Origin of the sequence: uncultured Litoreibacter sp., from assembly GCF_947501785.1 — a bacterium.
GTDB lineage: Bacteria > Pseudomonadota > Alphaproteobacteria > Rhodobacterales > Rhodobacteraceae > Litoreibacter.
The window spans coordinates 2,362,903-2,420,000 of record NZ_CANMXB010000001.1 but is presented as its reverse complement, the minus strand read 5'-3'; the positions used below and the strand labels follow the sequence as shown (position 1 = coordinate 2,420,000).

Annotated in this window: 56 protein-coding genes, 1 tRNA gene, 2 rRNA genes and 2 pseudogenes (1 of these 61 running past the window's edge); 38 read left to right on the top strand and 23 right to left on the bottom strand. The window is 56.2% G+C overall.

All coding sequences use genetic code 11. The annotated features are described in order from the left end of the window. Positions 1-57: 57 nt before the first annotated feature. The 21 genes from Q0899_RS12130 to Q0899_RS12030 all read left to right on the top strand — a co-directional run bounded on the left by Q0899_RS12130 (position 58) and on the right by Q0899_RS12030 (position 22,172). A 23S ribosomal RNA gene (locus Q0899_RS12130) occupies positions 58-2,889 on the top strand. A gap of 91 nt (positions 2,890-2,980) precedes the next feature. Beyond that, positions 2,981-3,095, top strand: a 5S ribosomal RNA gene (gene rrf, locus Q0899_RS12125). A gap of 223 nt (positions 3,096-3,318) precedes the next feature. After that, positions 3,319-4,092 carry an FkbM family methyltransferase gene (locus Q0899_RS12120; protein ID WP_298360684.1) on the top strand — a complete coding sequence of 258 codons (774 nt, stop codon included), beginning with the start codon at positions 3,319-3,321 and terminating at the stop codon, positions 4,090-4,092. A 26-nt stretch (positions 4,093-4,118) separates the two neighbouring features. Next, positions 4,119-4,898 (top strand): hypothetical protein, encoded by a 780-nt coding sequence (locus tag Q0899_RS12115; RefSeq protein WP_299193092.1) that lies wholly within the window; start codon positions 4,119-4,121, stop codon positions 4,896-4,898. A gap of 137 nt (positions 4,899-5,035) precedes the next feature. Then, positions 5,036-6,019, top strand: coding sequence for a TRAP transporter substrate-binding protein (locus tag Q0899_RS12110; protein WP_299193090.1), 984 nt, complete (start codon positions 5,036-5,038; stop codon positions 6,017-6,019). 15 nt (positions 6,020-6,034) lie between these two features. Continuing rightward, entirely contained in the window at positions 6,035-6,544 is a 510-nt protein-coding gene (locus Q0899_RS12105; RefSeq protein ID WP_299193088.1) for a TRAP transporter small permease, read from the top strand. Further along, the gene (locus Q0899_RS12100) at positions 6,544-7,848 is read left to right on the top strand and encodes a TRAP transporter large permease (RefSeq protein WP_298360676.1); all 1,305 of its coding nucleotides are present in this window, start codon (positions 6,544-6,546) and stop codon (positions 7,846-7,848) included. Before Q0899_RS12105 ends, Q0899_RS12100 begins: the two co-directional genes overlap by 1 nt. Positions 7,849-7,940: 92 nt before the next feature. Next, a tRNA-Met gene (locus Q0899_RS12095) sits at positions 7,941-8,017 on the top strand. Between the two features lie 497 nt (positions 8,018-8,514). Next, positions 8,515-10,908: a type VI secretion system Vgr family protein gene (gene tssI, locus Q0899_RS12090; RefSeq protein ID WP_298294171.1), complete on the top strand. Its 2,394-nt coding sequence runs from the start codon at positions 8,515-8,517 to the stop codon at positions 10,906-10,908. Between the two features lie 3 nt (positions 10,909-10,911). Continuing rightward, the gene (locus Q0899_RS12085) at positions 10,912-11,901 is read left to right on the top strand and encodes a DUF4123 domain-containing protein (RefSeq protein ID WP_299193085.1); all 990 of its coding nucleotides are present in this window, start codon (positions 10,912-10,914) and stop codon (positions 11,899-11,901) included. Next, positions 11,898-12,512: a hypothetical protein gene (locus Q0899_RS12080; protein WP_298294165.1), complete on the top strand. Its 615-nt coding sequence runs from the start codon at positions 11,898-11,900 to the stop codon at positions 12,510-12,512. Before Q0899_RS12085 ends, Q0899_RS12080 begins: the two co-directional genes overlap by 4 nt. Before the next feature lie 2 nt (positions 12,513-12,514). Continuing rightward, positions 12,515-13,036 (top strand): hypothetical protein, encoded by a 522-nt coding sequence (locus Q0899_RS12075; protein WP_298294162.1) that lies wholly within the window; start codon positions 12,515-12,517, stop codon positions 13,034-13,036. Then, positions 13,026-13,529, top strand: a complete 504-nt coding sequence (locus Q0899_RS12070; protein ID WP_298360672.1) for a hypothetical protein — start codon at positions 13,026-13,028, stop codon at positions 13,527-13,529. Before Q0899_RS12075 ends, Q0899_RS12070 begins: the two co-directional genes overlap by 11 nt. A 65-nt stretch (positions 13,530-13,594) precedes the next feature. After that, positions 13,595-13,894, top strand: coding sequence for a PAAR domain-containing protein (locus Q0899_RS12065; RefSeq protein WP_299193082.1), 300 nt, complete (start codon positions 13,595-13,597; stop codon positions 13,892-13,894). 461 nt (positions 13,895-14,355) lie between these two features. After that, positions 14,356-14,871, top strand: a complete 516-nt coding sequence (locus Q0899_RS12060; protein ID WP_298294153.1) for a CoxG family protein — start codon at positions 14,356-14,358, stop codon at positions 14,869-14,871. Positions 14,872-14,893: 22 nt separating this feature from the next. Further along, positions 14,894-15,379, top strand: a complete 486-nt coding sequence (locus tag Q0899_RS12055; RefSeq protein ID WP_298294151.1) for a (2Fe-2S)-binding protein — start codon at positions 14,894-14,896, stop codon at positions 15,377-15,379. A gap of 48 nt (positions 15,380-15,427) precedes the next feature. Continuing rightward, positions 15,428-17,791, top strand: a complete 2,364-nt coding sequence (locus Q0899_RS12050) for a xanthine dehydrogenase family protein molybdopterin-binding subunit (protein ID WP_299193079.1) — start codon at positions 15,428-15,430, stop codon at positions 17,789-17,791. An 18-nt stretch (positions 17,792-17,809) separates the two neighbouring features. Next, a complete protein-coding gene (locus Q0899_RS12045; RefSeq protein ID WP_299193077.1) occupies positions 17,810-18,601 on the top strand; it encodes a xanthine dehydrogenase family protein subunit M in 792 nt (263 codons plus the stop codon). Between the two features lie 98 nt (positions 18,602-18,699). Continuing rightward, positions 18,700-19,926 (top strand): FAD-binding oxidoreductase, encoded by a 1,227-nt coding sequence (locus Q0899_RS12040; protein ID WP_298294143.1) that lies wholly within the window; start codon positions 18,700-18,702, stop codon positions 19,924-19,926. Positions 19,927-20,058: 132 nt separating this feature from the next. Continuing rightward, on the top strand, positions 20,059-21,381 hold the full coding sequence (locus Q0899_RS12035; protein WP_299193075.1) for a ferric reductase-like transmembrane domain-containing protein: 1,323 nt from the start codon (positions 20,059-20,061) through the stop codon (positions 21,379-21,381). A gap of 395 nt (positions 21,382-21,776) precedes the next feature. Next, positions 21,777-22,172, top strand: coding sequence for a hypothetical protein (locus Q0899_RS12030; RefSeq protein ID WP_299193073.1), 396 nt, complete (start codon positions 21,777-21,779; stop codon positions 22,170-22,172). Positions 22,173-22,437: 265 nt separating this feature from the next. Here Q0899_RS12030 and Q0899_RS12025 read toward each other — a convergent pair whose 3' ends face one another. After that, positions 22,438-22,929, bottom strand: coding sequence for a hypothetical protein (locus Q0899_RS12025; RefSeq protein ID WP_298360656.1), 492 nt, complete (start codon positions 22,927-22,929; stop codon positions 22,438-22,440). After that, complete coding sequence (locus Q0899_RS12020; protein WP_298360654.1) at positions 22,926-23,465, bottom strand: hypothetical protein; 540 nt, start codon at positions 23,463-23,465, stop codon at positions 22,926-22,928. Before Q0899_RS12020 ends, Q0899_RS12025 begins: the two co-directional genes overlap by 4 nt. A gap of 101 nt (positions 23,466-23,566) precedes the next feature. Here Q0899_RS12020 and Q0899_RS19415 point away from each other — a divergent pair. The 3 genes and pseudogenes from Q0899_RS19415 to Q0899_RS12010 all read left to right on the top strand — a co-directional run. After that, a pseudogene (locus Q0899_RS19415) lies at positions 23,567-23,731 on the top strand (HTH domain-containing protein); the annotation flags it as partial. A 39-nt stretch (positions 23,732-23,770) separates the two neighbouring features. Then, positions 23,771-24,517: a WYL domain-containing protein gene (locus tag Q0899_RS12015; protein ID WP_299193070.1), complete on the top strand. Its 747-nt coding sequence runs from the start codon at positions 23,771-23,773 to the stop codon at positions 24,515-24,517. A gap of 65 nt (positions 24,518-24,582) precedes the next feature. Then, positions 24,583-25,233: a LysE family translocator gene (locus tag Q0899_RS12010; RefSeq protein ID WP_299193068.1), complete on the top strand. Its 651-nt coding sequence runs from the start codon at positions 24,583-24,585 to the stop codon at positions 25,231-25,233. A gap of 219 nt (positions 25,234-25,452) precedes the next feature. Here Q0899_RS12010 and Q0899_RS12005 read toward each other — a convergent pair whose 3' ends face one another. After that, positions 25,453-26,172, bottom strand: coding sequence for a helix-turn-helix domain-containing protein (locus tag Q0899_RS12005; protein WP_299193066.1), 720 nt, complete (start codon positions 26,170-26,172; stop codon positions 25,453-25,455). Between the two features lie 176 nt (positions 26,173-26,348). Here Q0899_RS12005 and Q0899_RS12000 point away from each other — a divergent pair, with 176 nt between their 5' ends. The 4 genes from Q0899_RS12000 (at position 26,349) to Q0899_RS11985 (ending at position 28,394) form a co-directional block, all read left to right on the top strand. Further along, complete coding sequence (locus tag Q0899_RS12000) at positions 26,349-26,615, top strand: DUF1127 domain-containing protein (RefSeq protein WP_298360645.1); 267 nt, start codon at positions 26,349-26,351, stop codon at positions 26,613-26,615. A 141-nt stretch (positions 26,616-26,756) separates the two neighbouring features. Further along, positions 26,757-27,263, top strand: coding sequence for a pyridoxamine 5'-phosphate oxidase family protein (locus Q0899_RS11995; RefSeq protein ID WP_366942115.1), 507 nt, complete (start codon positions 26,757-26,759; stop codon positions 27,261-27,263). Between the two features lie 304 nt (positions 27,264-27,567). Beyond that, a complete protein-coding gene (locus tag Q0899_RS11990; protein ID WP_299193063.1) occupies positions 27,568-28,002 on the top strand; it encodes a DUF4275 family protein in 435 nt (144 codons plus the stop codon). Positions 28,003-28,151: 149 nt separating this feature from the next. Then, complete coding sequence (locus tag Q0899_RS11985; protein WP_299193061.1) at positions 28,152-28,394, top strand: hypothetical protein; 243 nt, start codon at positions 28,152-28,154, stop codon at positions 28,392-28,394. 174 nt (positions 28,395-28,568) lie between these two features. Here the strand turns inward: Q0899_RS11985 and Q0899_RS11980 are convergent, their stop codons facing one another. The 3 genes from Q0899_RS11980 to Q0899_RS11970 are packed head-to-tail and all read right to left on the bottom strand — an operon-like array spanning position 28,569 to position 32,214. Continuing rightward, positions 28,569-30,122, bottom strand: coding sequence for an ATP-binding protein (locus tag Q0899_RS11980; RefSeq protein WP_298362366.1), 1,554 nt, complete (start codon positions 30,120-30,122; stop codon positions 28,569-28,571). Next, positions 30,110-30,793, bottom strand: a complete 684-nt coding sequence (locus tag Q0899_RS11975) for a response regulator transcription factor (protein WP_299193058.1) — start codon at positions 30,791-30,793, stop codon at positions 30,110-30,112. The genes Q0899_RS11980 and Q0899_RS11975 overlap by 13 nt, the downstream gene beginning before the upstream one ends. 11 nt (positions 30,794-30,804) lie before the next feature. Further along, positions 30,805-32,214, bottom strand: coding sequence for a DUF4173 domain-containing protein (locus tag Q0899_RS11970; protein ID WP_299195362.1), 1,410 nt, complete (start codon positions 32,212-32,214; stop codon positions 30,805-30,807). A 444-nt stretch (positions 32,215-32,658) separates the two neighbouring features. On the opposite strand from Q0899_RS11970, the gene Q0899_RS11965 reads away from it, so the two are divergent. Together Q0899_RS11965 and Q0899_RS11960 are read left to right on the top strand one after the other, a co-directional pair. Next, on the top strand, positions 32,659-33,180 hold the full coding sequence (locus Q0899_RS11965) for a sigma-70 family RNA polymerase sigma factor (RefSeq protein WP_299193056.1): 522 nt from the start codon (positions 32,659-32,661) through the stop codon (positions 33,178-33,180). After that, positions 33,177-33,914: a hypothetical protein gene (locus Q0899_RS11960; RefSeq protein WP_299193054.1), complete on the top strand. Its 738-nt coding sequence runs from the start codon at positions 33,177-33,179 to the stop codon at positions 33,912-33,914. Before Q0899_RS11965 ends, Q0899_RS11960 begins: the two co-directional genes overlap by 4 nt. 90 nt (positions 33,915-34,004) lie before the next feature. Here Q0899_RS11960 and Q0899_RS11955 read toward each other — a convergent pair whose 3' ends face one another. The 4 genes from Q0899_RS11955 to Q0899_RS11940 form a co-directional block, all read right to left on the bottom strand. Next, on the bottom strand, positions 34,005-34,451 hold the full coding sequence (locus tag Q0899_RS11955; RefSeq protein WP_299193052.1) for a DUF302 domain-containing protein: 447 nt from the start codon (positions 34,449-34,451) through the stop codon (positions 34,005-34,007). 18 nt (positions 34,452-34,469) lie between these two features. Continuing rightward, positions 34,470-35,180 carry a cytochrome c family protein gene (locus Q0899_RS11950; RefSeq protein ID WP_299193049.1) on the bottom strand — a complete coding sequence of 237 codons (711 nt, stop codon included), beginning with the start codon at positions 35,178-35,180 and terminating at the stop codon, positions 34,470-34,472. Between the two features lie 56 nt (positions 35,181-35,236). Further along, positions 35,237-36,532, bottom strand: coding sequence for a sulfite oxidase (locus tag Q0899_RS11945; RefSeq protein WP_299193046.1), 1,296 nt, complete (start codon positions 36,530-36,532; stop codon positions 35,237-35,239). 402 nt (positions 36,533-36,934) lie between these two features. Continuing rightward, positions 36,935-37,789 (bottom strand): LysR family transcriptional regulator, encoded by an 855-nt coding sequence (locus tag Q0899_RS11940; protein ID WP_298299143.1) that lies wholly within the window; start codon positions 37,787-37,789, stop codon positions 36,935-36,937. Between the two features lie 86 nt (positions 37,790-37,875). Here Q0899_RS11940 and Q0899_RS11935 point away from each other — a divergent pair, with 86 nt between their 5' ends. Genes Q0899_RS11935 through Q0899_RS11920 form a run of 4 tightly spaced genes read left to right on the top strand, consistent with a single transcriptional unit; the run spans position 37,876 to position 40,263 of the window. Further along, positions 37,876-38,229: a nuclear transport factor 2 family protein gene (locus Q0899_RS11935; protein ID WP_298362341.1), complete on the top strand. Its 354-nt coding sequence runs from the start codon at positions 37,876-37,878 to the stop codon at positions 38,227-38,229. A gap of 33 nt (positions 38,230-38,262) precedes the next feature. Further along, positions 38,263-38,805, top strand: a complete 543-nt coding sequence (locus Q0899_RS11930; RefSeq protein WP_299193043.1) for a protein tyrosine phosphatase family protein — start codon at positions 38,263-38,265, stop codon at positions 38,803-38,805. Continuing rightward, positions 38,802-39,644 (top strand): sulfurtransferase, encoded by an 843-nt coding sequence (locus Q0899_RS11925; protein ID WP_299193041.1) that lies wholly within the window; start codon positions 38,802-38,804, stop codon positions 39,642-39,644. Before Q0899_RS11930 ends, Q0899_RS11925 begins: the two co-directional genes overlap by 4 nt. 28 nt (positions 39,645-39,672) lie before the next feature. Beyond that, on the top strand, positions 39,673-40,263 hold the full coding sequence (locus Q0899_RS11920) for an NAD(P)H-dependent oxidoreductase (RefSeq protein ID WP_299193039.1): 591 nt from the start codon (positions 39,673-39,675) through the stop codon (positions 40,261-40,263). A gap of 246 nt (positions 40,264-40,509) precedes the next feature. On the opposite strand, the gene Q0899_RS11915 is transcribed toward Q0899_RS11920, so the two are convergent. From Q0899_RS11915 to Q0899_RS11875, 9 genes are all read right to left on the bottom strand, one after another. Next, positions 40,510-40,860 (bottom strand): MerR family transcriptional regulator, encoded by a 351-nt coding sequence (locus Q0899_RS11915; RefSeq protein WP_298362333.1) that lies wholly within the window; start codon positions 40,858-40,860, stop codon positions 40,510-40,512. Beyond that, on the bottom strand, positions 40,861-41,274 hold the full coding sequence (locus Q0899_RS11910; RefSeq protein WP_298362330.1) for a nuclear transport factor 2 family protein: 414 nt from the start codon (positions 41,272-41,274) through the stop codon (positions 40,861-40,863). Positions 41,275-41,614: 340 nt separating this feature from the next. Then, positions 41,615-42,370, bottom strand: coding sequence for an SDR family oxidoreductase (locus Q0899_RS11905; RefSeq protein ID WP_299193033.1), 756 nt, complete (start codon positions 42,368-42,370; stop codon positions 41,615-41,617). Beyond that, positions 42,367-43,251, bottom strand: coding sequence for a 3-keto-5-aminohexanoate cleavage protein (locus tag Q0899_RS11900; RefSeq protein WP_299193031.1), 885 nt, complete (start codon positions 43,249-43,251; stop codon positions 42,367-42,369). The genes Q0899_RS11905 and Q0899_RS11900 overlap by 4 nt, the downstream gene beginning before the upstream one ends. 7 nt (positions 43,252-43,258) lie before the next feature. Beyond that, entirely contained in the window at positions 43,259-44,176 is a 918-nt protein-coding gene (locus tag Q0899_RS11895) for an alpha/beta hydrolase (protein WP_299193029.1), read from the bottom strand. Further along, the gene (locus tag Q0899_RS11890; protein WP_298362321.1) at positions 44,163-44,468 is read right to left on the bottom strand and encodes a metalloregulator ArsR/SmtB family transcription factor; all 306 of its coding nucleotides are present in this window, start codon (positions 44,466-44,468) and stop codon (positions 44,163-44,165) included. The genes Q0899_RS11895 and Q0899_RS11890 overlap by 14 nt, the downstream gene beginning before the upstream one ends. A gap of 469 nt (positions 44,469-44,937) precedes the next feature. Beyond that, complete coding sequence (locus tag Q0899_RS11885; protein ID WP_299193026.1) at positions 44,938-46,710, bottom strand: LuxR C-terminal-related transcriptional regulator; 1,773 nt, start codon at positions 46,708-46,710, stop codon at positions 44,938-44,940. A 180-nt stretch (positions 46,711-46,890) separates the two neighbouring features. Then, positions 46,891-47,502: a LysE family translocator gene (locus Q0899_RS11880; protein WP_298361636.1), complete on the bottom strand. Its 612-nt coding sequence runs from the start codon at positions 47,500-47,502 to the stop codon at positions 46,891-46,893. Continuing rightward, positions 47,499-47,822: a hypothetical protein gene (locus Q0899_RS11875; RefSeq protein ID WP_299193024.1), complete on the bottom strand. Its 324-nt coding sequence runs from the start codon at positions 47,820-47,822 to the stop codon at positions 47,499-47,501. Before Q0899_RS11875 ends, Q0899_RS11880 begins: the two co-directional genes overlap by 4 nt. 208 nt (positions 47,823-48,030) lie before the next feature. Here Q0899_RS11875 and Q0899_RS11870 point away from each other — a divergent pair, with 208 nt between their 5' ends. Both Q0899_RS11870 and Q0899_RS11865 read left to right on the top strand, forming a co-directional pair. Further along, on the top strand, positions 48,031-49,338 hold the full coding sequence (locus Q0899_RS11870) for a patatin-like phospholipase family protein (protein ID WP_299193022.1): 1,308 nt from the start codon (positions 48,031-48,033) through the stop codon (positions 49,336-49,338). 1 nt (position 49,339) lies between these two features. After that, positions 49,340-50,371: an endonuclease/exonuclease/phosphatase family protein gene (locus tag Q0899_RS11865; RefSeq protein ID WP_299193020.1), complete on the top strand. Its 1,032-nt coding sequence runs from the start codon at positions 49,340-49,342 to the stop codon at positions 50,369-50,371. A 497-nt stretch (positions 50,372-50,868) separates the two neighbouring features. On the opposite strand, the gene Q0899_RS11860 is transcribed toward Q0899_RS11865, so the two are convergent. The 3 genes from Q0899_RS11860 to Q0899_RS11850 are packed head-to-tail and all read right to left on the bottom strand — an operon-like array spanning position 50,869 to position 53,914. Further along, on the bottom strand, positions 50,869-51,999 hold the full coding sequence (locus tag Q0899_RS11860) for a C45 family peptidase (protein ID WP_298293421.1): 1,131 nt from the start codon (positions 51,997-51,999) through the stop codon (positions 50,869-50,871). Further along, positions 51,996-53,189 carry a Rid family hydrolase gene (locus Q0899_RS11855; RefSeq protein ID WP_299193017.1) on the bottom strand — a complete coding sequence of 398 codons (1,194 nt, stop codon included), beginning with the start codon at positions 53,187-53,189 and terminating at the stop codon, positions 51,996-51,998. Before Q0899_RS11855 ends, Q0899_RS11860 begins: the two co-directional genes overlap by 4 nt. Then, positions 53,186-53,914 carry an NAD(P)H-dependent oxidoreductase gene (locus tag Q0899_RS11850; protein ID WP_299193015.1) on the bottom strand — a complete coding sequence of 243 codons (729 nt, stop codon included), beginning with the start codon at positions 53,912-53,914 and terminating at the stop codon, positions 53,186-53,188. Before Q0899_RS11850 ends, Q0899_RS11855 begins: the two co-directional genes overlap by 4 nt. Positions 53,915-53,983: 69 nt before the next feature. On the opposite strand from Q0899_RS11850, the gene Q0899_RS11845 reads away from it, so the two are divergent. Further along, a complete protein-coding gene (locus tag Q0899_RS11845) occupies positions 53,984-54,904 on the top strand; it encodes a LysR family transcriptional regulator (protein ID WP_298293427.1) in 921 nt (306 codons plus the stop codon). 817 nt (positions 54,905-55,721) lie between these two features. On the opposite strand, the pseudogene Q0899_RS11840 reads toward Q0899_RS11845, so the two are convergent. Next, positions 55,722-56,276: pseudogene (locus Q0899_RS11840) on the bottom strand (transposase); the annotation flags it as partial. Between the two features lie 499 nt (positions 56,277-56,775). Between Q0899_RS11840 and Q0899_RS11835 the strand changes: the two are divergent. Beyond that, positions 56,776-57,098 carry the start of a tetratricopeptide repeat protein gene (locus Q0899_RS11835; protein ID WP_298362270.1) on the top strand. It continues 898 nt past the right edge of the window, so 323 of the gene's 1,221 nt are visible here — the first part of the coding sequence; the start codon lies at positions 56,776-56,778; its stop codon lies beyond the right edge, outside the window.

Below are 57,098 nucleotides of genomic sequence, written 5' to 3'. Positions count from 1 at the left end.
CAGGATGCGGCGCAGACGAAGGCAATGACCTGCACGGGTCCGTCTTCTTCTGGATCAAATCAAGCGCGAGAAGGGCGTTTGGTGGATGCCTTGGCAGTAAGAGGCGATGAAGGACGTGATACTCTGCGATAAGTCGTGGTTAGCCGAGAATAGGCTTTGACCCACGAATTTCCGAATGGGGCAACCCACCTGATACTTTATTATTACTGCTCTTCGGAGCAGCTAATAGTAGGGTAAACCAGGTATTTATAGACTGAATACATAGGTTTATAAAAGCAAACCCGGGGAACTGAAACATCTAAGTACCCGGAGGAAAGGAAATCAACAGATACTCCCCTAGTAGCGGCGAGCGAACGGGGACCAGCCGAGCTGTGATTGTGATTAGAATGGTCTGGAATGGCCAACCATAGTGGGTGACAGTCCCGTATAAGAAGCATGATCAGACGTATTAAGTAGGGCGGGACACGTGAAATCCTGTCTGAACATGGGGGGACCACCCTCTAAGGCTAAGTACTCCTTACTGACCGATAGCGAACCAGTACCGTGAGGGAAAGGTGAAAAGCACCCCGACAAGGGGAGTGAAACAGTTTCTGAAACCGGACGCCTACAAACAGTTGGAGGGCCCTTGAGGCCTGACAGCGTACCTTTTGTATAATGGGTCATCGACTTGGTCTATCTAGCAAGCTTAAGCCGTTAGGTGTAGGCGCAGCGAAAGCGAGTCTTAATAGGGCGCATGAGTTAGATGGATCAGACCCGAAACCGAGTGATCTAGGCATGACCAGGTTGAAGGTTGGGTAACACCAACTGGAGGACCGAACCCACATCTGTTGAAAAAGATCGGGATGAGTTGTGCCTAGGGGTGAAAGGCCAATCAAACTCGGAGATAGCTGGTTCTCCGCGAAATCTATTTAGGTAGAGCGTCAGCCGAATACCCCGGGGGGTAGAGCACTGGATGGGTAATGGGGACTCACCGTCTTACTGATCCTAACCAAACTCCGAATACCCGGGAGTAATAGCTGGCAGACACACGTCGGGTGCTAACGTCCGGCGTGGAGAGGGAAACAACCCTGACCTACAGTTAAGGCCCCTAATTCATGGCTAAGTGCGAAAGCAAGTGGGACGACCAAAACAACCAGGAGGTTGGCTTAGAAGCAGCCATCCTTTAAAGATAGCGTAACAGCTCACTGGTCTAATTTAAGTTGTCCTGCGGCGAAGATGTAACGGGACTCAAGCCATGAGCCGAAACTTAGGATGCCGTAAGGCATGGTAGCGGAGCGTAGTGTGACATAACTCTACGCCTCTTTTGCACCTTCGGGTGTATTGGAGGCATTGAGTTTTCTGTGAAGCCGGGGCGTGAGCCATCCGGTGGAGAGATCACTAGCGAGAATGATGACATGAGTAGCGACAAACAGGGTGAGAGACCCTGTCGCCGAAAGTCCAAGGGTTCCTGCTTAAAGCTAATCTGAGCAGGGTAAGCCGACCCCTAAGGCGAGGCCGAAAGGCGTAGTCGATGGGAACCAGGTTAATATTCCTGGGCCATGTAGTGGTGACGGATCTCGAAGGTAGTTCATCCTTATCGGATTGAATGGGCTGCTTAGAGGTTCCTGGAAATAGCCCTACTATAAGATCGTACCCTAAACCGACACAGGTGGACTGGTAGAGAATACCAAGGCGCTTGAGAGAACGATGTTGAAGGAACTCGGCAAAATACCTCCGTAAGTTCGCGAGAAGGAGGCCCAGTTTCTACGCAAGTATTGACTGGGGGCACAAACCAGGGGGTGGCGACTGTTTACTAAAAACACAGGGCTCTGCGAAGTCGCAAGACGACGTATAGGGTCTGACGCCTGCCCGGTGCCTGAAGGTTAAAAGGAGGAGTGCAAGCTCCGAATTGAAGCCCAGGTAAACGGCGGCCGTAACTATAACGGTCCTAAGGTAGCGAAATTCCTTGTCGGGTAAGTTCCGACCTGCACGAATGGCGTAACGACTTCCCCGCTGTCTCCAACATCGACTCAGCGAAATTGAATTGCCTGTCAAGATGCAGGCTTCCCGCGGTTAGACGGAAAGACCCCGTGCACCTTTACTACAGCTTCACACTGGCATCAGGCACAACATGTGCAGAATAGGTGGTAGGCTTTGAACCAGGAACGCCAGTTTCTGGGGAGCCTCCTTTGAGATACCACCCTTGTTCTGCTTGATGTCTAACCGCGGTCCGTTATCCGGATCCGGGACCCTGTGTGGCGGGTAGTTTGACTGGGGCGGTCGCCTCCCAAACAGTAACGGAGGCGCGCGAAGGTTGGCTCAGAGCGGTCGGAAATCGCTCGTTGAGTGCAATGGCAGAAGCCAGCCTGACTGCGAGACTGACAAGTCGAGCAGAGTCGAAAGACGGCCATAGTGATCCGGTGGTCCCGAGTGGAAGGGCCATCGCTCAACGGATAAAAGGTACGCCGGGGATAACAGGCTGATGGTGCCCAAGAGTCCATATCGACGGCACCGTTTGGCACCTCGATGTCGGCTCATCTCATCCTGGGGCTGGAGCAGGTCCCAAGGGTACGGCTGTTCGCCGTTTAAAGAGGTACGTGAGCTGGGTTTAGAACGTCGTGAGACAGTTCGGTCCCTATCTGCCGTGGGTGTAGGATACTTGAGAGGAGTTGCCCCTAGTACGAGAGGACCGGGGTGAACGATCCACTGGTGGACCAGTTGTCATGCCAATGGCAGTGCTGGGTAGCTATGATCGGAAAGGATAACCGCTGAAGGCATCTAAGCGGGAAGCCCCCCTCAAAACAAGGTATCCCTGAGAACCGAGGTAGACCACCTCGTCGATAGGCCGGAGATGTAAGCGCAGCAATGCGTTCAGTTGACCGGTACTAATTGTTCGATAGGCTTGATTTGATCCAGTAGAAGCAGGACTTCTGCGGACAGATCGAAAGAGTACACACTACAAACGTAGTTTGCTGACTTGGAAATGATGTTGTTCTTTTGGTTTGGTGGTCATAGCGAGAGCAAAACACCCGATCCCATCCCGAACTCGGCCGTTAAGTGCCTTTGCGCTGATGGTACTGCGTCTTAAGACGTGGGAGAGTAAGTCACCGCCAAACCTAATGAGCAACATCAAGTATCTCTCTTCGATGCCATTCAAAACGCCGCCCGCCCGCAAGAGTTGAGGCGGTTTTTTTGTGCCCAAGTTCCTGCGAACTTTCCGTCATTTTGGGATGAACAGGCCCCTTGGGCGGTCGAAACCGGGCAGTGGGTGCAACATTGACAGCTATGGAGCGCCTTGGTAGCCGAGAGATCACCCTCGCGAAGATAGGAACGCCCGAAATGGACAGGTATCTCAAGGACAACCCCGGACAGGAGGGACTGTTTCTGCGCGGCATTCCAAGCTACGTCCTGAACGAGATCGCGCCGATCTTCCAAAAGATCAACTACCGTTCGGCCCAGGACCTGGTCCTGTTTGATGTGGGCGCCAACCATGGCGTTTGGACGGGGGCCTTTCTCAGCGTAGCCGGGCATAAAACGGCACGCGCCGAGCTGTTCGAGCCTCTGCCGGGCAACCAACAAACGATCGCGGAACAAAAGGACCGTGGCCTTTACGGTGAACATGCCAGCAAGGTCACCGTGAACCCCCACGGCATTTCGAACGAGGCCGCAAAGGTCACCATCCACTTTGATACGGAGCGGTCCGGCTTCGCCTCCATGGCCAGTGATGTCTGCCACCTGCCATCCCGCAACGTTGAGCTGAAGAACACAATCGACGTCGACGTGTTCACCATTGACGAGGTCTGCGCCAAGAAAGGCATCAAAGCCATTGATGTCCTGAAAATCGACATCGAGGGGTTCGAGCTGTTCGCCCTTCAAGGCGCCGACGGGATGTTCGGCAAACGGGCGGTTGACGTCTGCCTGTTCGAATTTGGCCCGCACCAGCTGGCGCACCGCCATATCTTCAAGGATTTCTACGAGTTCTTCACCTCGCGCGGTTATGACCTGTACAAATACCGCATCGGTGGCGCCGCGCTGATCCCGATCACCGAATACATGTCCACCTATGAGATGTTTGACCGGGTCAGCATGTTTCTGGCGCATCGCAAGCCGTAAACGGCGCACGGGGATAGGCGGAACCGATGCAATCAGGGCATGACACAGACAAGCTCGATGCGCGGTACCAAGATATCCGGAACAGCGCGGAACGTGCGGCAGGCCCTACGTCCAGCCTCCGATTTCGGGCGCGTGGCTATCTTGATCTGTACTTTCGATCCAACGGCGCCTGCCGCTTTGCGCTGATCGCGGCGCATGGGGCGCTTTGGGCGTCCTGGTACCTCGTTTGTGCAAAGCTTGCCGCGATGGTCTTCGCGGTGACCGATCCGACGGTGCGCATGTCCCCAGTGAAAAGGTACCGTCAGTTCGCCGCCTATGTGACGGTGCTGAAGACCATCAACAAGCTGGTGATGGTCGAAACCTATGTTCTGGTCCACACGATCCAGCAGCTGGGCGTTGAATTTGCGATTGCGAAGGGCATCCCCGAGGATGTCGCGCGCGATTATGACCGCGCAATGTCCGCAACGGACCCTGACCCTACGCTGCTGCGGGACCTCTATCACCGGCACTTTCTTTGGGAACAGGAACGCGTGGTCTCTACCAAATTGGATGAAGGATTTGCCGCATTCTCATGGCCGTTCATGCGCAACCTGTGCCAAAGGCCGTGGGTTTGGTTCGGCTATTTCCGGCCCGGTAAGTCTATGAATTTCAAAAGCTTTACGGACCAGGCAGAGCGCGTTGAGAAAGGGTTGATCGCCTATGACCGCGCCGCCAATGCAGGCGTTGACCGTTTGGCCCGCATCAGCGCGACCCGACTGAAAATCTATCCCGGTCGCGCCGCCTGGCACAAACAGCTTTCCTCCTAGCGGCGCTCGCCCCTCCCTTTTGATTTCGGAAATCTTAGTGACAGCTCACGGACTCCTTTGCATAGTGAAGGGGGAAGCAGGGGTTTGTCCCGGTATTTGGCGAAACCCCTGCAATAAGCATCATCTGGGAGGAAGATATGAAACTGTTCGGCGCGATTGCGACAAGTGTGGCCCTGCTTGCCGGCTCCATGGCGGCGGCCAAGGACCTCAGCCTGTCTTACTTCATGGGACCGAAACACCCGATGAACGGCGCGGTGTTCACCCCCTTCGCCGACAAGCTGGCAGAGGTGTCCGGCGGCGCATTGACCGTCACCCAATTTGCCGGCGGCGCGCTGAACTCCGCCCCGCCCAAGCAATATTCGATCCTGCTGGATGGGGTGGCTGACGTGGCATTCCACCTGCCCGGCTACACCGCGCAGCTGTTCCCCGTCGCGACATCCGTGACCACGCCCAACATGTGCGACACCGCCGTTGACTGCACCGAAGCCATGTGGCGCGCCTATGATGTGATCGAGAAGGAATTCGACGCCAAGATCCTGGCGCTTTGGGCCAACAGCCCGCAGGTGCTGTTCTCCAAGGACACTGCGATCCGCACGCTCGAAGACATCAACGGCAAGATCGTGCGCGTGACGTCCGCGCAGGACATCCCGTTTGCCGAGGCGCTGGGTGCCTCCGCCGTGTCGCAACCGGTCAGCGTGATCAACCAGAACCTCGCCAATGGCGTGGTGGACATCATTTCAATCGACCCGTCGGCCGCGCTGTCCTTCAAGCTGCACGAGCCGGCAAACTACATCACCACCAACGTGCCCGGCGCGGGCTCGGCCTTTGTGCTCTTGATGAACAAGGGCGTTTACGGCGCGCTGTCGGACGAGGAAAAGGGCTGGGTCGACGCGGCGTCGGGCAAGTGGCTGTCGATGGAAGGGGCCAAGATGTACGACGCGATAGCGCAGAAGGCGCTGGACGTGTCGGCCAAGAACGGCGTGGAAATCATCAACCTGTCAGATGACGAAGCCGCCCGTTGGGACGCGGCCATTCAACCCGCAATGGACACCTGGATGGCGTCCGAGGTGGGCCAGGGCCTGACCGGCGCCGACGTGACCAAATTGATGCAGGGCAACTGAGCCACGCAAACGCCTGTGAAACGCATTGAACACCTGCTGGGCCGCGTCGCGGGCCTGTTCGCCGTGGCGGGCGGCGGCGCGCTTTTGGTGCTGGCAGGCGTCACCGGCATCGCGGTGTTCTACCGCTACATCCTGCGCAATCCCATCTTCGGGATCGAGGACGTCACCACCATGGCGCTGACCGTGCTGGTGGCCGCCTCCATTGCATGGGCGGCGGTGAACAAAGGCCATGTGTCGGTCAACATCATCACTTCCGTATTTGGCCGGTCGGTGACGCGCATTACTGATGTGGTCGCGCGGCTGGTCTCATTTGCGATGCTGGGGTTTGCCAGCTACGCGCTGTTCGTCAAAGGCAGCTGCGGTATGCCCTGCGGGGCGATGACGTCAAATCTGGGCATCATCCACACGCCATTCTATTACGTGTTGGCAGCGGCCATGGCGTTCTACGCCGCCTTCGTCTTGTCGCATCTCATCATCGGGGTGCAACACTGGCACGGCGCGGACCCGAACGAGGTGACCGACTGATGGACCGCGAAACCATCGCCGCGACCGGCTTCATCGCGCTGTTTGTGCTGCTGTTCATCCGGGTGCCCGTGGGCCTTGCGATGATGATCGCAGGGGGCTTGGGCATCTACCTGATCCGTCCACCCGCCGCCATGCCGGTCATCGCGGGCGAGATATTCGGGGAGGCATCCAACTTCCCCCTCACCATCCTGCCGCTGTTCATCCTGATGGGGAACCTCGCGGGCGTATCCGGCATGAGCCGCGATCTGTATGACGCGGCACACGGTTGGTTCGGGCATCTCAAGGGCGGCTTGGCGTCGGCCACCATCGTCGGATGCGCCGGGTTCTCGGCGTTGTCAGGCTCGTCCCTCGCCGCCGCGCTGACCATGGGCCGGGTCAGCCTGCCCGAAATGCAGCGCTACAACTACGACAACGGGCTCGCCACCGGAGCCGTGGCTGCTGGCGGCACACTGGGCATCCTGATCCCGCCCTCTGCAGGCTTCGTGGTCTACGCCATCCTGACCGAGGAAAGCATAGGTCGTTTGTTCATGGCCGGCGTTTTGCCCGGCATCCTGCTGACCTGCATGTTCATCGTGGCGATCTGGATCGTGGTGACGCTGAAACCCGCCAAGGCCCCCAAAGCCGCCGCCCGCGAAGACATGGGCGTCCGCCTGCGCAAACTGGGCCGCGCCGGGTGGATCATCGGCATCATTCTAATCACCATCGGTGGCATCTACGCAGGCGCATTCTCCGCGATCGAGGCGGCAGGCATCGGCGCGCTATTGGCGTTTCTGGTTACCCTCCTGCGCGGCTGCGTCACGTGGCAGAACATGAAAGAGGTCACCTCCTCCACGCTTTCCTCCACCGGCACGGTGTTCCTGATCCTGTTCGGGGCCTTCGTGTTCAAAACCTTCGTGGGCTTCACCGGCCTACCGATCAAAATGACCGGCTGGGTGGAGGCGCAGGGCTACACCGGAATGCAGGTGGTCATCGCCGTTTTGCTGATGTTCATGGTGTTGGGCACGTTTCTGGAGGGCTTCGCCATCCTCGTCCTCGCGGTGCCGCTGATCCAACCCATATTGGAATCGCTTGGTGTGGACATGATCTGGTTCGGCGTGTTGATGGTGATCGTGCTGGAAATGGCGCTGATCTCGCCACCCGTCGGCATCAACGTGTTCGTGGTAAAAGGCATCGCGCCGGGGGTGCCCTTGGGCACCATTTTCCGCGGCATCTGGCCGTTTTGGATCGCCATGGCCGTGGTGGTGGCGATTGTGCTGAGCGTTCCGGATATTGCGCTGTTGCTACCAAATTCGATGTTTGGCTGACCGCAAAGCTGGCCAGAAGAAAATTAACAAAATCCGAGCTTTCCCTATTGAAGACTCAGAAGGCCAAGCGTAGATACAGGGCTCGCAATTGGCGCGGGATGGAGCAGCCCGGTAGCTCGTCAGGCTCATAACCTGAAGGTCGTAGGTTCAAATCCTACTCCCGCAACCAAAAAGCGACATAAACAGGTGGTTAGGCTCAGGCTTGACCGCCTTTTTGTTTGAAATTGCCTTACACGCACGTTGCACATTTTTGCACTTCTGCAACTGAGGTGAGTGTTCACGGCAAAGCACACAACTCTGAGCGAAGAAGTTCATGTCTTCCGGCGGGAAAACAGCCGATTCTGGCGGTGCTCGACGCTCCTCCAAGCAATGAATCATCGTGCCAGTACCAAGGTAGAGAACTTAGGCAGCGCCAAGGAGTTTGCTGAGGACTGGTATCTCACTTTATGCGGCAAGCAACGCAATGGCGGACTCGTTACGGAACGAACGGTCACCCATGCTGCTGAGGCGTTCCAAAAAGAATACGAGGTTGGGAGAACAAAACCTCGGGTGTTTGAGGAAGTTACTGAAACAGAATGACTATTTTCATCACGTGAATATTCTGTTCAAATCCCTTCATAGAATCGAACGTTTAAGACATTTACGCAGAATTTTGAGCAGAGATTGATGTCTCAGATATTTAAGCAAGACCACCGCATGGGTCGCTTGTTGACCGCACTTGGCAAAGACGTCCTCGTCCTTCGCCGGTTTGAAGGCGCAGATCATATAAACGCCTTGTTCGAGTATCAGGTGGACTGTCTCGCAACCTCGTCTGACCTCAACTTTGACGACCTTCTGGGCACACACGCAACGGTTACGCTGCTGGATCGCGCGGGCGCAGAACAGCCATTTGACGGCATTGTCACCGAGGCACGCTGGCTCGGGACAGGCGACAATGGCCATCGCTACAGACTGATCTTGAAGCCATGGTTCTACCTCGCCTCGCTGCGACGCAATCAACGCATATTTCATCGGAAAACTGTGGATGTCATTCTGACTGAATTGCTGGCCAGCTACAGCGACGCCGGGCCGCTCGATCTAACGCTTTCGAACGACTACCCGGAACTTGAATACACGGTTCAGTACCGCGAAAGCGACATGGCGTTTGCCTGCCGCATGATGGAACGCCATGGGATTTCGTATTCCTTCCGGCACCAAAACGGCGCTCACACAATGGTGCTGAGTGACATGGTCGACCAGCACCCACAAATTGGGGAACGCCCCTACAAGCCGGTAGACGGTCACCATCAGGAAGATGTGGAACATTTCTGGGAATGGCATCCTGCCCGCCGGATGACGACCGGCGCCGTTCGTCTGACGGATTACAATTTCAAAACCCCCAAAGCCGCCATGGAAGTCGATCAGTTGAGCACGGCCAAGTACCAGTCCGGCCTGATCGAAGGGTATGATTGGCCCGGCGACTATTTGGAGCAGGGCCGCGGCAAGGTGTTGGTCCGGTTGGGCGCGGATCGCGAGCGCGGGCAGGACCGCCGTTTCGAAGCGATGGGAGATATCCCCTCTTTGTACAGCGGCGTTCGCGTCGCCCTTGGGGGCGACAAAGTTCCGGGGCGTGGGGAGGAATATATCTGCCTGTCGGCCTACCATTCCTATCGGTCTGACAACTATGGCACCGGCGCAGATGAAAGCGACGGCTACGCCTACAGCGCCCGCAACATCCTGATGCCGGTGACGGCGCCTCTCCTTCCGGAACGCAAAACGGCGCGCGCGGATGTGAAAGGCCCGCAAACGGCCACGGTTGTCGGCAAGGGTGAAATCGACTGCGACGAGTATGGGCGCATTCTGGTGCGGTTCCATTGGGATCTTGACGCCGCGCATTCCATGCGGTGCCGGGTCTCGCAAAATTGGTCCGGCAATGGCTGGGGCGGCATGGTTGTACCGCGCATTGGGATGGAGGTCCTTGTCGAATTCCTGGATGGTGATCCTGATAAGCCTTTGGTTACGGGCTGCGTGTTCAACGGCGCCAACGACGTTCCCTACCCGCTGCCGCTACACAAAACCAAATCGGTCTTCCGCACCGATACGCATCAGGGCCAAGGATTCAACGAGCTGTCTTTCGAAGACGAACGCGGCGTCGAAAACATCGCCCTTCATGCGCAGAAAGATCAGACCCTGAAGGTGCTCAACAACCGCATGAAGCGGGTCGACAACGATCAGGTCGAAAGCGTCGGGTCTAACAAAAGCATCGAGATCGGCAAGAACCATCAGGAACGCATCGGGGGGTCGATGAACCTGACCATTGGCGGCGGCAAGACGGGGCTTTTTGCTGCGCTCGCCGGGGTGATGGGCCAAGCCACATCAGACGCCATGGGCGTCGCAGGCGAGGCAGGCAATCCGATGATCCCCGCGTTTCTTGCGGGTGCCGTGGCCCAAACGGTCGGCGGGGAAGTCGCGTCCTCCCCAAAGATTTCTGCCTTCGATAGCGCTGGCAACAATCGCGCTATTGCCGGTGCCGATCAGGCCGCCACGGGGACTGCGCTCGGGTCAACCCTGTCGGGTATCATGCCGATATCCGGCGTCAAAAACACCGTCATCGAAAAGTTCCAGTCGGACACCATCGGCCTCGCCCGGACGGAGCAGATCGGATTGTTCAAAAACACCATGGTCGGCGCGGTGCAGAACACGATGGTAGGCGCGAAGCAGTTCACCAAAATCGGCATGGAACAGCGGTTGAAGGTTGGCAAAACCAAGACCGCTGAGATCGGCGAAGAATATACCGTGCACGCTGGCAAACGCGCGGCGCATTCCTCCGGCAAGCTGTTCCAGATTTCCTCCGAAGAGAAGTTCGAGGGAAGCTCGAAGGTCTGGGAAATCAAGGCCAACGATACAGTGCTACTCAGCGCGCCCGGCGGTTACATAGAGATATCACCCGGAGGCGTCAAAATTCGTGGCAAATCGGTCAAGATCCAGGGGAACTCCATCGCCTTCAGCTCCGGTGGGCCAGGTGAGGGATCAAAATGCCTCCGCGCCATGGCGGCCTCTGCAACCCCATTTGTGAGGTAGGATATGTCTGGCATTCAATCGACGTTGTTGTCCTTACACCGCAAAGACGCGCCGCTTTTTGCGGTCCTCGATGGCGCGCAGTTTGACAACCTACCGCAAGAGCTGATGTTGGGCGGGTTTGTGTCGCGCCCGCTTTATCTCGACCGGGGTGAGAATGATGCTCAGCAGGTCATCACTGCGCCGCATCTGGTTTGGCTGGACGAAACGCTCGCCATGCCGACGGGGCGAAGTGTCAATCAGTGCCTGCCAGCCCTCATGCAGCTGATTGCAGGCCGCCCGGCGGTTGTTTTTTGGCAATGTCCTGCCGGTGGTGAGGCCCTGTATAAGCATCTACGCAGCATCAACATGGTGCGCTACCCCAAAGCAGCTTTGGACGATTGGGAAGAGCCCGAGCTTGAGCTTGAAGAAGGCGAAGAACCAACACCGCCGGACACGCATACCATGGTAACCTTTCGTCATGCTGATGCGAATGTATTGGCACAGGTTTTACCTGCGTTGAATGACATTGAGCGGTCTCGGTTTTTTGGGCCCGCCACTCTTGTGCAGTTTAGCCCAGCCCCGGAATGGGCGGCCGGAGACAACGGGATCATCGCCGAGCGTGGCGTCGACCTACCGCCGCCGATGCCCGGGCCGATGACCCTGTCACAAGAGACGCTGGAAAGCATCGACGATGGAAGCGAAGCCGCATCTCGCGAGGTCATCCGCGGCTATCTCCGTGAAGTAGCACCAGAATATCTGGAAAATATGTCTGCAACCGAAGTGCAAGCGGTCATCCTGAATGCGGAACGGGTTGGCAAAGAAATCGGCTTGGAAAGCGAATACGCCTTCGGGTTGTGGACCTATCTTGCGCTCATCACAGGTCAGGAAATCTTGCAAGAGCCGCAGGTGCTTGCGCATTTCCGGAACGAATCGCGGCCCGCCGATGAACTGGTAGAGGAGTTAGTCGATCAGATTGCCAATGCCTCAGATGATGAGCTGGAGGCCTGGACATGATCCTGCCCATCATAGCAGGCATAGTGGTCCGCCAGGCAGTTAAATATGCCGCCAAACAGGCCTTGAAATACGGTGCCAAACAACTGAGCAAGCGGGCGCTCAAACAGATGATGAAAAAGGCGCAAAAGCGTGGGGAGCAGGTTCTTCGCAAAGAAATGCAGCGCCGCAAAAACTGCAAAACGTGCAAGAAGCTCGAAGATCTTGCTGACCCCTGTCAGTTCCTACGCAAAGGAAACCCTGCCGGGGCAGGTAAGTATCGTGGCGGCTCTTACGGTGGCGCGCCTGGTTCCAAGGCGGGCGGATTGGAAAGCCACCATATCCCCGCGCAGGCGGCATATGGTCGTGGATCAATGAGCCCCGGAAAGATGCCCGCTATCCAGATGGACGTCGCAGATCATAGAAAAACGGCAAGTTGGGGCCCCGGAGGCAAGGGTTATGCCCGCGCCCAAAGACAGGCCATGAAAAAGGGTGGCGCAATGGCGGCTTTTGCGATGGATGTTGCTGATATTAAAATGAAATTCGGCAATAAATATGATACCGCTCTGACTGAAGCCGGCGCATATGTCGCTTGCATCACAAAATTCAAGAAGAAATATCCTACCGGGAGATAAAAATGAGCCGTGACTTCACCTACGAACCTCATGTCGGTTATGGGCCCCTAAAGTTTGGTATGTCAGCCAAGCAGATTGTAGACATCCTGGGTGAACCAAAAAGCGAATTCGTTGACGCTGATGTCCTAGATATGGATCTATTCGATGCTGATGAAAAGGCACTTATCCTGACGAGTAAGGCGTTTAATTACGATGATGCCGTGTTGGATCATGATTTTCTTTCGGTAACGTTTTTTCAAGACAAGCTGGTCGAAATTAGGATCCGTGTCAGAGGCCGAGATATCCCCTTTGGTGCAGAGAACCTGATGGATAATAATCGAAAAGATTTGATGCGCCGTCTGGCAGAAAATGAAACAGAAATATACGCCAATGGAGCCTCGTATTTTTTTCCGAAGGCCGGACTACAAACAGATGATCCCAAATTCTGGAAGTCGAGAGGAACTGTAGATTTTGTTGTCGGGCAATATGTCCTCGACCGACTTGACCTCGACAGCTGGGAGCGGCTGAGCGAAATTGACCTTTGACTGGGATATAAAGCCTTTGGCAGGCGTCGGGCCACTGGAGTTCGGAATGACACCAAGTCAAGTTGCCGCCGTTTTGGGAGACGTGGAGTTCTTGGATAACCCGGAACTCTCCGCTGGCGGTCCCTATCCGAAGGACGAAACGGTAACAGAGTTCAGGGTCTTCACGACCTACAGCGAGACGCATCTGCCTGACGCAACCTATTACAGTAACGAGCTGCAAACAGTTGATGTTGGATGGCATTTGGAAAGCCTGCATCTTGGCGACGTTTATCTCTTCAAAAATACACCGATCGTCACGGCCGACCTTCTCACCAAAATGAGTAAACACTACGCGTTTGACGACACCTCCTACATATTCTTGGATCTCGGTGTCTCCATGTCCATAGAGGATTGGGACGAAGCGCCGCCCGTCCACCTCTTTGGCAAAGGGGAGTTCGATGAGTTCGTTGAAGAAGGTGTTCGGCTTAACAGGCTGAAGCTCGTGCAATCCTAATTGAGAAACTGCACAAAATGGTGCCTAATACGTTCTGAATTCATTGCTCACGATTGGACATGACTTTGACAAAACCGATTTCCCTGATGGGTCACATGCATGTTTGCCCAAAAGTCGACCCCGGCCCCAAACCACATGTCGGCGGGCCGGTGATCGATGCGGGGCAATCCTTAGTCACATTCAATGGCGTGCATGTCGCGGTTGAGGGTGGCAAAACCATGTGTACCGGCATGCCTGGGCCCGACACTATGACCAAGGGGTCTAGCCTTGTGAAAATCAATGGCAAGGGCATCATGCGAGTGGGAGACGCTACCGGCCACGGCGGCAAGCTAACAGTAGGGGTTCCTACTTTTCGGTCCGAATAGAACACACTTGATCCGGTGGCGCCTGGTCTGTCCGTGAATGGCAGCCCATGAGTTAGCAAAAGCTAAGCGGTCGCAACGCGAAGTGGCGGCAACGGGGGGACATAACTCAACAATAGTGGAGCATTGTTGAGAAACATCCTATCCGCTTCAAAGAGCCGATAGGCAACTGGATAGATCATCTGAGTCCATCAATTTGTTTTCCGCAAAGCGGAAAATATCCGACAACTACCACCCACCCCCTCATTTCGCGGCGGTTCTTTTGCACAGCAAAGGAACGGGAGCATGCGCAACCCACCCCCGCCTTTGTGATCGCCGATTCCCGCGTCAAGAAAACAATCCTATGGACGTGGGCCGATTTTTTCTTAGTCTTTTCAAAGAACAGCCAGCTGCCCGCTCGCCGAATCCCAATCATGCGTTGATGTGATCCGCTTGAGCAGCCCGCTTTTGGGAGAATTGACCGCATGAACCTATCCGACAGCCGCACCATCAAGGCCGACATCAACACCGTCTGGGCCGCCTTGCTGAACGCAGATGTGCTGAAGGAATGCGTGCCTGGGTGTCAGGAAATGGCCGGCTCCCCCGAGGAGGGGTTCGAGGCCGTTGTCGTTCAGAAAGTCGGCCCCGTCAAAGCCACCTTCAAAGGAAAGGTTGATCTCAAGGACATGGTGGAACCCAGCAGCCTGACCATTGACGGCGCAGGCAAGGGCGGCGCGGCGGGCTTCGCCAAGGGCGCGGCGGACGTCAAGCTGGAGGCCGACGGCGACAGCACTATCTTGCATTACGATGTGGAAGCGAAAGTCGGCGGCAAGCTGGCGCAACTGGGCAGCCGCATCATCGACGGCTTCGCCAAAAAGATGGCGGACGAATTTTTCACCCGGTTCCAAAACGCGTTGGAGGAACCGGAAGACGCAGATGAAGAGACCGGCGCGGAAGAAGAAACCGCCAAGAAAGGGTGGTTCAAACGTCTGGTCTCGTAATCCATTTTCTAGGGAGGAAAATATGACGAAAGTAACTTTGACGGTGAACGGCAAGTCCGTTTCCAAGTCTGTGGAAGGCCGCACATTATTGTCGAGCCTGCTGCGCGACGACTTGCACCTGACGGGCACGCATGTCGGGTGCGACACCTCGCAATGCGGGGCCTGCGTCGTGCATGTGAACGGCGAAGCGGTGAAATCCTGCACCATGTTCGCGGCTGAGGCCGATGGCGCAGAGGTCAAAACCATCGAAGGCATGGCCAATGCCGACGGGTCGCTGTCCACCATTCAGGCCGCGTTTCAGGAACATCACGGGCTGCAATGCGGCTTCTGCACACCCGGCATGGTGATGTCTGCGGCGGCTTTGCTGAAAGACAACCCCAAACCGTCCGAGGCCGAGGTGCGCGAATACCTCGAAGGCAACCTGTGCCGCTGCACCGGCTACCATAACATCGTCAAAGCGATCATGGCCGCATCGGGGCAAGACGTCCCCGCCGTCGCCGCCGAATAATTCAATGACGTAGGGCGGGGTTCACCCCGCCATTAGGGAGGAATAATTATGCCAAAAGATGGAGGCATCGGCGCCAGCAGCAAACGGCGCGAAGACCTGCGGTTTCTGACCGGCAAGGGCAAATACACCGACGATATCAACCTGCAAGGGCAGGCTTACGCTTACTTCATCCGCTCGGATGTGGCGCATGGGACGATCAACTCGATCGACACCGCGGCGGCCGAAAAGATGCCGGGCGTCGAACAAATCTTCACCGCCAAAGACTTCGAAGGCGTGGGCGGCGTGCCCTGCGGCTGGCAGGTCACCGACCGCCACGGCGAGCCGATGCAAGAACCCAAGCACCCCGTGCTGGCCGAAGGCAAAGTCCGCCACGTAGGCGACCCGATTGCCGTGGTTGTGGCCGACTCATTGGCCGAGGCCCGCGACGCAGCCGAAGCCGTGGACATCGACATCACCGAACTTGAGCCTGTCCTCAACATGAAGGACGCGTTGAAAGACGGGGCCACCAAGGTGCATGACGACCTGACCTCGAACCTTTGCTACGACTGGGGTTTCGTCGAAGAAAACCGCGACGCCGTAGATGAAGCCATCAAAGGCGCGCATCACGTCACCACGTTGGAGCTGAAAAATAACCGTCTGGTCGCCAACCCGATGGAACCTCGCGTGGCCGTGGCCGAGTTCGACAGCTCGACGGAGGAATACACCCTCTACACCACCTCCCAAAACCCGCATGTCATTCGCCTGTTGATGGGCGCGTTCGTGCTGGGCATCCCGGAACACCGCCTGCGCGTGGTGGCCCCCGATGTGGGCGGCGGGTTCGGCGCGAAGATCTACCATTACGCCGAAGAAGCCTTCTGCACCTTCGCGGCCAAACAAGTCGGTCGTCCGGTCAAATGGACGTCGAGCAGGTCCGAGGCGTTCATGTCAGACGCCCATGGCCGCGACCACGTCACCAAGATCGAACTGGCGATGGACAAGGACGGGCACTTCCTTGCGCTGCGCACCGACACCCACGCCAACATGGGCGCGTATCTGTCCACCTTCGCGCCCTCCATTCCGACGTGGCTGCACGGCACGCTCATGGCTGGCAACTACAAAACCCCGCTGATCTACGTGAACGTCAAAGCGGTCTTCACCAACACCGTCCCCGTGGACGCCTATCGCGGCGCGGGCAGACCGGAAGCCACGTTCCAGCTGGAACGCGTGGTGGACAAGGCCGCCCGTGAGATGGGGCTAGACCCCGTTGAAATCCGCCGCCGCAACTTCATCACCGAATTCCCCTACGCCACCCCCGTGGCCGTGGAATACGACACCGGTGACTACCACGCGACGATGGACAAGCTGCTGGAGATGTCCGACCACGCGGGCTTCGACAAACGCGCCGAGGAGTCCAAGAAAAACGGCAAGCTGCGCGGCTTCGGCATCGCGCATTACATCGAGGCCTGCGGTATCGCGCCGTCAAACCTCGTGGGCCAGCTCGGCGCGCGCGCCGGTCTCTATGAAAGCGCCACTGTCCGGGTCAACGCCACCGGGTCCATCTCCGTGATGACCGGCTCGCATTCCCACGGCCAAGGCCATGAAACCAGCTTCGCCCAAGTCGTCGCCGACATGATCGGCATCGACGAGCAGCAGATCGATATCGTGCATGGCGACACGTCCAAAACGCCGATGGGCATGGGCACCTACGGGTCCCGCTCCATCGCCGTGGGCGGGTCCGCCATGGTCCGCGCGACGGAGAAGATCATCAACAAGGCCAAGAAGATCGCGGCCCACCTGATGGAGGCCTCCGAGGGCGATATCGAACTGAAAGACGGTGCCTTCACCGTCGCTGGCACCGACAAGTCGGTCGCTTGGGGTGATGTGACGCTGGCGGCTTATGTCCCTCACAACTACCCGCTCGAAGATATGGAGCCGGGGTTGGAGGAAACCGCCTTCTACGACCCCGCCAACTTCACCTACCCCTCTGGTGCCTATGGCTGCGAGGTCGAGGTGGACCCAGACACCGGCAAGGTCACCGTGCTCGGCTTCTCCGCGGCGGATGACTTTGGCAACATCATCAACCCGATGATCGTCGAAGGTCAGGTCCATGGCGGCTTGGCCCAAGGCATCGGGCAGGCGCTGGTTGAAAACTGCGCTTACGATGACAACGGCCAGCTTCTGTCGGGGTCCTACATGGATTACACCATGCCCCGCGCGGATGATCTGCCGATGTTCAACGTCGACCATTCCTCCATCACACCCTGCACGCACAACCCGCTTGGCGTGAAAGGCTGTGGGGAGGCGGGGGCCATCGGATCGCCCCCCGCCTTGGTCAGCGCGGTCGTCGATGCGCTGCAACGCGCGGACCATGACGTCACCCATATTGATATGCCCCTGACGCCGGACCGCGTCTGGGCCGCCATGAATTCATAAGTCGGAAAGGAAACGCATATGTACGACTTTGATATCGAACGCCCGTCCCGGATCGCCGACGCGGTCAAGCTGATGAGCGACAGCAACGAAAATCAGGCGCTGGGGGGCGGGCAAACCCTGATCCCCACGCTGAAGCAACGCCTCGCCAGCCCCGACCGCTTGGTCAGCCTCACCGGCATTGATGAAATGGTGGGCATCTGCAAAGACGATGACGGCCGCCTGTGCATCGGCGGGGCCACAACCCACGCCGCTGTCGCAGCCGATGGCAGCTATGCGGGACTTTCGGGTCTTGCGTCCCATATCGGTGACCCGGCGGTGCGCAATCGCGGCACCATCGGCGGCTCGCTCGCCAATAACGACCCCTCCGCCTGCTACCCGGCGGCGGCGCTTGGGTCCGGTGCCACCATCGTCACCAACACGCGGGAGATCGCGGCGGATGACTACTTCAAAGGTCTCTTTGAAACCGCGCTGAACGAAGGCGAGATCATCACGGAAGTCAAATTCCCGATCCCGGAAAAATCGAACTACCAAAAGTTCGTGCAACCCGCCTCCCGCTTCGCGCTCGTGGGCGTGTTCGTCGCCAAATACGCCGACGGCGTGCGCGTGGCCGTCACCGGCGCGTCTGAGGAAGGCGTGCACCGCTGGACCGCCGCCGAGGAAGCGCTAAACGCCAACTTCTCCGCCGACGCCATCGCGGGCCTCGACGCGCCCGGCGCTGATGGCATGATCAACGACCTCCACGGCTCCGGCGCCTACCGCGCCCACCTCGTGAAAGTCATGACCGGCCGCGCGGTTACAGCTGCAGCGTAGGGCGGGGTTCACCCCGCCGCTCTAATAACCAAAGGCCCCGCACAACGCGGGGCCTTTTTGCTGGCACAGCGCCCAAGAACGGCTAACCTTGGCCCGCTATGAAGACAGATGTACAGGTGGCCGTCATTGGCGGCGGGATTGTGGGGGCCTCGGTCCTCTATTGGTTGTCCAGGCTGGGCTGGACCGACACACTCCTGCTGGAACGCCGCGAACTCACCTCCGGCTCCACGTGGCACGCCGCTGGCAACACCACCTATTTCGGGCCGTACCCTAAAATGACCGCGCTTTTTGCGGGATCCATTCGCACCTACCTGCAGGCGCAGGAAGCCTCCGGGCAATCGGTCAGCTTCCATCAAACCGGCAGCCTCCGGCTCGCCGCGACCGAGCGGGAGCTGGAGTTGTTTCACGCCTATGCCCCCCGCTACGAAGCGCTCGGCATCCCGTTCCACATCCGCAGCCCGCAAGAGGTCGCGGAGCTTCACCCTTTCATTGACACCAGCGGCATCCACGGTGCGGCCCACACGCCAACCGATGGCCATGTTGACCCAACCGGCGCGACAACGGCCCTGGCCAAAGCCGCCCGGCAAAATGGCGCGGCCGTAGAACGCCAGTGCCCGGTAACCGCGATCCGCCAAGATGGTGGCCAATGGCTGCTCGACACGGCCATTGGCCAGGTGACGGCCCAAAACGTGGTGGTCGCCACCTCCTTCTGGGCGCGGGAGATGCTGGCGCCTCTGGGTCTGAACCTGCCGATCTATCCGACCCAACACCATGAAATCATCACCGAAACCCTGCCGGAGGTAGCGGCCCTGGATGCCGAGCTTCCCGCGATGCGCGACAGCTGGGTGTCGTGCAACGTGCGCCAGGAACGCGACGGGCTGCTCATCGGCATCTACGAGAAGTCGCCGGAATTCTGGGCGCTCGACGGCATCCCGCCGGATTTCAAGGAAGAGCTGCTGCCGCCCAATATCGACCCGTTGATGCCGCATCTCGAACGTCTGATGACCCGCATGCCGCTTTTTGCCGACGCGGGCATCAAGGTCGCCAATAACGGACCCTTCTGCATGACGCCCGACGGGCTACCGCTGATCGGGCCGGTGCCGCAGATGCAGGGCCTATGGCTCGCCACGGGCTTCAACGTGGGCATCGGCACCGGCGGCGGGTCGGCGGAGATCCTGGCCAACTGGATGGTCTCGGGCCAGCCCCCAAAGGGGATGGCGGCGATCCACGCCGATCGTTTCGGAAATGACATGACCAAGGATGCGGCCCTGGACGCCATCCGCGGCGTCTACGCGCGCGGCTACGAACTGCCTGACGCGATCTAGCGGCGGGTCGCGGTGGCGGGCATTTCATAAACCTTCGGCATAAATGGCGGGGTCCCTTCCTTTTTTGGGGATGACGCCCCCCGCGCCCATCCTGTAGGCCGGAAATAGCATCACGATTTCAAGGGCAGACGCATGAACCCCATAGGACTTTTTCTGGTCGTCGCGACAACGCTGTTCCCGGCCTATCAGCTGTCGCAGCTGCCAAACGTCGCCGATCAAACGGCGCTGTTCTCGCAGTATCTGGGCCTCGCCGCGCTGATCCTGATGGCATGGGGCCAGATTTGGGCCACCCGCCTGCCGGGGGTTGAGGCGCTGTTCGGCGGGATGGACCGCGTCTACATCCTCCATAAATGGGCGGGCATTGTGGCCATGCTGGCCATTCTGGTGCACGATACGATAGATGCGGAAATGGACGGGCTGGGCCGCGAAACCGCGCTCACCGAAATGGCCGAAACGCTGGGCGAGATCAGCCTCTACGCGCTGCTGATCCTCGTGGTGATCTCTGTGGCGACCTTCATCCCCTATCATCTGTGGAAATGGAGCCACAAAGCCATGGGGGCGTTCTTCGCCGCTGGCGCGTTCCATTTTGTCTTCATCATGAAGCCCTTCGCCATGTCCGACCCGGCGGGCCTCTATGCGGGCGTCTTCTGCGCGGCTGGCATTGCCGCTTATCTGTGGACCTTGCTGCCCGAAACCATGCGCCCCTCGCGCGGCTACACGGTCAGCAATCTGCAGAAAACAGGTGACGCGCTGGCCATCACCATGACGCCCGACGCCAAGGGCCTGCGCCCGACGCCCGGCCAGTTTGGCGTCGTCAGTTTCACAGGAGCCGGAAAGCCAGAGCCGCACCCGTTCAGCTTCTCCAAGATCGATGCTGACGGCGCGTTGCGGGTCACAGTCAAGGCGCTGGGCGATTTCACCCACGGCCTGCGAAGCAGTTTGGAGGTCGGCCAATCGGTGCGTATCCAGGGCCCATTCGGCCGCTTCCGCCTGCCGCGCAAAGGCCCGCAGGTCTGGGTCGCTGGCGGCATCGGCATCACGCCTTTCCTGGCATGGGCCGCAGCATTTGAGGCCGACGCCGCGCCGGCCCATCTCTTCTATTGCGTCCGGGACCGCGACGAGGCCCCCCATCTGGCCGAGATCGAAACCCTCGCCGCTGCCAAACCAAACCTGACGCTGCATCTCATGGTCTCCAAGGAGGGCAAGCGCCTCACCCCTGACCACCTTGCCGAAACCGTTGGCCCGGGTATCAGCACCATGAGGCTCTCCTTCTGCGGCCCCGTCGCATTGCGCAAAGCGCTACAAACCGGCCTGCGCCGCTACGGCGTCACCCTGCGCCAGTTCCATTACGAGGAATTCGAGTTCCGCACCGGCATAGGCCTCAAACGCCTCGCCGCCTGGGTGCTGGACCGCACTCGCCAGCAGGGGTCGCTCACCAAAAGCCGACAGAGTTGAACGAGATGCGGCAATTCACCCAAGTCGAGCCTTAAGTCCAGGCCGGTCAACGCTTTGACCGAAAGTCGGCCTAGAGCCGTTGTCAGCCGACTTGAATTCTTTGCACCAGCCCGGTTAACAGGCCGTCAGGCCCCGGGCATCGCCAGACCGCCCGACAGGGCTGGCGATTTTGTTGGCCTTGGCGCATCGAATGTTCGGAAGATGACCTTGCTGCCATAAAGTGCTGCCGAATGGCTGTTGGGTCGCCATCCCGCGGTCCGGCGATGCCCTCACCAAACGGCAGCTTCGTCCCACAGTGCGGACATTCATTGCCCGGCGATAGCAGTTTTTTGTTGCCAGACTTGGCCCGTAGCCCTCAGACTTGCGAAACGTTTTGCAAATGGAGGGACGCACCCATGATGCGAGCAGCCGTTCTCGCGCTTGTGACGGTCTTTGCCGCAAGTGCCGCTTGGGCCACCGTCGAAGTCTATTGCGAAGCGCCCGATGGGTCCGGCGCTGCTGTTGGGTTTGGCTTCGGAACGGTTCCCGGCCTGGCGGTCATAAGCGCGACCATTCACGCTGACGGCAAGGATTGGAGCATGTCAGAGGTCAACGGCGCGATCCCCATAATCGTGGCTCAGGGCGCGTCAGACAACATGCGCACAATTCTCGACTTCGCGGACCCCCAGTACAGCAAGATTATTGCTTCGGTGCGTTTGATAACGGCCGTTGAAGGAGACGACTACGTCACTGTTGGCACGCTCGCAATTCCAGAGGTTGGTGCCTTCCCATTGATCTGCGAAGGGCCGTAGACATTCCCCTTTGACCAGAATTGTCCGATGGTTTCCGTCAGACGTCTGGTTTGAGCCCAAACCTACCTATTTCGCAGATGCGGAATGTTGCTTGCGCAGAAAAACTGCATCCTCGCTGACGGCCCATTCCAGACCTTGGTATGGGTGCTCGATTGCTGCAGGCGCAGCCCGCATAGCCGACATTTGTGCGTCACGCAGCAATTCAAGAGTGTCAGTGGTTCGCGGACAGAGAAAGCGCTCGTTGAGGCTTCGACAATGATCGCTCTTAAAGTACCGTCGTTAAATACTTGTCAGCTTGAATCTCAGTCCGGGTTGACAACAGGTATGTTGTCCACGCCTGCGTCTCATGGCTCACCACAGCCAGTTCCCAGACGCAAAACGTGTCTTTGTGTGGCCCGTCTTGGGGGAAGAGAGCAAAATCTTCCATGGTGTCAGTCTCAAAGAAGAAGATCGTTTTCCAAAGTTCGTTGTTTCCGCGCCATGTGCAGAGTCCCAAAAAGTAGAACCTTTCACCGCACCGATGTAAAAGAACGAAGCCCATTTCCCGGGCCGACGGGCCACGATCAGATGTCATTTCGCCGAGCACAAAACCTCGTGCAATATCTCTGACTGCTTGCTCAATGGGCTGGTCAATAGGGTTAATGTCATACCATTTCAGGCGGCTGGTTGTCGGGTCTATGACGCCATGGCCGCGGATGATCTTCTCATAATGACGATAGGTCGGACTGACTTGTAGGGTTTCAGGTAATTGGTTCATTCCTTTGCTGCTCCGGTCGAACGCTGTCGCGTCCAGTCCATCCACCAGTTCCAGTCCCAGTTCTTGCCGCCGTCATTTGACGCCGACTGATGCCAGCGGCAGGACTCCGAGGTTATCCGGTCCCACACACCTCGACATTTCCATTTGATACCGTCCACTTCCTCGTTAGAAATGAACACGCCTTCACCATCGATAAAGCGACCAAATTGGGGGGCATTGACGACGCAGTCATCTGCACCTGTCCAATGGTCGGCCCATTGATCCAATTCGGGTCGCCAGACACGGATTCCCAACCCCATGGGGCTGCTGTCAGGCTTTCGCAGTTCCTCAATACTTCCCATGCCATCAAGCACAGGGTAAACGGTCGCGGTACTTTCGAAACTCTGCCAGTCATCCTTGGTGCCATCTTTCAGCCTCTTGTGCTGAATGCGCCAATGTCCTGTGAGAAAATCGAAATCTCCCACACCCTTTCCAGTTATCACCCCTCTCCCGACGGGCGCGTAACTTGTTGAGGGCTTTTCAAGATCGGTGGTCATGCTGGTTCCCTTGATTTGTTGCTGACAATTGATCGCTAGCAAAGTTAACATGCCAAATGATGTCATGATTAAGCAGTGCCGGTGAAATTTAAGGACTTTTGATGAAAGCCTCGCGCCTCCTATCTATTTTGATGACTTTGCAAGCCCGCGGGCATCGGACCGCTGACCAACTTGCTGAGGAATTGGAGGTTTCGACAAGAACGATCCACAGGGACGTGGATGAGCTGAGCGCTGCCGGTGTTCCGATTTATGCCGAACGCGGTCGTCAGGGTGGCTTTCGCCTTTTGGACGGGTATCAGACCAAATTGACCGGTCTGGATGCGGATGAAGCGCGTGTATTGATGTTGTCGGGCATTGGATCTGCGCTGGATGACCTTGGGTTGACGGATGCGCTCTCGCAAACAGAACGCAAACTGATGGCCGCGCTTCCCGAGGCAACACGCAGCAAAGCCGCGTTGGTTTCAGACCGTTTTCATCTCGATCCCTTTAGCTGGTACCGGAAGAAAGAAAGCGCGCCACTTGCAATCGCCATCGCACAGGCCGTCTGGGCCGATCAGCGGATTTCTATCCACTATGAAAGCTGGAAGGGTCCGATCCAGCGAGACTTGGACGCGATTGCTGTCGTGCTGAAGGCCGGTGATTGGTATCTGATCGGGCGCGCTCAGACGATGCGGGTCTATAAGATTGCCAATATCCAAAGCCTGTCGGTGTTGGAGGGCAATTTCGAACGCCCAACCGATTTTGACGTCGGCCAGTTTTGGAGCGAATGGCTGACATCGTTTGAAGTCTACATCAGAGGTAATCGAGCGCGTCTGCGGGTGACACAGAAGGGGCAGAACCTCTTGAAAGAAGTGGGACGATTGCCGATTGCCAGTTTCCCTGTGCCAGATCAACCTGATGTGACGGATATCGAACTGGCAGTTGAGGGCGAGGCAAACACTGTTCGCCAAATTTTGTATCTTGGTGCCGAAGCTGAAGTGATCGCCCCCGAAACGCTTCGTTTGGCTGTACAAAACGAAGTTTCCCGGCTGGCTGGAAATTATTACAAGTAAATCATGACATGCCTTGTCATGTAACGGCTGATAGCTGCGTTCTATTGCAATGCAGGAGCCGTATCATGGAGCTGATTTCCCTCATTGGTCCGGGACAACTTTGGATCTTTTTCATTCTGGTGCTGGGGATTATTGCCTTGCCCGGCTCTGACATCGCATTTGTCATTGGCAATACGTTGGCGGGCGGTCGCAGCAGCGGCATGGCAGCCCTCAGCGGCATCGTTTTAGGCGGGATCGCGCATAGTCTTATGGCCTATCTCGGGATCGGCTTGATATTGCAGGCCGTGCCAGGTGCGTTTTCGGCGATGCTGTTCTTGGGCGCGGCCTACCTGGCCTGGCTGGGATATCAACTCCTAAAAGCCGAGCCAGGACCCCGGTCTGAGCACAATGCTACGGCGCGTTCGCGTATTGCCACAATGGGACAAGGGATCATCACCTGTCTGCTGAATCCCAAAGCCTACTTTTTCATGTTCGCGGTATTTCCCCAGTTTATCCAACCCGAAAAGGGTTCGTTGGGGATGCAAGTGATCATCCTCGGTATGATCATCTCCTTCGTTCAGATCGCAATCTATGGCGGTAGCGCATGGGCGATGTCCAAACTGACCAGAAAATTAGGCGACGGCAGAACACTCGAGGTCAAACTAAGCCGCGCGATGGGCGTATTTCTTATCCTGATCGCCTCTCTAAGCATCGCGCGTGGGATATGGGGCGGTTGATCGGCGTACCCGGTCTGTCGGGTCCCTCGCACCCAAAGTTCGGCCCAAACCGGACGTTGGCCTTGGTCGCGGCGCCGCGATGCAGCTTCCGCAAAGCGGACCTCGGCGGCAGAGCGCAGCATTCAAGCAAGCTGGATGACGGCATCGCGGGACAAAACTGCCGTTCATTGACCAAGTCCAAATGTCCGCAAATGTACGGCTCAGCGAGTTCAGACCGAGCTATGATTGGATCGCGGTATCGTCAACTTGCGCGATGCCGTCCGTTTGAGAGTGCATGCTGAACTTGAACCATTTCCGGAACGTTTTTATCAGTCGCTGATCTCCACTCATGAAGAAGCTCCCGTCTTCCACGGCGCGCTCAAATGACCTGCGACCAAGGTAGAAGCCCGTCATCACCGTGACTTCTGTTTCAATGTATAGATCGACATCGAACCCCGGATCACTGGCACATAACTCAACCGTCTCGCCCGGCTTGGCAATGAGCCAATAGGTCGATGCCGGGGAGGTGGCATCGGTGAAATTGAACCGCATGACATTCTGTCTGGTGGGCAATTCATCCAGATCAACCTGACGCCGGACATTCCACATAAGCAGATCGGCATCCCGATCTTCCAGCGCAATTTCCGCCTTGATGTGACATTGTGCCCATTTGGCAAGCTCGGTCAGCACCGTGTCCAGCTCCGCTGCTTTGTCGGTGCGAATATAGTCGATTTTACCAGTTGCGGGGTCCTCGACGCGCTCTAGCAGTCCGTTCTCCTGCATTTCTTTCAGGCGTTTGGTCAGCAGTGTCGGTGAGATGCCCGGCAGTCCGCGCCTGATCTCGTTGAACCGCGAAGAGCCCCCCCAAAGTTCACCCAAAATCTGGATCGTCCAGCGCGGCATCAAGACTTCGCAGGCCTTTGAGGTGGGGCAATATAGACCATAGGGTTTGGTTGTCATGGGCGAGGCTCCCTGAGCGTGCATATGTGTTCGTTGAAGCATACCGCCACTGCATACTCATGAACTAGTACACATTCTGTACCGAGAGCAGTCCACATTCTACACTGACCCATAGCAGCGGCGACGTGTGAGATTGAGTGATCAGAACAACGAATGCAAACCCAAGGAGAAATCAGATGACCTTCATTTCGCAAACCGCTCCGCTGGACCTGACAGGAATGACCGAGACGTTTTCGAGGCTGATCCAGGCCCCCGCATCGATGGTTCGCACGTTCTTTGATCGTCGGGTAATGAAAGCGAGTCTCGAACAACTTTCCGACAAGCACCTCAGAGACATCGGCCTGACCCGGAACGAAATATCTTCCATCGCCCACACGCCGCTGCCTTCCCATGGCGCGCTCGAACTCTCCTGCATCTGTAAGTCACGAGCTGGCAGTTGGTAACTCGGATTCAGCAATCAACGTTAGCCGCGTTGCGCTCTGTCTGGACTTCGAGGCTCAACGCAGTCCATTTAGCAAACGTTCTACTATCGGAGGCGAGGCCATGGCGACAGGAAAAAACTAAACGGAACACTCCGGAGATTCATTGAAAAGCAGCCCGTCTTCTTCGTGGCAACGGCAGATCAGACCGGACGCGTAAATGTTTCCCCCAAGGGGCTGAATACGCTCAGGATCGAGGATGACAATCGGATTGTCTGGCTCAACCTGTCCGGCAGCGGCAACGAGACCGCCGCCCACGTTCAAGCAACTGGTCGCATGACACTCATGTTTTGCGCGTTCGAAGGTAATCCCATGATCCTTCGCGTTTATGGCCAGGCGAAAACCTATCTTCCACGCGACGCCGAGTGGGAGACGCTGGTTTCCAGATTTGCCAAAATGGGCGGAAGCCGCCAAGTCTTTGATTTGGACATCGACCTTGTTCAAACATCGTGTGGGACGGGCGTGCCCGAGATGGATTTCCGCAGGTCCCGTGGCGAAGAGGATCTGGAGCCCTACTACGACGGATTGGGGCCTGACGGCGTCAAAGACTACTGGCAACGCAAGAACCGCGAAACGATTGACGGACGGCCTACCGGCATTTTTGAGGACTAAAGGGAGCTTCCAAAGCAGCCCTTGCTGCCACGCGCAGCATCGGTGATGTCTGGCTCTTGGTTGCCATCGGGTGCAGCGCGGCATTGCCGCTTCCACTATACAAACCGCCCTCACAGACGGCCCTAGGCTGCCTTTACCCGGTCAGATAGATGCTGCGGTGCAGGCCGTCAAACCAGCCATTCGGTCACTTCGTTTCTTCCTATGATTGGTAGACGAAGGGTTCTTGGCCTTGGCGTTAGACAGGAGTTAGATCTAGTGCGATGTTTGTCGGCATGAAGAAATGCAACAGAAAGCCAGCTCAAGAATGAGCCTCGGAACCATTCAGATTGAGAACAGCCTTTCGGATCACGATGTCGACTTTCAGTGTGTTCCCGCGAACGAGAGCGAACGCCTTAGGAAACAGTGGTTAAACTGCTATGCAGCGAGAGTGAAAAAAGAGACTGGTGCTTGGATTCACAATCGCTTTCGGTGGCATGGCTTTAGCTATGGACTTCAAGCCGCTGTTGCAGGGTTGGATGCGACTATTGCCTATCAAGCCTTATGGCCGGCGCCCTATTTTGTTTTCGAAGAGGAGAACACTTGGGCGTATGCTTGCACCTCTGACAGGTACCCCGACCTTACTTCTCTGCAAGCCGACATATATGTTGCGCACCATAACATGAACTGGACGATGGTCTTTACGCATGAACAACCAGAAATCGGACCGTATCTTGCCATGAAATCAAAGAATGTTAGCTGACGGCCCAAAGTCGCCGTTGAGACAAGTTTGAATAGCTGCAATGCAGCTTTCCCATAGCTGCCATTGATCAATGGCTTGATATCCTCTTTTCACTAAGATGCATTGATGGAACAACGCAGCAGGTGGCGTTCGTGTAGGGAGCAAAGACAGTGGTGGATCGGATTGAAAAGATCGAGGATGGTATAGTGAGAAAAACTGCAGAGAGATATCCTCGCGGCGGAGGACATTTCTTTGAATGCTTCGAGCCAGGTCAAACAATGAACCCAGTCTGGCCAAGCTCGCTGGACGATGTGGCCGATTTCCTTCTTGAGGTGCCGAACCGGCGCGTGCGGATGAAACCTGGTGCGGCCATGACATCGAGGCAAATTTTCATCGACGGAGAACCAATCTGATATCTCGGCTCATACCCGACCTTCGCCATTAGACGCGTATGCTGCGACGCGGCATCTAAAACCGGACATTCGATGAGGCTGCCGTTCACAAAACCAATGGGTTAGCGCAGCCTGATAGCATACCAATTTCTGAGAAGAACAATAGGCTACCGCTTAGACGCACAAGAGCAGATGCTATTTGAAATTAAATTTGATCAAAGCACCTGCGCTAATGTTCTCTGCACTGACAACGCCCCCAAACTGTGATGCGACCTCGGACGTAATGCTCAGTCCCATCCCTGTCCCACCACTAGAGCGCTTTGTGGTGAAGAATGGCGTCATGATTTTGGCGATATTAGCCTCAGAAATGCCAGTGCCGTTATCCTCCACCCGCATTTCCCGGGTGGCGTTATCATACGTGATTAATACTGCGTTGGCATCATGTTCGCACGCGTTCTGAAGCAGGTGGTGCAGGCAGATTTCTGCTCCTTCCTTGGGTATTGGCAGCAACGCATCGACATCGCCTTCCAACTTTATTTCCAGCTCATCGAAAACCGCATTCAGCTGTGGGTGCAGCGCACTTAACTGAATTGGGGTTGGGTCAAAGCGGGTTTGACCTGCCACCATCTCTCGCATTCGAATCAAAAGCTGGTCCATCCGCGCGGCGTCCTTGCCGATGGTGGTGGCCAAGGCGACCCGCCGATCTGCAGAGACAGGATCGCCCTGCAGCAGCTCAGCCGCCCCTGCTATCGAAGTAACAGGTGATTTTAATTCGTGGGTGGCATGTTTGGTATAAGTCTCCAGCGCCGCAGATTTAGCTTGGAGCGCGGCCCCCATATCCATCAAGCTTTGACCAAGCCCCGCAAGTTCCTTTACGCCATAGCTTGGCAAACTACCTTCGGTTTCCCCTTTGGCTATCCGGCTGGCCTGCTCCTGCAACTGGGTCAAGGGCCTGGTTAGAAATCGCCAGAGGAAGACGCCAATCAGCGCCGCCGACAAGGTCACGGCCGCCAGCAGCCACAGCAGCGCACCTCTTTGTTGAAGCAGGTACTTATTCAGATTGGACGGTGTTCTGGACAGGTAGATCACCCCGACCACTCTGTCGGCGACTCTGACTGGGTGCGCCACGTAGACACGAAATTTGGTGTCCCGACTGAGTGATTTGAGCGAATGGCGATTAAATTCATCCTCCCGCCAACGTGTAGCAGAGGCAACATCACCAGCTAAAGCACTGGCGACCTCAGGAACATGGCGGAGACTGCCCCTATCCATGCCAGAGGCCGCGATTATCCGCCCTTGGTGGTCCAGTGCGAGAAAGCCAACCAATGTCGATTTCTGAGCGGCCTTTGCCAACAGCGTCAAGTCATCTGACAGCGCCTCATGGACCGGGTGCCGAGGTGCCGCTGAGGGCTTCGGGTCTGGCCGGGGAGACTGGATCGTGCTGCGGCCTGAGTTCAGAACAGGATCAATGGGGTGCCACCTCCTTTGTAGCCACTCTATTTGCTCAGATGACAGCACCATTCCAAATGTCGGGTCGGATTGGTGGGTTTGGAAGGCTTGACCATATACCTCACTATAGATGGCGGCCTGGGCGTAGAGGTTCGCCTCCGTTTGCTGCACGAATTGATTGCTGGTGATGCGCGCGACAGTCAATGCCACGAAGGGCAGCAGCACGAGAACACCAACCACAAGCGCGATCAAAACCGCGAGTGACGGTCGCCATTTGTCGCGCACCTTCATTTCGCGCATGTGCCCAGCCGCAACCCTATCCCATGGATTGTTCGGATCAGGTCGTCATATCCCAATTTGCGTGCCTTCTGGCGCAGGTTGCGTACATGGCTGTCGATGGTCCGGTCGGACAATTGCGAATTGTGGCCATAGACTGCGTTGATCAACTGGTCTCTGGTGAAAACCTGATCGGGATGGGACACAAATGCCTTGAGGACAGAAAACTCAACCCCTGTCAGCTCAAACTCCTGCGCGCCCAAGATGGCCTGATGCGCCCTGTGGTTCAGCAGCAATTGGCCATGGCAAGATTGTTCTTCGGGCTCGCCTGCGCGGGTACGGCTGAGGATGGCCTTGATCCGCAGCACCAATTCGCGCGGGCTGAATGGCTTGGTGACATAGTCGTCGCCGCCAAGCTGGAAGCCGAGAACGCGGTCGATCTCGTCGTCGCGGGCCGTTAGAAACAAAACAGGCACCTGACTGAATTTTCGCAAGGCCTGACAGGTCTCGAACCCGTCCATCTCAGGCATACCAATATCGAGCACCACCAGATCACAAGGGTTGCGGCGTTGCGTGACCAAGGCAGCCGAGCCATTTGCCGCCTCATGAACTTGCATTCCCGCATCACCCAGAGCCATGGCAATAACCGACCTGATGCTGGCATCATCATCGACAACTAGAACATCCGTTTTCATACCCCGTCTCCTCAATCGTATTGGTAGAGGTTGGGCCGCCGCATGTCATCAATCTGCGATGGTGCCGCGCGTGTTTCCAACTGGTCATATGCGATCAGGGACCCATCCAATCGCGCCTGACGCCGGCTCCAATCACGCCAACCTTCAACCTGAGGAGACCAGCTATGTCTGTAAGGCAAGCAGTGTTTCGATCCGCCGTCCTTGCCATAGGTCACGACCGCTTGAATGCCGTCGCGCGTGTCCGTGCAGAGGTAGCTGACATCAAGTTGACCGTCGTTCTGCGCGATGTTGGTTTTGGCGATAACATAAGCAAAATTCACGAAACAGCAGATATAGAGCGTACTCAGCACAATGCCCGCGAACATTTTGGTCACCCAAAGGTTAGATCTGTACCGCCACAGCTGCCAGAGCAGTAGCATCATACCTGTCATAACGAGCCACATCCCGATCAGAGCCCGCAGTCGCAGATAAGTCAAACCATAGACATCTATGTATAGGTCCAAACGCGCAAGCGACGAGCCCACCAAGAATAGATTCTGCACGACCCAGACAATCAGCAGGACCCGCAGCCACGCAGAGCTTTCAAGATATCTGCGGGACATCACGGCAAAGACCCCGGCCAGAACAGATGTCCCCATCAGTGGATAGGCCCCTTTATGTGCGTATGTGGCATAGGTCATGCCTTCAGGAAGCGCGATACCCCCCCAAAGAAACGTCACATCAGCCGCGTTTTGAAGCAGGAACATGATGTTAAACATCAGCAACGAATTCGTGATGGATTGCGCGTTGATCAAACGCCCATCAAAATCGAACTGACCTTCAAAGGGCAACGCCTGCGCCGACAACTGCTTCGCCATTTGGCGAAACAATACAAATGGCAAGACCAGCGCGGCAACGACCGCCCAGAACGTCAGACGCCGAAACGAGTCCAATGAAAGCTCGATTTCAAACAAGCTGTCAGCCCAGTTTTCCAACACGGGATTGGCCGCGAGAAACAGAACCAAGAACACGCTTCCCAGGCCAATGGGAAGCACCCAACCTGACATCGTATCCTTGCGGATGACCATATGACGCCGGTTCGACACCGAACCACCAATTGCCAGACATGTTTTAAGCACAAAATCCGGGATAAGATAACTTAACCGCGCAATGCCGCGCATAACGCCGATCAACGGAGAACGGATCACCATCCAGACGAGAATGCCGAAATGACCTAATCCCAAGAACAAGACCGAAATCAGCTGGACGTATTCGAGGACCGGCAAGGCGCTGGCAAACCAAAGCGCAGTAGCCACAGCCCATTCTGCAAGCGACATCACTGGGCGGAGACTTACGACTGCCGCAACTCCCAGCGCCGCGCTAAACAGGAAAAGCGACAATCCGACGGAATGCTTCCAAAACAAGAAATCGGCCAGCAGCACCAACCCTACGACCATCAAAAACCGCTTTGCGTCCAAGATGGATTTGTCCAAAACCCTGCCGTCGACCGGATTGCCGGTTACGGCCCCGTCACTCGCGCTCGCCATCCACCAACCGTCTTGTTTCAAAGAGGTCGGTACACCCCGAATAACCAGTTCGCCCATATCTGTGTCTCCTAATCTTCAGATGGGTTCTGACTAGTTGGCTAAAATGCAGGAGATGAGGTACGTTCGTGCAGAACTAAATTAGATCTCATACGAATAGCTAAGAGTTGCGGCAATGGAGCCCATGCCAAGGCAAAATACCGCTGACCATGACCGGCCCAAAGCTGCCGTCCGCACCTTACCAGGGGTGCTGCAATGCGGCCCGTCTTTTCAGCCATTCGCTGCACCAGCAAAGGGCCTTAGGCTATTTGAGTTTCCAGATTCTTTGACCGGTCCTTCAATTTGAAGCACAGTGCTGACATGGCATCGCTTACTCAGATTGAACTGCTTCTCCCGGAATTTCGGGCCTATGCGATCGCTATTTGCGCGTCTCCCGATGATGCCGAGGACCTCGTTCAGGACGCCATTGAGCGGGCGCTGAGAACCAACAGCCGCCCAACGGTGCTTGATGAGCTGAGACCGTGGATGTTTCGGGTGATCCGCAACCTGCATTATGATGAACTCAGAAAAAGACGTGTGCGCCGGGAATATTTAGCGGCGGAGAAACGTCTGTCTGATGAAGCAGGCACATCGGATGCTGCACGAGACATCCTCATTCGCATGGCCTTCGAAAAACTGTCTCCGGACATGCGCGAAGTGCTGTGTCTTGTGGACATAATGGGATTGAAATACGCCGAAGCGGCAGAAGTGATGAATGTCGCGAACGGGACGGTCATGAGCCGGATCAGCCGCGCGCGAAAAGCCCTCTTGACGCTGGTCGAGGGGACGCGCGCGCGCGACGAAATCGAGAAAAGCAGAAGATGAACGAGTTGAACGAGAACGACTGGGAACTGATCAACGCCTATCACGATGGCGAGTTGGGTGACGCGGAGCGCCGGACCCTGGAGTCGCGCCTCGCGTCAGAACCGCTGCTTGAAGAGGCCTTGAGGGATGTGTCGAGTGTATCGGCGAGCCTCGGTGCCCTGCGTCCGGATACTCAGCAGATTTCATCTATGCAGCCAAAAGCGCCAACGAACCAGAACGCGCGACCGACGAGGTGGCTTATTGGAGGGGCCGTCGCAGCAGCGATTGCTTTGGCCGTTGCTGTTGGTCCTCAGGTCTTCAAAGAACCGTCGGCCTTCGACATTCACGCCAATTTCGCGGCGCAATCATTCACAGTTGAAACGGGAGACCTACGCGCGGTTGCAGCCGGGCAGATTGCAGATGTCCCCGATCTTGCGAGTGCGAATTTGACGGCGGTCGCGGTGGAAGACGCAAGCGACGGCCTTGTCACCCACTATGCGGGTCGCAATGGGTGTCGTCTCACTTACTTCCGAGGAACATTTGCCGTGGCTGAACTCAGCCCCTCGGCAAGACTGCAGGTTGCCGAGTGGTCTACGGAAGACAACATCCGGCATATGATCGTCGCAACCGGCATGGACCAAGGGAAGTTCAACGCTATTGCGGCGTATTTGACCCTGGCAACCCGACAGCAAGCCAATGAACAATTGATGGCTTCATTGGTCGAAACAACCGCAAAGGCAGCGCGCTGCACCTGAAGAAACCCGGTTCACGAAAAACCGGGCCTTTTCCATGGTGCACAAAGAAATGGCCCAGTGTCACATGTGCGAGCTTGAACTCAGCAATTTCTACTGAGATGTCGCGGCGTTGGTAAGCTTGTCCAGCGCACCTGTCATACGCGCTATGTACTCTGCGCCCGCATCCAAACCATGCGCCGCTGCAAAGTCAGCAGGTTGGCGGTAGGCTAGATGGGTTGAACCACTTTCATCCTGAAAAATGACCACTCGCAGCGGCAAATCGAGGCCAGACGTCTGATTGTCCTGCATCGCTGGTGTGCCGATTTTGGGGTTTCCGAACATTAACATCACCGTCGGGCGAAGCTCCGCGTCAATACTTGCGGCACCTGCGGCATGATCAACGCGCGCGAAAAGGGTTGCCCCAGCTTTGCTGATTGCCGCTTCCAACCTGTTGGCGGTCGTTTCTACGTCATGAGCGCTTGGTTTTTTGATCAGCTCAGCAGCAAAACTTGCAAAGGGCAACACCGCGAACAAGGCGGCATAAATCATCTGTTTCATGAGGTATCCTTTCGGGTCTTAGTTTCTTGGATTGGGAAAGTTTGGTCTGTCGGTGTTATACTGTTCGGCAAGGTAGTCGAGGATCTCAGTCCTGTCCGGCTCTTCAATTTCGGACATCCCTTGTTCTTCGACCATCCACTCGAACATCTCATCCCACTCGTCGCGGGTCAGCCCCTGTTGAGCGACAATCATCTCGGAATGACAGGCAATACAGGCGTAGTAGGTAGTTTCTACTCCCGGTGCATCGAACAAGACGCCAAATTCGTATTCCTCTTCATCCTTAGCGGTCTCCACTGCGGCCTCGGTCGCACCGAGGGAAAGCGGATTTTCGGAGAACGTGTTCAGATAAGCGATCAGGTTCGCGCGGTCTTCTTCTTTTTTCAGCCCGGCAAAACTCATCTTAGTACCTTTGACCTCGGCCCTAGGTTTCGTGAGAAAGGCGTCGAGTCGCTCAAGCGTCCAATCTCCGCCGTACTCGGTCAGGGCGCTTGAATACTTGAAGCCGTCAACCGCAGCGACCGGCCCGCCGACACTGCCGTAGAGGTTGGGGCCAACCTTGTTCTTGTCGCCTTGTTCGACGGTGTGGCAGGCGGCACATTTCTTGAAGACTCGCTCTCCCTTTGACACGTCAGCTGCGGCAAGAGCCGCGTCAAGATCAGCAAAGGCAGGCGAGGCAAGGCCGAAGCCGAGCGCAATAAGAGATAGATTTCGCAAAGTTGCGAAGCACATGAGGTTACTCCAGTCCGGAAGTGTCGAGGGGCGGCTTCACGCCGCCCCGATATTGATCAGCTTGCGCGAACGCCCACGCGGTGCATGGTATTGTTCAGATAGCCTTTGGGATTCCAGTCGATAGCAAAGGGCTGCATCGTCCCTTCGCTGTCTGTCGCGCGCGCCCAGACCTCGTAATAGCCCGCTTGCTGGAACGTGACATTGGCGCGCCAGTTCTGCCAGGCCCCGTCATTGACCGGCGCGTCTAACTCAGCATCCATCCAGGTTGAACCGAAATCGGTCGAAATCTCGACCTTGCTGACGGTGCGATCACCTGACCAAGCATGGCCCCGCACTTCTGTCTCCATTCCTGTATCCGCGCCATTGGCCGGGAAAGTCACCAGCGATTTGACCGGCATCCTCTCGATGATCACGAAATCTTCCTTCGGAACGTCCTGCCCTGCGGAGACTGGGTAGGCCGGAACGCGATAGGCCGTTCCAGTCATCTTCGGGCCGTCGTGAACTTGATCGCGCAGCTCGATCCGGGTGAGCCACTTGTGTCCCGTCGAAGCCGGCCAGCCCGGGACGACGAGGCGCAACGGAGCGCCATTCATCGGGTGCAGTGCATCGCCATTCATTTCGAACGCGATCAGGATGTTGTCGGTCATCGCCTTGGCAATCGGCACCCCGCGCGAGATCGGTAGCTTGTCGGGATCGCCCGACAGGTGTCCGTCGGCACCGTAATGCGCGGTGTAAACCACGTTCGACTGTACGCCCGCCTTTTCGAGCACGTCCTTGAGGCGCACACCGGTCCATTCCGAACAAGCCACCGCACCGTAAGTCCACTGGTTGCCCTTGGCAGGCGGATTGAAGAAGCCGCGACCGTTACCGCCGCATTCCAGAGTCAGCGCCATCGTTACGACCTCGAATTGCTCACGTATGTCGGCAATCGTCAGTTCGAGCGGCGTATCGACGAAACCGTCGATGATCAGCGTCCAAGTAGCTGGATCGACATCTTCCGGCGGGATGCCGTTGTTGCGGATGAAGTGGCGGCTCGTGGGCGTGATCGCATCGTCAAGAAGTTCGGGCGGAGTCTCGGCATTCACCGGGCGATCGTTGAGCAACGTCAGCCCGTCTTTGCCGATCAGCACGTTCTCCTGCGCCATTGCGGCGGGCACAAAGCCGATAGGCATGTTGCGGTGGAAGGGGATTGATGTGCCAACCATCGCAGCCATTGTCGCTAGGCCGGTGCGCTTCAGAAACCCGCGCCGGTCCGGGTTCGCGACCCGTCCGAAAAATTCCTTGTCTGCTTTCTCAGGATTGTCTGCAAAAAATTCCTGAACCGAACGTTTCTTGTCCTCATCTAGAGCCATGTTTTCCTCCCTTGGCTGCTGGCGCGGTGCACAATCGCACACCGTCATTTGCAAGAGAGACGTACAGGGAGGGCGATTTATTCCGAGCGACTAGGTATTTTTCCTCGCCGCGCAGTATGACTAGTGTTGGTAGCTACAGAGATCCAACCGAATGCGGCATCGGGCAAGCCGGCCCTTACCGGTCATTCAACCAGTTGCCTCAATGCTGCGGTTGCAGCCCCCATAGCTGCCATTCGCTTCGGGCGCGAAATTTGAGCTTTGTCAAATTTAAGGATCAGGACGGCGCTACCGAAGCGCTCGGTGTGTGACTCAACGTCCACAATGCGCACTTCGAGTCCGCTGGCACACTGCTATTGCAGGGCCGCGGGCGATAGCCGGTGTTCCATCAACAAAAGTCCGACATCAGGTCGCACGCCTTATTGCAGCCGCCATGGCGTTGGCCAAGTCTCGGGGGGCGTTGTCACCGATAAAGATGGATCTTTTGAACTTTGGCAAAGGTGGAAAGTTGTCTTTGGACGTTAGTATTTTCATGTCTTCTTCGACGCTGTCTTGATAGATGACGCCAACTGCGAACCCGGCTCGGATCGCAGCCTTTTGGCTCATGATACCCGTACAGGCAAAGGCGACATTGTACGTGCGCCCTTGCTGATCCAGCGACACCTTTGGCAGCTCCGCCAACCAGCATCCATGGTCGATGATCGCAAGTGGCACGGGATCGTTTGCCTTGAGATAAAGCGTCTCGCTCGCGGCCCAGACCGCTTGTTGTTCGCGGAATACCTCGCCCGGGACGGTTGTGACCGCAGAGCAAACTGCAATATCCAACTTGTCCGCCCGGATCGCATCGGCAAAACCTGCAGTGCAGCCCGATGTCGCGACGACCTCGACATCCGGATTGGAGCGACGGAAGTCTGACAGAGCTTTTTCCAAGACGCCCTCGTCGAAATCCTCTGGAATACCGACCCGTATGCGACCGTTCAGAGGTTCGGCAAAGAGTGACTTGATCCCCGCGAGTTCTGCCAAGCTACGCTGTGCGGCGGGCAACAACTTTTCCCCGCTTGGCGATAAGGACATTCCTTTCCCATCACGCAGGAACAGCGATGCGCCCAACTCTTCTTCCAGTTTGCGCAGCTGCACGCTGATCGCTGATTGGCTTCGGTTCAACCGAGACGCGGCGAGGGTCAGGTTTTTGCAATCTGCAATCTCGACAAATGTCTTCAACAGGTTGCCATCGGTGAAGTAGCGTTCGTTTTTGTGCATTATATCGTTCGCATCATTTCATTTTATTAAACGTAGCGTGCCCCCTACATGTTGGTCAAGCAGCGACCATCCGAAAGGACAAGACGATGACCGACAAAGACCAAATCATTGCAACCGTGACGCACTATATTGAAGGCATCCGCGATGGAAGTGGAGCCCGTGTCGCCAAGGCGTTCTATTCAAGTGTTAATCTGAACTCGCTGGATGCGGACGGAAATCTTGTGCTGACCCCGCGCAGCGCGTTGGAGGCTTTGGCCGACAGCGGAACACTTCCCCCGAATACCAGCGAGATCACTGAAATCGAGATCAACAACGACATGGCACTGGTCAAAGTCACCATTGATCTGCCGACGTTCCAATTCTTCGATTTGCTCACCCTGCTGCGGCTGAACGTTGGTTGGAAGATCGTCTCCAAGACCTACACCACGGTCAACAAGTAAGGCCGAACGCTCAATTCTATAGGAGATACAGACATGGCATTCCGCAAGATCACAGCCGTTGCGATCATCATGACAACACTGGCGATGACGCCCGCACTCGCAGACATCACTGAGGCCCGCAATTTCTATCAGTTTGAGCCAACGGTTCTGACGTCTGGCCAGCCCAGTGCCTCACAATTGGCCGAAGCTGCAGACGATGGCATCGAAGTTGTGATCAACCTCGTCCCAGAATCTGAAGGCATCTACAACCCCGAAGAAGGGGAAATTCTGGCGGCTCAAGGTGTTGAATACATCCATGTTCCGGTTAGCTGGCGCGATCCCAAGGCAGAGGAATTTCAGACCTTTCTGAATGCGATGGACCGTGTTGGTGATCGTAAGGTTCTTGTCCATTGCTGGGCGAATGCGCGTGCGTCTGCCCTTGTGGCGGCGCATCGGGTTATTCGAGCGCCTGATATTCAAGCCGCCGAGCTTGAACAGCTGGAAACTATCTGGAGAGACGTTGCAGGCTATGACTTTGCCCGTGACACGGTTTGGCAGGACTATCTTGCAGACAACATCGCGGGGGCTGAACAATGACGCAAGGCCCCTTGATATCTGCAGACGACTTGAACACCGTCATTGATGCACCAAACGTGAAGGTCTTCGACGTGCGCGGCACTTGGGCATCGCCTGCGCGGGCCTTGCCGGACGACTATGATGCGGGACACATCCCCGGAGCCGTCTTTCTGGATTGGACCCGGCATTTCATCGCGCAGAATGTGGCACCCGGTTTGGCGCCTATCGCGGATGAAGCAGAGGCGCGCGCGTCCTTTGCGGCGCTTGGTATCAATGAGGGCGACCTTGTCGTGCTTTATGATGCGTCTTCGCACATGCATGCGGGCCGGATTTGGCTCGCCATGCGGCATTGGGGCTTTGACAACGTGCAAGTTCTAGATGGCGGTTGGACCCATTGGAAAAACCGGCGGATGCAAGTTTCGACGGCGTCGGCCATGCCCAAAACAGGCAGCTTCGTCCCCAAACATGTGCCCGGCCTTAAGCTTGATTTGGAGGCATTTCTTACGCTTCAAGACGACGCCTGTGTCATCGACGCCCGCGGGGCCGCAAACTACGCGGGAAACGCGGATGACCCACGTACTGGCCATATTCCGGGTGCATTGAATGTTCCGTTCGGCGCAGTGCTTGATCCGGATAGCGGCACATTTCTGGATGCCGACACGATCGTAGCGGTCTTGGATGAACGCGCACCTGATTGGGCCTCAAAGCCACTGATCGCGTCTTGTGGATCTGGGTACGCCGCCACGGTTGTCCTCTTGGCGCTCGCGAAAATCAAAAAGACAGGCATACTGTTCGACGGGTCTTTTGCTGTTTGGAAACAGGACCCGGACCGCCCTGTCGCGCAGTCGCACGGCTCCTGACAAACATCTTTCAGAATTGGAATTGCCCATGACCTCTGTTCTTCACGTGACGTCTAGCGTGCGCCAAAATGGCTCTTCGTCCCTCACGGGTGGCCACTTGGTCATCGAACGCCTGCAAGGGATACACGATACACTCACCGTCACCACCCGCGCGGCAAGTGATGAGGCCGCGTTTTTGACCGAAAACTGGGTCGGGGCGAGCTTCACTCCAGCCGATGCACGCACCGCTGATCAACACGCAACATTGGCGACGTCTGATGCGCTGGCACAAGAGCTTCTCGATGCTGACATTCTGGTCATCTCGGCCTCGATGTATAACTTTGGCCTACCTGCCGCGCTGAAGGCGTGGGTCGATCACGTGGCGCGCCCTGGCGTAACATTCCGCCCGGACCCGGACCAAACCTATGTGGGGCTCGCTACTGGCAAAACTGCGTATATTGTTGTTGCGACAGGCGAAACCCCTGTGATGGGGGACATGGATTTCGTATCGCCTTACTTGGTTCACGTACTTAGGTTCTTGGGCATTACGGACGCGCATGTCATCGCGGCGGACATGACCGTGGTGGATCCGGCGTCTTTGGATAGCCGGATCACCACGCAAATCGACGCCTTGTTTTAGGCGCTTGTCCAGCTCGGCCCAGAGCTGCCGTTGATCAACCCTCGGCCATGCTGCATCCGCAGCCCGCTTAGCGGACATTGACCCACGAGCGCAGCATTTCAGCAAATAGGATGACTGCATGGCGGGACGAAATGAACTTTTGCTACACCTGCGCGAATGGCTGCTTAGCGCCAGGCTGTCAGGCGCAAGCAAGTTGCCGCATCATCCGACAATGGCAAGACTTGTGTTGAGTTTAAAGTCCGCCAGTTATTCCAAACCCGAATAGATTGAGATTTTTGCATCTATCAGTGCACGGCAATTATCAATGCGCTGTTGCATGTCGTTCAGTCTGACCAGATGCTGTTTGAGCATCTCTAAGCGCAGAGCGCGCGTTTGGTCGCCTTCCCTCGCAAGCTCGGCGAAGCGCTTCATTTCAGCAAGTGGCATGCCGGTCGAGCGCAACCTTTCAAACAGCTTGAGCCATCGCAGATCTTTCGGGGAAAAGGCCCTGTGTCCATCCGGACCACGCTTGATTCTGTCCAATAATCCTTGCCGCTCATAAAAGCGAATCGTGTCGGCGTTCAATCCGCTTTCTGCTGTTGCCTCGGCAATCTTCATTCAAATTTCTTCCTTGCATTCAGTCCGGCTGCCCATGGCTTCTTCCAAAGCGGCGTTGTCTTCGTAAAAGCGGTAGAGCGCGATTTTTCCGTCGCGAAATTCACACATTACAGCCCAATGGCTTACAAATGGTCTCCCTGTCGTGCGAATGCGATGCTCGAAGCGTCCCGACGCATACCCCAATTCTTCGCTCTCCAGCGAGGCATCAATATGGAACTGTTGCGTGTCAAAGTGCGCGCGCAAACCCGAAACGAACTCTACCAATCCATCGTATCCCTCAAAGGTGCCGTAAACGGAGAGAGCATCGTAGGATTGCTCGCGGACAGCAATGAAGCGGACGTCGGGGGTCACCAGTTTTTTTGCTTGGTCAAGATTAGCAAGGCTGGACAGAAAATTGCGTATTCTTTCGGACATGAATTCACTCCTGGATCAACAGGGCCAAACATGTACCGACTTGGAGTAACTCCATGTCAACAACGTTTCATGGAAGAAAGTAAGGTTTGTACGAGCGTAGACCGTAGTTCTGTTGAAAGCCTTGTACAGGGCTTGTCTCCTGCTTGCGGACTGCGGCAGAAGTCGTCGCAAATGCTACCATTCCTGCAGTTTTGGACATTCGTTGCTCGCGCAGAATTGGCCGAATTGGGCTCAAATCGGACATCTGATCGTTTCAGTCAGGCGTTTACGACTGCCTAACGTCCAACAAGGTCGGGATCGCGGACTTTGCTGCCGCTCGAATAATTCACTTGAACGTCCGCTATCGCAGGGTCTCAAAGTTACCACACAACCCGACCGACTGGCCCGAAACCGAGCGGGCAGCCGGGGAGGCAAGGAACCACGCCAGTTCAGCGATCTCCTGTGGGTCGATCATGCGGCACATCGAGGCATTCGCAACTTCAGCTAGACGGGCTTCTTCAAGAGAGATGTTTGTGGCTTTCGCCTTTGCAGTCAAAACCGCATCCATGCGAGGGCCAGTTACCGAGCCCGGCAGGATCGCATTTACGCTAATGCCGTGTGGTCCCAGCTCCATCGCCAGCGTTTCTTTCAATCCAATGACACCCCATTTCGCTGCCGCGTAGGGACTTCGCATCGGCAGTCCCAGCCGACCGGCGGCGGATGACATTAAGATCACCGCACCAGCGCCTTGCGCCTTCAAATGAGGAATGGTGGATTTCAACAGCGTATATTGCCCAGTCAAGTTCACAGCGATTGTGCGGGACCAGTCGTCAGGGTCGATATCCTCAAGGTTTGACGTTGGGCCTGCAGTTCCCGCGTTGGCAATGACAGTGGTAACACCACTTAGACGCGAAACAGCATTTTTTACAAAGTTGTCCATTACGTCTGCGTCCGTAACATCACAGACCGTGGCGAGATCAAATTCGGCAGCGACCGCCGCGATCGCCTCCTCATCAACGTCGCAGATTGCGACTGACGCTCCGTTGGCGGCAAAATGGCGAGCAATGGCAAGGCCAATCCCATTTGCGCCTGCCGATATAATCAACCGCCGCTTCAAGACCGTTCCATTCTTAGAAGGTCGCGTGTCTCTTCCGGTGACATCACCGCACCACCAAGCGTATCGATAATCTCGGCAGCCTTAGTGACCAGTTGTTCGTTGCGCGCAGGGACGCCGCGTTTGAGATAGAGGTTGTCTTCGAGACCGACACGGACATGTCCGCCGAGCAAAACAGCCTGCGCTACCATCCGCAACTGATCGCGGCCGACACCAAAGGCGGACCAGATCACATCGTGCTCTCGCACCATGTCCGCCATCATTTTCATGGCAGCAGTGTCGGCGGGCGCACCATAGGGAACACCCAAACAGAACTGGATCATTGTCGGTGCATCGAACACGCCGTCCCTCAGGAGCTTCAGGGAATATCGCAGGTGCCCCAGATCAAAGACCTCAAGTTCGGGCCGAACCCCAAGCTGCCTGATCCGTTTTGCCCCGACCCGGATATAGTCGGACGTACTGACATAGACGAGATTGCCATCGCCCACGTTGTAGGAACCACAATCGAGTGTGCAGATATCCGGGCGCAGTTTTTTGACATGGGACAGTCGTTCGGTAGGGCCGATCAGGTCAGTGCCGTTCTGCAATGGCAGCGGGTCATCGCCTCCGAACACGGCATCGCCTCCCATCCCGGCCGTGAGATTGATGATTACATCACGGTTTCGATCCCTGATCCTTTCCACAACCTGTCGATACAGGTCATTGTCGCGTGAGCCTTCACCGGTGTCAGGGTCGCGAACATGCAGGTGGACAATCGCGGCCCCTGCTATGGCGGCCGCAAGCGCAGAGTCCGCGATCTCTTCGGGTGTGACCGGTACCAGCGGGCTTCGCTTAGGCCCGTCTCCGGCCCCCGTGATCGCGCAGGTGATAAAGGTTTTTGACACACGGGCCTCATAATGCTTTAGCGGAAAGGAACCCGTTCAACGCCGCGAGCGCGTTTTCGGGAGCTTCTTCGGGGATGAAATGCCCGGAAGGCATAGGCGCAAATTCAGGCAGCTCGCACCACCCGCGCCAGATACGCTCAACATCGAAGTGTTTTCCGACGACGCCATACTCCCCCCACATCACGAGGGTCGGGCAGGCGATCTTTTTTCCGGCCTCCCGGTCTGTCTGATCATGACGCCGATCAATGTGAAAGCCTGCACGGAAGCACTCGCACATCGCGGTGATAGCTTCCGGTGTCGTATTTGCTTGTAAGTAGGCCTGCAAGGCGAGCGCGTCGTAGTTCACTGCGTTATCGGACAACCCCATCAAGATAAGCTTTAGAAACGCCTCGGGGTCTCCGGCAATAAGGGTCTCCGGTACCGGGTGATCCTGCGTCAAGAACGAGAAGTAGAAATAATCTTGGGCGATCTGCGCGTTGGAGCATTCGTAAAAGTCGAGGGCTGGAATGATGTCCATCACGGCCAGTTGGGTAACGGCCTTGGGGTGATCTAGCGCCAAACGTCGGGCCACCCGGGCTCCCCGGTCATGAGCAACGAGGGCAAACTTGTTGTGGCCGAGGTTGTACATGACCTCCAGTTGTTCGGCTGCCATAGCGCGCTTCGTGTAAGCACTCTGTTCGGGATCGTGACCAGGCTTATGTGTTTCGCCGCGCCCCCGGATATCGGTCAGGACCACCGTGAAGCGGTCAGTCAGCTTTGGAGCAATCTGGTGCCAGCACAGATGCGTCTGCGGATCGCCATGCAGCATAAGTAGCGCAGGCCCGGTCCCGCCGACCACGGCAAGCACTTTGCCGTGAGCCGTCCCTATCCAGCGCCGCTCAAAACCCGGCAGTAGTCTTGCATCGGCCTCTTCAAAGATTGTCATTGATCCACGCCTTAAAATCCGCGACGGCAGCCTCATCGCGCTGGAAAAACGACCAACGCCCAATCTTGCTGACAGTCAAAAATCCGGCACGACGCAGCAGCTCCAGATGACGGCTCACGGTCGGCTGCGCCATGTCGAGCTTTTCGGTCAGCAGCGTGACGCAAACTCCGATTTCAGACGGCTTGCCCGTGATCTGATGCGAAAAATGAGTATCAGGTTCTGCCAGCCAGCTTAGGATGGAGAGCCGGACATCGCTTGCGAGTGCCTTGGATTGTTCGAGTCGATCGGTCATAGCTCAAATTACATAGTTAGAGAGCTATGAGTCAATGCAATTATTCGGCACTTCAGACGATTGGAACTTTGGAGAATACTGGAAAGCAGCCGTTGGGGCGGAGTGCAGCATTTTGACAAATTGGGCTCAAATCGGACATCTGATCGTTTCAGTCAGGCGCTTACGACTGCCTAAGGTCCAACAAGGTCGGCTTGGCGGACATAGTTACATTTGCCAGCTTCATCGCCAATGGCCGCTCTTCAAGAACCGCACTGGTGGCAAAATGCACTGCGGGCGGAATGTGGAGATTTGCTGCGGTTTCTCGGAAAGGGCGCATTTCTTCTAAGCCTACCTTGGCTTTGCGCTAGAAGTGACGCCCATACGTTTGGACTGCTTTCCAATTATGCGAGAACGTTTGCCGTTCTCCAACAACGTCCCGTCAACAAGAGAGAGGCGACGTATCGTTTTCCGTACTTTCCGCCGTATGCCTTCAAGCTTCTCTGGAGGCCGTGGCGATTTTTGGGATCAGGTATTCGTAGTGCTGATAGATCAGCATCTGGCCTGCATCTGGGATCACTTCAATGTCGATCCATGGATAGGAATCGCGGTATTCCGCGATGGTTGCAATGTCTGTCGCTGGATCTTGGCCCCCGTTGACGAACCAGACTTTGGTTTGTGCACAGTTCTGCATGAGATCCGTCCAGTCAGCCTCTGTCGCGAGGATTTCATGAGTGTAGGCCTGCGCGACATTCGTGGACTTACCCACAATCAATTGGGCATTCGCCATCAAGACCGGCAAAAGCGCATCATCCTCGAGCAATGCTGTATCGGCGGGTGAGCTGCTGTTCAGCTGCCGAAACATTTCTTTAGCGCCGAGGCGGCGCGCCATCACAACGGCCGCGCGAGTTGTGAACTTCAGCAGGTGCGGTGCGTGCTTGGCCGTGGACAAAAAGAAGCGGTGCCACTTGCCCATGTTCGCGTAGTGCAGATCACCAGCTAAGCAGGGCCGCGCGCACAAACCAATGATCTCGCTCACCTTCTCGGGGTGGTGAACCGTAAAATCCGCCGCGAATATCAGATCGTTGCCTTGGGTCAGGTAGGGAAGCCTGTCGATGCCGAGATGGTCCAGCAAGTGCAATGTGTCGTCTCGGGTCGATTCAAGCACATCGGCTTTCGGGTCGATGTTCTCACTGAGGCCATAGCCTGCGCGGATCGGGCAAATGATGCGCAGCCCTTGCGTGAAGGCCAGCTTTATCATCGGTTCGTGCCAACGCGCCAAGCCGTAGCCCATGTGCGAATAAAGCACCGGTGCCCCTGTGATTGGCCCCATGTCATGGTAATCCATGCGCCGCCCGTCCGGCAAAATCAGCGTCTTGAACGGTTTCCAGACCTCTGCGTGCAGCCAATCCGCTGGCACCAGAACAGGGCTTTCATCCGATTTGTCCGAAGATTGCTCGACCCCTTGGGACACATCACGCAAGGATATGACGAGGCGAATAACCTCGGACTGGGTGCGTGCGTTCATCTTGGCGAGGATGGATTTGATCTGCCCGCGCACCGTGCCTTCACTGGTGCCACGTTCTGCGGAAATGGATTTTGCGTCCAACCCTTCGACCAAGGCACGCACGACACCTTGTTCCGCTCCTGTAAGGTCAAATACCTCTTTCAACGTTTGCCCGAGCGCGGCCTGCCAATGGTAACGCGTGGTCACAACCAACGCATGTTCACTGTCGTCTTGGGTGGACCCTTCTAACTTGCGGACTTGAAACAAGGCCGGCGCCGATGTGCCGGACAGTTCAATTTTCAAAAGCCGATCCGGGCTGTCGGAGTTGCGAAACACGTCCTTCAAACTGGCTTGCACAATATCCAAGGCGTCAGCGGGCAGGTTCAACGCGCTCAGTGCAGCCCCTTCTTCGATGCCAAAGGCCTGTTCTGCACCAGCGTTGGCCGCGACGATGTGTAGGGCACGATCGACGATGAAGGCTGCCAGCGTGTCGAATGGGGTCAGCGTGGCCGTTAGGTCAGCACCGCTCTCGGCGGCGGCCCCTCGCTGTAAGAACGTTTCGGCCCGATCAAGATGCGCGCGGTATGCGGTGTCAAAACGATCAATCGATTCAATGGTTTGGCGCGCGGCCTGTGCATCCAGCCCCGCATCGTTCCACGCATCTACGAATGTGCCTAAGGAATCCGGATCGAGTGCGATATCATAAAGCTGATCAACGATCCCATCGGGGTTGATCTTCTTTTCTAAGTCATTTGTCATAACGAAAATTCCAATATGCAACCGGCCAACTCTCTACGGCAGGAACAGCACAAGCAATAGTTAACAGAAAAATGTGGTGTGTCTGTGTTCGCTAAGATCACATCATCGATCACAAACACACCAGTAGTCCGAAAGGGCCATCAGGAAGTACGCCCTTCGGCAACGCGAAACCGTTCGGTGTCAGGCCAAGGCCATCCATCCACCGCCAGCAACCAAAAGAGTTGCGAGAGACCGGTTCATGATCATCATGGATTGCTGAGAGCGCACCAATCGGGTCACCTGTTTTGCCAAACAGATCACCAGCACGGCCGCTGTGGCCTCAGCCGCGAAGGTCGCAAATGCAATGATCAGGTAGCCCGGCATCTGAATCTCCGTGATGTCCAGGACTTCTGGCAGAACCAGCGGAAACAAGACCAGCATATAGGGAGACAAGATGCAGGTCACAAAACCCGCCGTAACTGCCAGCCACAGGCCAGAACGGCGCGGTTTGACAGTTGTGTCAAAATCGAACCCGCCCTTCCAGATATCTCGCGCAATCCAGAGGATGTAGGCCAGCATGATGTATTTGCTGTAAGACAGTACCTCTGGTGTATTGCTCAGCCACACGCTCATGCCAAAACAAACAGCGGTCATGATCGTCAAGCTGCCCAAGGCCGTTCCAAATGCGAACCCGAACGCGCCTTTGACATCGTTACTGGCGGCACGGGTCATCAACAGCAAAAGAAGCGGTCCCGGCGCAATCGCGATTGCGATTAGAGTGACGAAATAGGAAAATGTATCTGCAAAGGTCATGACTGCACCTCTGTTTCAAGAGTGGCAGTCAAAACCCGGCGCGTGCTGGGCCAAGACTTCCAGACCCGCAACGACAACCCGACCAGACCGATGACGATCCAGCTGCATTGGATCAGCGCTGAAGCAAGGTTGAAGTCCCGCAGAAGGCTAACGGCGACAAGGGATGCGGCCAGCACATTGAGAAGCGTGTAGGCGCTGCTGTTGCCATCCAGCCAACCAAGCTGCACGGCACCGAACGCTGTGATGTAGGCAAAGAACCCAAGAACCCCGATGCTTTCGTAAGTCCCGAGGCTGGTTAGGTATTGAATGAAGTCTGACATAATTCTCTCTCTTCGATGTGATGACCAAAGACCTAGAGAGCGTCGGACGGGGCGGCATCTCCCATTTGGGAGGTGCGGTAGCAAAAGCTGACGTTAGGTAAGAGTTTCCATCCCCAAGCGGGCAAATTGCGATTGCGTGTTCGTCGAAGCCACGTCACGCTAAATCCAATCGGGCGAATTTTTTTAGCAATTATGATTGGAACGGCGAATGGGTTGGGTTTTCTGGGGTCTGTTGATCGTCGCGGTTTGCGTCATTGTTTTGGCCGTATTGAATGGCTTCATCGCACCGCTCAAAGTACATTTTAGAACCCGCGTTAGAGCACAGTTTGGCGCGCATGTCGTCGATCAAACAGATCAACCATTTGTCGGTCTTGCTTTGTCGGGCGGCGGTGCGCGTGCGGCCGTCTTTGGTGCCGCGGGCATGAAGGCCTTGCATGAACGCGGTTTGTTGTCGGCGGTGACACACGTGTCCAGCGTCAGTGGCGGCGGTTTTCCTGCGTCCTACCTCGCACTTCATCCGGTGCCGGACACGGACCCGGCAAACGATTACTTTGACCAGATGCAGGACGTTGTCGCACATGATTATTTTTGGGATGTGCAGATGGGGCAACTGCGCAAGCCGCTTCGGGCTTTCAGCCCGTCGCGGCGGTTGACGTCCTTGCAAGAGGCCCTTGCACGGCCCGATTTCATCGGGTCAGCAACAGTCGGCGATCTACCTGCCAACCGCAGCTTTTTCTTTAACACGGTTAGCTATGATACTGGACAGCGTGTCACCCTTGGCAACGGGGTTCTGCCGTCGCCTGATGATGCCGAAGCACCAAGCGCGCTGCCGCCCCGCCTGCGGTCCATGTCATTTTCCGAAATAGGTCATCTTCGCCCGACACCAGATGACTTTCCCGTAACCCTTGCCGTTGCCACGTCAGCGGCCTTTCCACCATATCTTGGGCCAACCACGATTGAGCTGACACAGGCCGATGGAAAGCCTCCGCAGTACTGGCATCTGGGCGATGGTGGTGTCTTTGAGAACCCGGGCGTTGAGACATTGCGAGAGGCGATCTACGCGCGAGGTCCGGGGCAGACAGCGACCATTTATGGGTTCAACGCAGGTATGCAGCTGGACAGCACCCTGTCCAAAAACACACTTGATATCAGCATTTGGAGCCGCGATGTCACACGTCTGGTGGACGTGCTGACCGTTTACGCAACATCGCATCGCGAAACGATGTTTGATGTGCTTGGTGAAAAGCACGGCATGAACATCAACTTTGTCGATTTCAACTACATGGATATCGCGCGGCTGACACAATCCGGCACCCCGCCGCACCCACGATGGCTTAGCTGGGATACCTGGAAATTTGCAACGCCAGCCGACCGTGCTCAAAGCGCCACGCCCGCAGAGCATCTGGCCAAGATACCCACCGCGTTCAAGATTTCGCGCAGCAACCGCGAATTGATTGCGGCTGCCGCAGAAGACCTTGTAGAGCTACATTTCCCCGCGGCGGCATCGGGCACGTAATATGATATTGACCCTCCTCTCGGTCATCTTGATTGGTGCCGCGATCTATTGCCGGGCGGTCTTCGTCGCCAATCGTCGCACATCACCGTATGTCGGGCCGATCCATTCCCCGACACCCCCGACCAACCTCCATGCGGCAAGCGAAACGCTGACAGTTTTGACATGGAATATTGGGTATGGGGCATTGGGCAAGGATGCGGACAGTATTGTTGATAAGGGGCGATCCATGCGCGCTCTTTCGTCCATGGACATCACCTTGGCCGCGCAACGCATCGCACAGCGTTTGGCGGGCCAATCGGCCGATTTGATTTGCCTACAAGAAAGTGCCAATGCAGGTTTTTTGACCCGGGGCGTTGGGCTTCGTGACACGATCGAAGCTGCCTTGAGCAATCGACAAAACCTGTTTTGGGCTGACATGAAGTCCGTTCTCGTGCCGCAGTACTTAAAGATCGAGCATGGCATGTCCGTCCATGCGCGCGTCAACATCAAGTCCTGTGAAGCTGTCTTGTTCCCAAAAGACAGCACCTATTTCTTCGGCGGGCTGACAAAACACTACGGAAGTTTGATAAACCGCATCAGCATAGGTGAGACCGGGCGCGACTGGGTCGTGTTCAACATCCATCTGTCAGCATTCGACCCAGACATCCGCACCCGAATGGGGCAACTCGAGAAGCTGTTGCAGCTTGCCCAGCATGAATATGATCAAGGACATTGCGTTGTGATTGCAGGCGACTGGAACATGCGCCTGACCGCGACAGATCCTGGCCAGCACACTGGCGTACCAGAAAAGCTGCAGGTCATCAACTTCCCTGAAAACTCCTTGAACGAGGGGTGGTCATTTGCGTTGGACACAAAAACCCCAACCGTTCGGTCCTTGAACGCCCCCTACGTCGCCGGAAAAAACGCCACCGCAATTATTGACGGGTTCGTCTGTTCGCCAAATGTTGTGGTGAAAAGCGTTTCAACGGCGGATCTTGGGTTCGCAGACACGGATCACCACCCCGTGACCGGCTGCTTCCAAGCTTCGACATAGCTGTATTTCGCGCATCGATACGTTTTCGATGGCGACGACCGGGCTAAGAAGATCGCATTGGTTCGCCTTCTACACTCATTGCAACAATGCTTACGATCATCCTGAGCAGATGCTGATATGCGAAACTGATTGACGAAAACCGTGTTCGGTCAACTTGTACGGAGAATCCGTCAAAGAGGCTAAACGACAACGACGCGGGAACTTCGACCAACGTCTGCTGTATGGAAATTGCACGTATCGAAGACGGGTCAGTTCAACGTTTGCAATGGGTCGTGATCACGAGTTCAATTGTGTTTGTTTCCCGAAACCAAACTTTCGCTGCGATACAGAAATTCGGTAGATTGGGCTCTTCCAGCACTTTCGCCGCGCAAGTCACGAAGGGCGGGTCCGGGAAGCATTGCTGTTCGTTGCGGCGAGCGTGAACTGGTAAAATGCGAAACTTTGCCGCCGTTCCAACTATCAAACCCTATGTCCGCTTCACTCCATACGCGTAGCATTCACTCAAAAGAAACCCGTCGGAACTCTGAGATGCTAGGGGGACCCGCAGCGTAATATAAAATCGGCTGACCGGAAATTTCATAGATCACCGATCCAGCCGTGAACCCTATGTTGTTGGTATCAAGTGCCGAGCCTTGCTCCCGGCTCACCGGATTCTTTGGATCGTCCTTTGCACGAAGTGCCTGCATCAGCTTGTCCAGTGTAACGGGCGATTGGGGATCGGAAATTCGATCTTGAATTGACGTCAGCCTGGCTTTGGAATTGTGGGAAACTAGTGGCATGGCACATCCAGCTGATGCATTGCGCAGCTCAAACTGGTTGGTATCCCCGTTCGACAAAGGGTGGTTGGTATGACAAAGGCGCCTATCGGATTGCGGCCTGTGCGCAACGACAGAGCTGGGTCCACATTCAAGGCACAGCCCTGCGTCCTCCGAAGACAGCGTATAGGTCTGACCGCATGCGTGCGGCACATTACGCAGGAAATCCTCTGCCTCCTTCAGTGTTTGCAAAGACAGAACATGGCGGACAATGAAGGATACCGGCACACCTGTGGGGTTGAAACCAAGCTGCATCAGTGTGTTGCAATTGATGCCAAGTGGTGCGTTGTTGAGACCCATCAGGCCCATGAGACCGGCATACGTAAAGATCAAACATGCGCCCGAGCCGAGTTCATTGGCAATCCGTACCAAGACCTGATGGCCATCGACGAAATGATGGATATCCATATTTTGACCCGCAAAGGTTGGCGTGCCTGCGCCTCCAGTCACGGCGAACGTCGTGCATTTATGCGCTGATTGCGGAATCGAGGCATAATGATAGGCGTCAAAGAACCAGTCTTCGTCCAGCATTTGCAGTCGGTACGCTTCGTTCAGATCAAGCTGTGCCCCCTCAGCAAGCCCCTCGACCTCGCGCGCAAGACGCGGTGTCCATCGCTCAATGTTTGGCACGAAATCACAGCATTGTTCGAAGGCCGCCCAATAATCGCTCGGAGCATAGCCACGAGCCGCGATGGCGCGATCACGCTTCTTAATGATCATGTGGATGTCATCGCACAGCGACGCGCCGATCTGTTTTCCACGGTGATGTGGCGTACCACTGACCGCAATCACCTTCATATCCTCGGTTTTCATGACGGTTTACTCCGATCCAGCATGGCAAAGGCTTCGATCTCCACCTCCAACCCCGGATAGGCGAGTGCAGGTAGCGGGATTTGCGTGTTTATGGGCGCAGCCTTCAAAACCAACCCGATATCCTGAACGGGCGATGCAATATCGCTCGAAGTTTCTTGCCGAAACAGGGTTGTCAGCTTGCACAGCTGGGCCGCAGGTTCTTCGAACCTATCCAAAACAGTTTGAATATGGCGCAAGGAACGCTCGACCTGTGCTGGGAGGTCGCCGACCTCAATTGCTTGGCCGGACGTGTCGAGCGCGACCTGACCACCGACAAAAATCATCTTGTCGCATTTTATGCCGTGTTTGTAAGGCAGTTTGATCGTCCAGTCCCAATGCCCTTCGGGCCAAACATGCTGGCGTGTCAGATGTCGCCCGTCTTCCCCAAGCATCGCAACGCAAGAGAGTTTGATTGTCACGTCTGGGTCCGAAAATCGGGGAACGAGAATTCCGGTGGCCGCCGGACCAGGCTCTGGATAGAAACGTGCGCAGGCCAGGGCCGCAGGTTCAAAGTCTTCGACAACAGCACTGCCGGAATACCAGCGGTTGCTTTTAACCACATCAGCGAAGCCCGCGCCGAATTGGGCAAGTATCCTTTCAATTTGTACCATCTCAAACAGGGTCTGCTCGACGATGTCGCCGGGCGCATGAACGGCGCCGTCTGTGTGTATCGGAGCTTGGCCTGACACGAAGATCATCTTGCCACACCGGATGGCAGGACAGAACTTTTCGCTGGCGTCTTGTACCGGTTTGCTGACCGCATAGCTGCGCGGCATCAAATCACCGTTCGGGTGGCGCATGGCATAGCCCTCTATCTCAACCAGCTGCTGCACATCCATAAGACGTGGCACAGGCACCAGATTGACAGCTGTTTTCACACCGTCAGGCAGGCAGTCTGCAAGTTGGGCACAAACAGTGTGTTCATCGCCACTGCCATCCTCCGCATAAAAACAAAGCAGAAAGACAAGGTCTTCCAGCGCCGCCCCGTTTAGGGTCAATTCCCGCTCGATCCGTCCGATTGCCCCTTTCATCTGTTCGGGCATGTCTCCTGGGGTGCGAATGCTGCCGAAGTCATCGCGATCTGCCTGCCCTCCGACCCAGATCATCTCGCGACAGCGCAAAGCTTGGCTGCCAGTGTCAGGCAGCGTCATGTCTTTTGATGTCCGAGTTCATCCCAGTCATTCCAGCCGGGGAATTTAATCGGTTTGAGGTCGCCAAGATGCTCCAATTGGTCGGCCCATTTGGCCTTGTAGTCTTCCAGATGCTTCCTGAAAGCTTCGTCATCCAACAGCGTCACACCCGCATAGTTTTGTATCCCGTAGGCTAGAAAGGGCGGCAGAACCGTGAAACCCATGTAGTAAAGCGAGTAGTGGATTGGCCAGAACATCGCTTCGACATCGCCGCCGCGTCCACCACCGCCAAACGCAGCCTCTGGCGCGCCGACGGGAACACAGCAGATCACGTTCCGGCCTTTGAAGTAGCCGCGGTCATATCGCATTCCGCTGGTATAGGTCTTGCCACTGACGAACACTCGATCGAACCAGCCTTTCAGCATAGCAGGCTGGCTGTGCCACCAAAGAGGGAACTGCAGGATCACTAGATCGGCCTTTTCCAGCCGCTCAATCTCGCGAAGAACATCTCCGGGCAGCGTATCCGTATTGCTTGCATGCCGCTGCTCGATCATTGCTGAGAACCAGTCTGGTTCCTTGCGCAAGGCATAGTGTTCGGCCCTTTCGACGGGGTCAAAGCCCTCCGCGTGAAGATCAGAGACCGAAACACTGTGCCCAAGCGCCTGCAGTTTTTGGATGGCGACGTCTTTCAGCGCCCCGGTGAAAGATCCGGACTCGGGGTGGCAGAATACGATATGTGCGTGCATGGGATTTTGTCCGTAAGAAAAGGCTTGTTCCTCGGCAGATCAACATGTTCACTTTGGCCAATCAATTCGATGACTTTGAGAACCGGCTTTGCAAAAATGAACAGCACAACCTCTTGGGATGATTTGCGTCTGGTCCTGGCCATTTTCGACGCTGGCTCTTTGTCTGGTGCCGGGCGCATTCTGGGATCCAGCCATGCAACGGTGTTCCGCCGGTTGAATGCCATCGAGCAGAAACTGGGCGTGAGCTTGTTTCAGCGTGGCAGGACAGGATACACGCCTACGTTGGCAGGAGAAGAGGTTGCCGCCGCCGGTCGCAAAATAGCCGCACAAGTGAATGAGGTTGAACGGAGCATCATCGGTCAGGACCTGAGGCCAAGCGGTACCGTCAGGTTGACGACGTTGGATTCATTGTTGGTCGGCCTGTTGTCACCGCTTTTAGCGTCGTTTCAAAGGAGTTACCCTGAGGTTTTGCTGGAGGTGTCGGTCTCAAACCACCTCTATGACCTTTCCCGGCGTGAGGCCGACGTGGCCATTCGGCCGACGTCAAAACCGTCGGAAGCTCTGTTCGGTCGAAAGGTCGCGACCCTGAACTTTGCCGTTTACGGAGCCAAAAGTATCCTGCCCGATGACGTGAGCGGGCTGCGCTTTGAGGACTTCCCCTGGATCGGCCCAGATGGAGCAATGATTTACCCGGAACTGACGAGCTGGATGACAAAACGTGGTCTAGATGCACACTGCAAGCACAGAGTCGATAGCGTACTAGGCATGTTTGCCGCGGCACAGGCCGGGCAAGGCCTTTGCGTCTTGCCGCGATACCTCGGCGATCCCGCTGCAGCGTTGATCTGTGTCAGTGACGATCTTCCGGAAATCGAAACTGAGTTATGGATGGTGACACATTCCGACTTGAGAAAGACGGCACGGGTCCGCGCCCTCATGGATGTCCTCGGAGGCTCCATTGCTCAGCAGGTCAAACGGCAAAGCGGTCCTTAGCTGCATTGCAGAACGAAGTTGAAACGGACTCTCTGCCGCCATCGGAGCAATCGCAGCATCTGTTCGACAATGGAGGCTCGAACCGATACGGACGGCCCATAGCCGACATTGACCAATCCTCGGCAATGCTGCGATCGCAGCCCGGATTACCGATATTCGCCGCAACCGCAAAATCAGATGTTAGGCGAACTCACGGATTGCGGCACGAAGCTGACATTCCAATTTAGGCTGGTCTGAGCTCTTTTAGAAAACTAGGTCAAAAGTCAGATTGTTTCGATTAGCGATACAATTTTGACTTCTCAGCACATCTTCGTCAAATCTGGCGACTTTGCGGCAAAAACCGTCTGTTCCGCCACTGTTCCGCCGTAATTTTGATCGGATCCAGCCATATTTGACGATTAAATAAGGTTAACTGCTCAGAAAAGCGGCGAATCTACATTCTGTAACAAGTGACGTACTCCGAAACGGGGCGAAATAATGTTCTATCAAATCGCGTTCATACTGCTTTGCAGCGCAGTGATGATCCATCTGTCCTCGCACTGGTGGGAACTCCACTTCCGTCTCCGCGTTGACGCGGAAAAACAACGTATGCGCAAAATCGTCGACTGGACCATACCGATCGAACAACGCACGAAACCCACCGGATCGTTCGTCAGCAGACTTCTAGGTTAAGGCGCGAAATAGTCAAAACTTCCCAGCAGGGTATCTGGCTAGCACTCTGAATGACCATCAAGCATTTTTTACAGGCCAGTTCGTATTGCGGCCAGTTGTTCGATCTTTCCAAGGGGCAAACCCTACAAGTTGGATTACCGGTAGTCAATGACCGCTTTGGGCTCGATATCTCATCCTTGCGCTCTTCGAGGATCGCCTCAAACGAGTTCTTCAAAGCCCGAAGCCCCTTCCGTACCGTGATGCCCTGCTCAATCAGGAATGCGCGGATCTGATTGATAGTCGCCGTCCGACGAGACACCAACCTTGACCTGACCCGATGCAGTGCCTGCAGGTCCAGCTGATCCTGGCTCTTCTCGGACACGGTTTGCAGGTTGGGGCGAAGTGCCGCCTTGGCGATTGCCTCCGCGTCGTTGTAGTTGTTCTTTTGACCCTTATTGAATGGCTTCACATAGATCGCCGGGTTGATCCGGGGCTCGAAGCCCATCTCACGCAATGTCCGGCTGACAAAGTGTGCGCTCAGGCATGGCTCCATGCCCAAGATACAGCGCGGCAGCTTCTCAAATGTCGCGGCCAACGCCAGTCGCTCAATCTGTTTGCGCAAAACGCGTTGTCCGGACGGGTCAAAACCCACAATGTGGAAGGTGTCCTTGTCTATATCGACGCCGATCGACATCAGCTCGTCAAAGTCATTCTTCGCCATGCTACTTCTCCAGTTTGCAGAAATAGGCAAAGCCTAACCTGCTGGGTGAAGCAGCCGGTACATCCCATTAGCAGTCGCTCACAACGAAGATTTGATGCTGCGGCGCGGCACGTCAAACCGATCATCGCTTACTCCAAAGAAGTATGAATCTGCCAACACAGCACTGAAACGCTCCATTGCGTCCTCGTATCTTCAAGAAGCGCGATGCGAAATAGCAGCCGTTTTCTTTGCTTATCCAGCCTCAGAATTTGTTTAGAACCCGCCAACTCTACCGCATGGCTCGTCGGGAACGTCCCCAACAACTTGCACAAAAACCTGACTGATTTGCATGCGGCGAATTAAATATCTTAAGTATACGCTGCGTCAGTGGAAAAACCGCTTAGGTTTGGTTCAGCAACGGAGTTCTGTCAAAACCCATGCTGTGGTCGCGCCCGCAAGCTCGTGGAATATTTGACTCCAGTGACCTTCATCCCGTTAAATGAATCCAAGGGAAAGTGGTATGATTAGCGTGCGTATTTTTGGAGCTCTTGCTGTTGCTGCCGTGATTTTTGTCACGACGCCAATTGGCGCTTTCGCGCAGGCAGAGCAAACCGACCTATCCAAACTCCGTGACGTAGCTGCAGCTGGCGACGCTGAGGCCCAATTTCAGCTGGGAGAGATATATCTTTGGGGTAGCGGCACCCCTGTAGATTTGGAAAAAGCGAAAACTCTGCTTCGGACGGCGGCCAATAACGACAACCTGAACGCCATGAGGCTATTGGGCGAGAATTTGGTCGGTGGCTGGTTTCTGGAACAAGATGTGATTGGCGGTCAGGCTTTGCT

Excerpts from the sequence above, each read along its gene's own strand:
- Q0899_RS12120 (WP_298360684.1), top strand. The coding sequence starts at position 3,319 with ATGGACAGGTATCTCAAGGACAACCCCGGACAGGAGGGACTGTTTCTG.
- Q0899_RS12115 (WP_299193092.1), top strand. The coding sequence starts at position 4,119 with ATGCAATCAGGGCATGACACAGACAAGCTCGATGCGCGGTACCAAGAT.
- Q0899_RS12110 (WP_299193090.1), top strand. The coding sequence starts at position 5,036 with ATGAAACTGTTCGGCGCGATTGCGACAAGTGTGGCCCTGCTTGCCGGC.
- Q0899_RS12100 (WP_298360676.1), top strand. The coding sequence starts at position 6,544 with ATGGACCGCGAAACCATCGCCGCGACCGGCTTCATCGCGCTGTTTGTG.
- tssI (WP_298294171.1), top strand. The coding sequence starts at position 8,515 with ATGTCTCAGATATTTAAGCAAGACCACCGCATGGGTCGCTTGTTGACC.
- Q0899_RS12085 (WP_299193085.1), top strand. The coding sequence starts at position 10,912 with ATGTCTGGCATTCAATCGACGTTGTTGTCCTTACACCGCAAAGACGCG.
- Q0899_RS12080 (WP_298294165.1), top strand. The coding sequence starts at position 11,898 with ATGATCCTGCCCATCATAGCAGGCATAGTGGTCCGCCAGGCAGTTAAA.
- Q0899_RS12075 (WP_298294162.1), top strand. The coding sequence starts at position 12,515 with ATGAGCCGTGACTTCACCTACGAACCTCATGTCGGTTATGGGCCCCTA.
- Q0899_RS12060 (WP_298294153.1), top strand. The coding sequence starts at position 14,356 with ATGAACCTATCCGACAGCCGCACCATCAAGGCCGACATCAACACCGTC.
- Q0899_RS12055 (WP_298294151.1), top strand. The coding sequence starts at position 14,894 with ATGACGAAAGTAACTTTGACGGTGAACGGCAAGTCCGTTTCCAAGTCT.
- Q0899_RS12050 (WP_299193079.1), top strand. The coding sequence starts at position 15,428 with ATGCCAAAAGATGGAGGCATCGGCGCCAGCAGCAAACGGCGCGAAGAC.
- Q0899_RS12045 (WP_299193077.1), top strand. The coding sequence starts at position 17,810 with ATGTACGACTTTGATATCGAACGCCCGTCCCGGATCGCCGACGCGGTC.
- Q0899_RS12040 (WP_298294143.1), top strand. The coding sequence starts at position 18,700 with ATGAAGACAGATGTACAGGTGGCCGTCATTGGCGGCGGGATTGTGGGG.
- Q0899_RS12035 (WP_299193075.1), top strand. The coding sequence starts at position 20,059 with ATGAACCCCATAGGACTTTTTCTGGTCGTCGCGACAACGCTGTTCCCG.
- Q0899_RS12030 (WP_299193073.1), top strand. The coding sequence starts at position 21,777 with ATGATGCGAGCAGCCGTTCTCGCGCTTGTGACGGTCTTTGCCGCAAGT.
- Q0899_RS12025 (WP_298360656.1), bottom strand. The coding sequence starts at position 22,929 with ATGAACCAATTACCTGAAACCCTACAAGTCAGTCCGACCTATCGTCAT.
- Q0899_RS12020 (WP_298360654.1), bottom strand. The coding sequence starts at position 23,465 with ATGACCACCGATCTTGAAAAGCCCTCAACAAGTTACGCGCCCGTCGGG.
- Q0899_RS12010 (WP_299193068.1), top strand. The coding sequence starts at position 24,583 with ATGGAGCTGATTTCCCTCATTGGTCCGGGACAACTTTGGATCTTTTTC.
- Q0899_RS12005 (WP_299193066.1), bottom strand. The coding sequence starts at position 26,172 with ATGACAACCAAACCCTATGGTCTATATTGCCCCACCTCAAAGGCCTGC.
- Q0899_RS12000 (WP_298360645.1), top strand. The coding sequence starts at position 26,349 with ATGACCTTCATTTCGCAAACCGCTCCGCTGGACCTGACAGGAATGACC.
- Q0899_RS11990 (WP_299193063.1), top strand. The coding sequence starts at position 27,568 with ATGAGCCTCGGAACCATTCAGATTGAGAACAGCCTTTCGGATCACGAT.
- Q0899_RS11980 (WP_298362366.1), bottom strand. The coding sequence starts at position 30,122 with ATGCGCGAAATGAAGGTGCGCGACAAATGGCGACCGTCACTCGCGGTT.
- Q0899_RS11975 (WP_299193058.1), bottom strand. The coding sequence starts at position 30,793 with ATGAAAACGGATGTTCTAGTTGTCGATGATGATGCCAGCATCAGGTCG.
- Q0899_RS11960 (WP_299193054.1), top strand. The coding sequence starts at position 33,177 with ATGAACGAGTTGAACGAGAACGACTGGGAACTGATCAACGCCTATCAC.
- Q0899_RS11955 (WP_299193052.1), bottom strand. The coding sequence starts at position 34,451 with ATGAAACAGATGATTTATGCCGCCTTGTTCGCGGTGTTGCCCTTTGCA.
- Q0899_RS11950 (WP_299193049.1), bottom strand. The coding sequence starts at position 35,180 with ATGTGCTTCGCAACTTTGCGAAATCTATCTCTTATTGCGCTCGGCTTC.
- Q0899_RS11945 (WP_299193046.1), bottom strand. The coding sequence starts at position 36,532 with ATGGCTCTAGATGAGGACAAGAAACGTTCGGTTCAGGAATTTTTTGCA.
- Q0899_RS11940 (WP_298299143.1), bottom strand. The coding sequence starts at position 37,789 with ATGCACAAAAACGAACGCTACTTCACCGATGGCAACCTGTTGAAGACA.
- Q0899_RS11935 (WP_298362341.1), top strand. The coding sequence starts at position 37,876 with ATGACCGACAAAGACCAAATCATTGCAACCGTGACGCACTATATTGAA.
- Q0899_RS11930 (WP_299193043.1), top strand. The coding sequence starts at position 38,263 with ATGGCATTCCGCAAGATCACAGCCGTTGCGATCATCATGACAACACTG.
- Q0899_RS11925 (WP_299193041.1), top strand. The coding sequence starts at position 38,802 with ATGACGCAAGGCCCCTTGATATCTGCAGACGACTTGAACACCGTCATT.
- Q0899_RS11920 (WP_299193039.1), top strand. The coding sequence starts at position 39,673 with ATGACCTCTGTTCTTCACGTGACGTCTAGCGTGCGCCAAAATGGCTCT.
- Q0899_RS11915 (WP_298362333.1), bottom strand. The coding sequence starts at position 40,860 with ATGAAGATTGCCGAGGCAACAGCAGAAAGCGGATTGAACGCCGACACG.
- Q0899_RS11910 (WP_298362330.1), bottom strand. The coding sequence starts at position 41,274 with ATGTCCGAAAGAATACGCAATTTTCTGTCCAGCCTTGCTAATCTTGAC.
- Q0899_RS11895 (WP_299193029.1), bottom strand. The coding sequence starts at position 44,176 with ATGACAATCTTTGAAGAGGCCGATGCAAGACTACTGCCGGGTTTTGAG.
- Q0899_RS11890 (WP_298362321.1), bottom strand. The coding sequence starts at position 44,468 with ATGACCGATCGACTCGAACAATCCAAGGCACTCGCAAGCGATGTCCGG.
- Q0899_RS11885 (WP_299193026.1), bottom strand. The coding sequence starts at position 46,710 with ATGACAAATGACTTAGAAAAGAAGATCAACCCCGATGGGATCGTTGAT.
- Q0899_RS11880 (WP_298361636.1), bottom strand. The coding sequence starts at position 47,502 with ATGACCTTTGCAGATACATTTTCCTATTTCGTCACTCTAATCGCAATC.
- Q0899_RS11875 (WP_299193024.1), bottom strand. The coding sequence starts at position 47,822 with ATGTCAGACTTCATTCAATACCTAACCAGCCTCGGGACTTACGAAAGC.
- Q0899_RS11870 (WP_299193022.1), top strand. The coding sequence starts at position 48,031 with ATGGGTTGGGTTTTCTGGGGTCTGTTGATCGTCGCGGTTTGCGTCATT.
- Q0899_RS11865 (WP_299193020.1), top strand. The coding sequence starts at position 49,340 with ATGATATTGACCCTCCTCTCGGTCATCTTGATTGGTGCCGCGATCTAT.
- Q0899_RS11860 (WP_298293421.1), bottom strand. The coding sequence starts at position 51,999 with ATGAAAACCGAGGATATGAAGGTGATTGCGGTCAGTGGTACGCCACAT.
- Q0899_RS11855 (WP_299193017.1), bottom strand. The coding sequence starts at position 53,189 with ATGACGCTGCCTGACACTGGCAGCCAAGCTTTGCGCTGTCGCGAGATG.
- Q0899_RS11850 (WP_299193015.1), bottom strand. The coding sequence starts at position 53,914 with ATGCACGCACATATCGTATTCTGCCACCCCGAGTCCGGATCTTTCACC.
- Q0899_RS11845 (WP_298293427.1), top strand. The coding sequence starts at position 53,984 with ATGACTTTGAGAACCGGCTTTGCAAAAATGAACAGCACAACCTCTTGG.